The organism is Bradyrhizobium sp. Kon58, assembly GCF_055807455.1.
Window position 1 is genome coordinate 113,499 of sequence record NZ_JBVVOT010000006.1, and the last position, 57,671, is coordinate 171,169.

The 57,671-nt window shown below is 63.8% G+C and carries 49 protein-coding genes (2 of these 49 cut by a window edge); 19 read left to right on the top strand and 30 right to left on the bottom strand.

Annotation, left to right across the window (positions count from 1 at the left end):
- The 6 genes in view from AC0L20_RS13480 to AC0L20_RS13505 are tightly spaced (at most 46 nt apart) and all read right to left on the bottom strand, a layout consistent with a single transcriptional unit that may run on beyond the window.
- Window positions 1-366, bottom strand: partial view of a spermidine synthase gene (locus tag AC0L20_RS13480; RefSeq protein ID WP_473288914.1) — the 5' portion only. The gene continues 309 nt to the left of window position 1, outside the view; the window shows 366 of its 675 coding nt (coding positions 1-366); its start codon is at window positions 364-366; its stop codon lies beyond the left edge, outside the window.
- Window positions 367-396: 30 nt separating this feature from the next.
- A complete protein-coding gene (locus tag AC0L20_RS13485) occupies window positions 397-3,630 on the bottom strand; it encodes a bifunctional cytochrome P450/NADPH--P450 reductase (protein WP_473288915.1) in 3,234 nt (1,077 codons plus the stop codon).
- Between the two features lie 45 nt (window positions 3,631-3,675).
- Window positions 3,676-4,671, bottom strand: a complete 996-nt coding sequence (locus tag AC0L20_RS13490; protein ID WP_473288916.1) for an alpha/beta fold hydrolase — start codon at window positions 4,669-4,671, stop codon at window positions 3,676-3,678.
- 10 nt (window positions 4,672-4,681) lie between these two features.
- The gene (locus AC0L20_RS13495; RefSeq protein ID WP_456765318.1) at window positions 4,682-6,232 is read right to left on the bottom strand and encodes a WS/DGAT/MGAT family O-acyltransferase; all 1,551 of its coding nucleotides are present in this window, start codon (window positions 6,230-6,232) and stop codon (window positions 4,682-4,684) included.
- Window positions 6,233-6,278: 46 nt separating this feature from the next.
- The gene (locus AC0L20_RS13500) at window positions 6,279-7,079 is read right to left on the bottom strand and encodes an esterase/lipase family protein (protein WP_027516741.1); all 801 of its coding nucleotides are present in this window, start codon (window positions 7,077-7,079) and stop codon (window positions 6,279-6,281) included.
- Window positions 7,079-7,336 (bottom strand): DUF6489 family protein, encoded by a 258-nt coding sequence (locus AC0L20_RS13505; RefSeq protein ID WP_007593837.1) that lies wholly within the window; start codon window positions 7,334-7,336, stop codon window positions 7,079-7,081. Before AC0L20_RS13505 ends, AC0L20_RS13500 begins: the two co-directional genes overlap by 1 nt.
- A gap of 304 nt (window positions 7,337-7,640) precedes the next feature.
- On the opposite strand from AC0L20_RS13505, the gene AC0L20_RS13510 reads away from it, so the two are divergent.
- The 12 genes from AC0L20_RS13510 (at window position 7,641) to AC0L20_RS13565 (ending at window position 21,382) form a co-directional block, all read left to right on the top strand.
- Window positions 7,641-9,239 (top strand): ABC transporter substrate-binding protein, encoded by a 1,599-nt coding sequence (locus AC0L20_RS13510; RefSeq protein ID WP_456765320.1) that lies wholly within the window; start codon window positions 7,641-7,643, stop codon window positions 9,237-9,239.
- A gap of 99 nt (window positions 9,240-9,338) precedes the next feature.
- On the top strand, window positions 9,339-10,319 hold the full coding sequence (locus AC0L20_RS13515; protein WP_456765321.1) for an ABC transporter permease: 981 nt from the start codon (window positions 9,339-9,341) through the stop codon (window positions 10,317-10,319).
- Window positions 10,320-11,288: an ABC transporter permease gene (locus tag AC0L20_RS13520; RefSeq protein ID WP_007593845.1), complete on the top strand. Its 969-nt coding sequence runs from the start codon at window positions 10,320-10,322 to the stop codon at window positions 11,286-11,288.
- 13 nt (window positions 11,289-11,301) lie between these two features.
- Window positions 11,302-12,288: an ABC transporter ATP-binding protein gene (locus AC0L20_RS13525; protein ID WP_473288917.1), complete on the top strand. Its 987-nt coding sequence runs from the start codon at window positions 11,302-11,304 to the stop codon at window positions 12,286-12,288.
- A complete protein-coding gene (locus AC0L20_RS13530) occupies window positions 12,285-13,274 on the top strand; it encodes an ABC transporter ATP-binding protein (RefSeq protein WP_473288918.1) in 990 nt (329 codons plus the stop codon). Before AC0L20_RS13525 ends, AC0L20_RS13530 begins: the two co-directional genes overlap by 4 nt.
- Window positions 13,275-13,355: 81 nt before the next feature.
- Window positions 13,356-15,161 carry a gamma-glutamyltransferase family protein gene (locus AC0L20_RS13535; protein ID WP_473288919.1) on the top strand — a complete coding sequence of 602 codons (1,806 nt, stop codon included), beginning with the start codon at window positions 13,356-13,358 and terminating at the stop codon, window positions 15,159-15,161.
- 9 nt (window positions 15,162-15,170) lie between these two features.
- Window positions 15,171-15,881: a DUF1028 domain-containing protein gene (locus AC0L20_RS13540; protein WP_473288920.1), complete on the top strand. Its 711-nt coding sequence runs from the start codon at window positions 15,171-15,173 to the stop codon at window positions 15,879-15,881.
- On the top strand, window positions 15,878-16,867 hold the full coding sequence (locus AC0L20_RS13545) for an ABC transporter ATP-binding protein (RefSeq protein ID WP_473288921.1): 990 nt from the start codon (window positions 15,878-15,880) through the stop codon (window positions 16,865-16,867). Before AC0L20_RS13540 ends, AC0L20_RS13545 begins: the two co-directional genes overlap by 4 nt.
- The gene (locus tag AC0L20_RS13550; protein WP_473288922.1) at window positions 16,867-17,967 is read left to right on the top strand and encodes an ABC transporter ATP-binding protein; all 1,101 of its coding nucleotides are present in this window, start codon (window positions 16,867-16,869) and stop codon (window positions 17,965-17,967) included. Before AC0L20_RS13545 ends, AC0L20_RS13550 begins: the two co-directional genes overlap by 1 nt.
- A gap of 23 nt (window positions 17,968-17,990) precedes the next feature.
- Window positions 17,991-19,514, top strand: coding sequence for an ABC transporter substrate-binding protein (locus AC0L20_RS13555; protein WP_473288923.1), 1,524 nt, complete (start codon window positions 17,991-17,993; stop codon window positions 19,512-19,514).
- Window positions 19,515-19,545: 31 nt separating this feature from the next.
- Window positions 19,546-20,487, top strand: a complete 942-nt coding sequence (locus tag AC0L20_RS13560; RefSeq protein ID WP_456765330.1) for an ABC transporter permease — start codon at window positions 19,546-19,548, stop codon at window positions 20,485-20,487.
- A gap of 4 nt (window positions 20,488-20,491) precedes the next feature.
- Complete coding sequence (locus AC0L20_RS13565; protein WP_473288924.1) at window positions 20,492-21,382, top strand: ABC transporter permease; 891 nt, start codon at window positions 20,492-20,494, stop codon at window positions 21,380-21,382.
- On the opposite strand, the gene cnbZ is transcribed toward AC0L20_RS13565, so the two are convergent.
- From cnbZ to AC0L20_RS13610, 9 genes are all read right to left on the bottom strand, one after another.
- A complete protein-coding gene (gene cnbZ, locus AC0L20_RS13570) occupies window positions 21,379-22,125 on the bottom strand; it encodes a 2-amino-5-chloromuconate deaminase CnbZ (RefSeq protein WP_473288925.1) in 747 nt (248 codons plus the stop codon). The two genes, AC0L20_RS13565 and cnbZ, sit on opposite strands and share 4 nt — an antisense overlap.
- 9 nt (window positions 22,126-22,134) lie before the next feature.
- Window positions 22,135-23,385 (bottom strand): adenylate/guanylate cyclase domain-containing protein, encoded by a 1,251-nt coding sequence (locus tag AC0L20_RS13575; RefSeq protein WP_473288926.1) that lies wholly within the window; start codon window positions 23,383-23,385, stop codon window positions 22,135-22,137.
- On the bottom strand, window positions 23,382-23,771 hold the full coding sequence (locus AC0L20_RS13580) for a response regulator (protein WP_007593876.1): 390 nt from the start codon (window positions 23,769-23,771) through the stop codon (window positions 23,382-23,384). Before AC0L20_RS13580 ends, AC0L20_RS13575 begins: the two co-directional genes overlap by 4 nt.
- A complete protein-coding gene (locus AC0L20_RS13585) occupies window positions 23,768-26,365 on the bottom strand; it encodes an ATP-binding protein (RefSeq protein ID WP_473288927.1) in 2,598 nt (865 codons plus the stop codon). The genes AC0L20_RS13580 and AC0L20_RS13585 overlap by 4 nt, the downstream gene beginning before the upstream one ends.
- A 141-nt stretch (window positions 26,366-26,506) precedes the next feature.
- Window positions 26,507-29,602, bottom strand: a complete 3,096-nt coding sequence (locus tag AC0L20_RS13590) for a MexW/MexI family multidrug efflux RND transporter permease subunit (protein WP_473289053.1) — start codon at window positions 29,600-29,602, stop codon at window positions 26,507-26,509.
- Window positions 29,603-29,678: 76 nt separating this feature from the next.
- Complete coding sequence (locus tag AC0L20_RS13595; protein ID WP_473288928.1) at window positions 29,679-30,872, bottom strand: efflux RND transporter periplasmic adaptor subunit; 1,194 nt, start codon at window positions 30,870-30,872, stop codon at window positions 29,679-29,681.
- A 1-nt stretch (window position 30,873) separates the two neighbouring features.
- Window positions 30,874-31,575, bottom strand: coding sequence for a TetR/AcrR family transcriptional regulator (locus AC0L20_RS13600; RefSeq protein ID WP_456765337.1), 702 nt, complete (start codon window positions 31,573-31,575; stop codon window positions 30,874-30,876).
- Window positions 31,576-31,697: 122 nt separating this feature from the next.
- On the bottom strand, window positions 31,698-32,288 hold the full coding sequence (locus AC0L20_RS13605; RefSeq protein ID WP_473288929.1) for a thiamine pyrophosphate-dependent enzyme: 591 nt from the start codon (window positions 32,286-32,288) through the stop codon (window positions 31,698-31,700).
- Window positions 32,285-32,839, bottom strand: a complete 555-nt coding sequence (locus AC0L20_RS13610) for a phosphonopyruvate decarboxylase (protein WP_473288930.1) — start codon at window positions 32,837-32,839, stop codon at window positions 32,285-32,287. The genes AC0L20_RS13605 and AC0L20_RS13610 overlap by 4 nt, the downstream gene beginning before the upstream one ends.
- A 107-nt stretch (window positions 32,840-32,946) precedes the next feature.
- On the opposite strand from AC0L20_RS13610, the gene AC0L20_RS13615 reads away from it, so the two are divergent.
- Complete coding sequence (locus tag AC0L20_RS13615) at window positions 32,947-34,167, top strand: cytochrome P450 (RefSeq protein ID WP_473288931.1); 1,221 nt, start codon at window positions 32,947-32,949, stop codon at window positions 34,165-34,167.
- A gap of 137 nt (window positions 34,168-34,304) precedes the next feature.
- Here AC0L20_RS13615 and AC0L20_RS13620 read toward each other — a convergent pair whose 3' ends face one another.
- From AC0L20_RS13620 to AC0L20_RS13660, 9 genes are all read right to left on the bottom strand, one after another.
- On the bottom strand, window positions 34,305-35,168 hold the full coding sequence (locus tag AC0L20_RS13620) for a sugar phosphate isomerase/epimerase family protein (RefSeq protein WP_473288932.1): 864 nt from the start codon (window positions 35,166-35,168) through the stop codon (window positions 34,305-34,307).
- Window positions 35,168-36,358: a dihydrodipicolinate synthase family protein gene (locus AC0L20_RS13625; protein WP_473288933.1), complete on the bottom strand. Its 1,191-nt coding sequence runs from the start codon at window positions 36,356-36,358 to the stop codon at window positions 35,168-35,170. The genes AC0L20_RS13620 and AC0L20_RS13625 overlap by 1 nt, the downstream gene beginning before the upstream one ends.
- 136 nt (window positions 36,359-36,494) lie before the next feature.
- Window positions 36,495-37,646: a Gfo/Idh/MocA family protein gene (locus AC0L20_RS13630; RefSeq protein WP_018457058.1), complete on the bottom strand. Its 1,152-nt coding sequence runs from the start codon at window positions 37,644-37,646 to the stop codon at window positions 36,495-36,497.
- Window positions 37,643-39,040, bottom strand: a complete 1,398-nt coding sequence (locus tag AC0L20_RS13635) for an enolase-like domain-containing protein (protein ID WP_473288934.1) — start codon at window positions 39,038-39,040, stop codon at window positions 37,643-37,645. The genes AC0L20_RS13630 and AC0L20_RS13635 overlap by 4 nt, the downstream gene beginning before the upstream one ends.
- 5 nt (window positions 39,041-39,045) lie before the next feature.
- Complete coding sequence (locus AC0L20_RS13640) at window positions 39,046-39,876, bottom strand: ABC transporter ATP-binding protein (protein ID WP_473289054.1); 831 nt, start codon at window positions 39,874-39,876, stop codon at window positions 39,046-39,048.
- Between the two features lie 14 nt (window positions 39,877-39,890).
- Window positions 39,891-40,883, bottom strand: a complete 993-nt coding sequence (locus tag AC0L20_RS13645; protein WP_473288935.1) for an ABC transporter substrate-binding protein — start codon at window positions 40,881-40,883, stop codon at window positions 39,891-39,893.
- A 63-nt stretch (window positions 40,884-40,946) separates the two neighbouring features.
- Entirely contained in the window at window positions 40,947-41,756 is an 810-nt protein-coding gene (locus tag AC0L20_RS13650) for an ABC transporter permease (protein ID WP_473279483.1), read from the bottom strand.
- Window positions 41,757-42,047: 291 nt separating this feature from the next.
- The gene (locus AC0L20_RS13655) at window positions 42,048-42,707 is read right to left on the bottom strand and encodes a TetR family transcriptional regulator (RefSeq protein WP_473289055.1); all 660 of its coding nucleotides are present in this window, start codon (window positions 42,705-42,707) and stop codon (window positions 42,048-42,050) included.
- Window positions 42,708-42,912: 205 nt separating this feature from the next.
- The gene (locus AC0L20_RS13660; RefSeq protein ID WP_473288936.1) at window positions 42,913-43,761 is read right to left on the bottom strand and encodes a VOC family protein; all 849 of its coding nucleotides are present in this window, start codon (window positions 43,759-43,761) and stop codon (window positions 42,913-42,915) included.
- 210 nt (window positions 43,762-43,971) lie between these two features.
- Between AC0L20_RS13660 and AC0L20_RS13665 the strand changes: the two genes are divergently transcribed.
- Entirely contained in the window at window positions 43,972-44,865 is an 894-nt protein-coding gene (locus tag AC0L20_RS13665) for a sugar kinase (protein WP_007593904.1), read from the top strand.
- A 17-nt stretch (window positions 44,866-44,882) separates the two neighbouring features.
- Window positions 44,883-45,800 (top strand): ribokinase, encoded by a 918-nt coding sequence (locus AC0L20_RS13670; protein WP_473288937.1) that lies wholly within the window; start codon window positions 44,883-44,885, stop codon window positions 45,798-45,800.
- A 148-nt stretch (window positions 45,801-45,948) separates the two neighbouring features.
- On the opposite strand, the gene AC0L20_RS13675 is transcribed toward AC0L20_RS13670, so the two are convergent.
- Complete coding sequence (locus AC0L20_RS13675) at window positions 45,949-47,169, bottom strand: NAD(P)/FAD-dependent oxidoreductase (protein WP_473288938.1); 1,221 nt, start codon at window positions 47,167-47,169, stop codon at window positions 45,949-45,951.
- Between the two features lie 223 nt (window positions 47,170-47,392).
- Here AC0L20_RS13675 and AC0L20_RS13680 point away from each other — a divergent pair, with 223 nt between their 5' ends.
- Window positions 47,393-48,187 (top strand): enoyl-CoA hydratase/isomerase family protein, encoded by a 795-nt coding sequence (locus AC0L20_RS13680; RefSeq protein WP_473288939.1) that lies wholly within the window; start codon window positions 47,393-47,395, stop codon window positions 48,185-48,187.
- 3 nt (window positions 48,188-48,190) lie between these two features.
- Here the strand turns inward: AC0L20_RS13680 and AC0L20_RS13685 are convergent, their stop codons facing one another.
- From AC0L20_RS13685 to AC0L20_RS13700, 4 genes are all read right to left on the bottom strand, one after another.
- Entirely contained in the window at window positions 48,191-49,531 is a 1,341-nt protein-coding gene (locus AC0L20_RS13685; protein ID WP_456765350.1) for a TRAP transporter large permease, read from the bottom strand.
- Entirely contained in the window at window positions 49,528-50,109 is a 582-nt protein-coding gene (locus tag AC0L20_RS13690) for a TRAP transporter small permease (protein WP_473288940.1), read from the bottom strand. Before AC0L20_RS13690 ends, AC0L20_RS13685 begins: the two co-directional genes overlap by 4 nt.
- Before the next feature lie 172 nt (window positions 50,110-50,281).
- Window positions 50,282-51,277, bottom strand: a complete 996-nt coding sequence (locus AC0L20_RS13695) for a TRAP transporter substrate-binding protein (protein ID WP_473288941.1) — start codon at window positions 51,275-51,277, stop codon at window positions 50,282-50,284.
- Window positions 51,278-51,337: 60 nt separating this feature from the next.
- Window positions 51,338-53,056 carry an IlvD/Edd family dehydratase gene (locus AC0L20_RS13700; protein WP_473288942.1) on the bottom strand — a complete coding sequence of 573 codons (1,719 nt, stop codon included), beginning with the start codon at window positions 53,054-53,056 and terminating at the stop codon, window positions 51,338-51,340.
- Window positions 53,057-53,232: 176 nt separating this feature from the next.
- Here AC0L20_RS13700 and AC0L20_RS13705 point away from each other — a divergent pair, with 176 nt between their 5' ends.
- Window positions 53,233-53,937: a GntR family transcriptional regulator gene (locus AC0L20_RS13705; protein WP_456765353.1), complete on the top strand. Its 705-nt coding sequence runs from the start codon at window positions 53,233-53,235 to the stop codon at window positions 53,935-53,937.
- Window positions 53,938-54,292: 355 nt separating this feature from the next.
- Window positions 54,293-56,557 carry a PAS domain-containing protein gene (locus tag AC0L20_RS13710; RefSeq protein WP_473288943.1) on the top strand — a complete coding sequence of 755 codons (2,265 nt, stop codon included), beginning with the start codon at window positions 54,293-54,295 and terminating at the stop codon, window positions 56,555-56,557.
- Between the two features lie 132 nt (window positions 56,558-56,689).
- Here AC0L20_RS13710 and AC0L20_RS13715 read toward each other — a convergent pair whose 3' ends face one another.
- Window positions 56,690-57,103: a hypothetical protein gene (locus AC0L20_RS13715; RefSeq protein WP_473289056.1), complete on the bottom strand. Its 414-nt coding sequence runs from the start codon at window positions 57,101-57,103 to the stop codon at window positions 56,690-56,692.
- Between the two features lie 300 nt (window positions 57,104-57,403).
- On the opposite strand from AC0L20_RS13715, the gene AC0L20_RS13720 reads away from it, so the two are divergent.
- Window positions 57,404-57,671: the start of an MFS transporter gene (locus AC0L20_RS13720; protein WP_473288944.1), read on the top strand. The gene runs 1,004 nt beyond the window's last position; 268 of the gene's 1,272 nt are visible here — the first part of the coding sequence; it begins with the start codon at window positions 57,404-57,406; the stop codon falls past the right edge of the window.

Consider the following 57,671-nt stretch of genomic DNA (forward strand, 5'->3'; position numbering starts at 1 on the left):
CCGGATGCTCACCCTGACGTCATCGAGACTGTCGCCGAACACCTGCGCCATCGGGCCCCGCGCCCAGGCGACCACCGCCGGCACGAGCTCGCAAACCACGATCTTCGCCTTGCCTCCCAGCACGGTAAGCGCCGCACGCAGCGTAAAACCCATGCCCAGGCCGCCGATGAGGACGACAGGCTTTGCGACCGTCTCGATCTGCTTCGCCGCGAGTGTGGCGAGCGCGGCCTCCGAGCCCGACAGGCGGTTGTTCATCAGCTCGTTGGTGCCGAGCTTGATGGAAAACTCCTTGCCTCGCCGCATCAGGCGAAGCTCTTCATCGGAACCGGGGATTTTGGCGGTGTCGATCTTTTCCCATGGAATCATGCGAGAGCTTTAGCACGATCGGCCGCCGGATTATCCACCTGCCCACACGTCCAGCACATACCTGTTCTTGGCGCCCATCTCCTCGATCCAGCGGGCAGCCGTGGCGGCATCGCTGCCGCTCTTCTCGCGATGGATCGCGACCAGCGCCGCCTTCACGTCGGGCTCCATGTTGCTGCCGTCACCACAGACATAGACGATCGCGCCCCGCTCGATCAGCGGCCAGACCTTGTCTTTCTGGGCCGCGAGGACGTGCTGCACATGGGTCTTCGGGCCCTCCGCGCGCGAGAATGCCGTGAACAGCTCGGTGATGCCGCTTGCGGCCAGCGCTTTCAGCTCGTCCGCGTAGAGAAAATCCTGATCGGGATGCCGGCAGCCGAAAAACAGCATGGCCGGGCCGAGCGCGGCGCCCTTGGCCTTGCGCGCAGCGCGCTCCTGGAGGAAGCCGCGGAACGGCGCCAGTCCCGTGCCCGGGCCGAACATGACGATCGGCACGGATGGATCGTCCGGCAGCCGGAAGCCGGCCTTGGTCTCACGCACGGTTGCATGGATCACGTCGCCCGCGCGTCGATTGGCGAGATAGTTCGAGCAAATACCCTTGTAGGTGCCGCGGCCCGAGGCGGCCGGCCCTTCAACCACGCCGACCGTGACGCTGCAACGAACCGAGTCCACCGACGGCGAAGACGAGATCGAATAATAACGCGGCGCCAGCAGCGAGAGCATTTCCAGATAGACGTGGAACGGCAGTTCGCAGGCCGGATATTCGAGCAGCAGATCGAACACCGATTTCCGCCTGGCCAGAATTTCGCTGCGATAGCGCTCGAGCGGCTCGGGCTCCTCGCCAACGAAGGCCAGCAGCTTCGGCTTGGTCACCGGGCAGCGCGTGTGCTCGGCCATGATCTTGATCTGGTTCCGCGTCGCCACTTGCTGGAGCTCGACGAACTCGCTGAGTAGGCGGCCGACCGACACGGCATCGCCGACAGGCAATTGCGCGCGGCGGCCTTCGGCGACCTGAAGCCTGATCTGGTCGGCCGGCAGGAAGCCAAAGCGACGGGCGACCGAATCCACCAGCGTCGGATCGTTGCGCGGAACCACGCTCAGATGATCACCGACGCGGTAATTGATGTTGGACGGCAGCTGCACCTCGATGTGGCGCGTCGAGCGCTCCGACGGATTGGAACCGGCCTTATTCTGAAGCTCGTCATTGACCAGCACCCTCATGGCCACCGCGCCGCCTTGGGCGACGATGGTGTTGACGGCGGTCACCGCGACCGGCTCGATCGCGTAGAGCGGATCGTCTTCCGCGGTACGGGTGAAATTCCAGTCGATGCCGAACTCCTTGGTCGCGATCTGGGCGGCCGCCGGAAACCATTTCTGGAACTGGCCGTCGAGATCGCTGCGCGCATCGCCTTCGCCGCGCGGATAGACCGCGCGCGCACCATGCTTCGACAACTGCTCATCGATGAAGCGCGGCACCGACTGGTAGGTCGCGGCCCAGTCACTATTGCCGCAGCCGAACACCGCGTAGCGCACGTTGGCAAACGCATCCTTCGGCAGTTCGTCGCCGAGCCATTTGACGAATTGGGTCGCATTGTCCGGCGGCGCACCGTTGTAGGAGGCGCAGATGATCAGCACGCCGCCCTCCCGCGGCAGCTTGCCGACGTAATCGTCGAGCGGCCCCAGATGCACGGCAAAGCCGTTGATCTCGGCAAGGTCGGCCATCCGCGTCGCCAGCTCCTCGGCGGTGCCGAGATTGGAGCCGTAGAGCACCAGCATCGGCGTGTTGTGGCCGGGACGCGCGGTGGGCTGACGTGGGGCCTTCGGCGCCGACGACACCGCCACAGGTCCACCATAGGCGCCGCGCTCGCGATCGGCGCGCGGACGGACCTTGATCTTGAAGCCTTCCGGCTTCATCGTCAGCGTTTCCTTCAGATGCATCTGGTAGCGCTGGTGGTCGATCAGCTTGAAGCGCTGGAGGATCATGCCGAGCGCGAGCGCGGCCTCGTGCATGGCGAAGCCGCGGCCGATGCAGGCGCGCTGGCCGTTGCCGAACGGTTTCCAGGCATTGATCGGCCGCTTGGCTTCCGCCTCCCGGCTGAAATTCTCCGGATCGAACGCGTCCGGGTTCGGACCCCAGACCCAGGGATCGCGATGCAGCGCGGTCACCAGGATGGTGGTGAACGTACCCTTCCTGAGCTTGTACTTGCCGCCGCCGATGGTCTCGTCGTTCAGCGGCGAGATGCCATATGCCGGCGCCGGCGGCCATAGCCGCAGCGCCTCCTTCAGGATCTGCGTGATGTAGGTGAGCTGCGTGACCTGCTGATAAGTTGGCCGTACATTGACGTCGGGACCGAAGACGCGGTCAACCTCGTCATAGGCCTTCTTGAGAATGTCGGGGTGCTTGAGCAGCGCATAGAGCGTGCAGGACAACAGGCCGCTCGTGGTCTCGTGGCCTGCGATCAGGAACGTGTTGATCTGATAGCGGATGTTGACATCGTCGAGCTGCTCGCCGGTCGAACGATCGACGCCCGTCATCATCGCCGCAAGCATATCCTTCTTGTCGTCGGTCGCCTCGCCTCCCTTGCGGCGCTCGGCAATGATCTCGTCGACCATCTTGTTCATGAAGTCGACGTCTTCAGCCATCGTCTTGCGCCGCTTCTGCATCCAGAGCTGCTCGAACGGCAGGCCGCGCGTCATCATGATGGTTTCGAGCGAGCGCACCAGCGACTCGACGAAAGGATGGTAGTCGCGCCGGTAGAACGAATTGAAGCGGTAGTCGAAGCCGCACAGGCCGATCGTATCCAGCGTCAGTGCCGTCATGTCGTGGACGACGTCGATCTCGTCGTCGGCGTTGAGCCGTTCCCATTTACCGACGAGCTGCTCGGCAATGTCGACCATGCTCGGGTGATAGGACTGCATGGCGCGGTTGCCGAAGGGCTGGAGCAGGATGTTGTGCGCCTTGCTCCAGTTCGGCTCCCTGGTGTCGGCCGTGAACAGGCCGTCGCCACCGACCGCGCGTACCCGCCGCAGCGCGCCGCGCACCGTCTTGTCGAAGCGCTTCTCGTCCGAGAGCTCGTCGACGAGATCGTGGCCGGAGACGACCACGATCGGCGAGCCCATCATGTCGAGCCAGAAGATCGGCCCCAACTCTTTGGCAAGCCGGGTCAGATGCTGCACCGGTGCGGCCGAATCCAGCGACAGCATGTTGCCGACCACCGGCTTGGTCGGCGGCTGCGGGATCGGGTCCAGACGGTTCTTCGATGACATTAAAAGTGCTTCCCCTGCCTCGGTATTCAACGCCGTCGTTGCGAGCTAGCCAAACCGCCTTCTACGCCATTCGATCAGCTTGGCGCTGACCTCCTCTGGCTTCTCCTGCTGCGTCCAATGGCCGCTGTCCTTCACAAGATGTTTCTCCAGATCAGATATCAGCGTCTCCATGCCGTCGGCCGCCGACGGCGGCAGCACAGCATCGTTCTCGGCCATGATCATCAATGACGGCACGTGCACGTGATGGTCCAGGCCTTTCGCGCGCTCCCAATTGCGGGTGAAGTTGCGATACCAGTTGATGCCACCGGTGAAGCCGGTTTTCGTGAACGTATCGACGAACACCTTCTTCTCGTCGGCCGACAGGATCGGCGTACGCGGATCGTGCTTTGCATCGTAGGCTGCGATCATCTGCGGGAATGCCAGATTGGTCTTCGACGAGGCGCCGACACCCGCGATCGGCGGCCCCTCCGGTTTCTCCGCCGGCCGCGCCAGCGGCTTGCGCATGAAGGCGTCGAACGTCTGCTCGACGCGGCTGCCGAAGATCCTGTCCGGCTCACGCGCGGGATCCTGAAACTGGACGATGTACATCTGATCGCCGAAGCGCTGGCGGAACAGCGCGATCGGATCGATCGGCGCGCGGTCCCAATGCGGCGTGTTGACGCCGACCACACCGGCGACGCGCGAAGGATGCCGCAGCGGCATCTGCCAGACGACGAATCCGCCCCAGTCGTGGCCGACGAAGATCGCCTTGTCGATCCCGAGATGATCGAGCAGCCCGACCAGATCGCCGGTCAAATGCTCCATGTCATAATCCTCGACCGGCTCTGGCCGGTCGGTCGCGCCGTAGCCGCGCTGGTCTGGCGCAATCACCCGGATGCCGACTTCGCTCAGCGCCTTGATCTGGTGGCGCCAGGAAAATGCGAGTTCGGGCCAGCCATGGCACAGCACCATCGGCGGCTTGTCTGTGACCGGGCCCGCCTCGTAATAGCCCATGCGGATTCCGTTCGTCTGCACGAACTTGAGCGGTGGCATTTCAATCATCGAAACATTCCTACTCAGCGGCGCCCTTGATGTCCGCGGCGGGCAAAGCATAGGCCGCCTCCAGCGCGGCGAATTCTTCCGGCAGCATGTCGCACATCACCTGCACGTGCGGAATGATGTTGGCGCCGACGATGAAGCCGAAATCGAGCTGGTCGCGATAGCTCTGCACGGTGATGTTGAGCGCCTGTCCGTGCGTCGAGATCGACACCGGAAAGATGTGCAGCAGCTCCGCGCCCGCGGCGTAGAGCGTCTGCCGCGGCCCCGGCACGTTGGACACCGTGATGTTCGCAGCCGGCGGCAGCACATTCGACAAATCGGAGCGGCTGTAGAGCAACGCCATGATCTGCACGACGATCGGCGCGCCCAGCATCGAGATGTTGGAGATCTGCGGCATCAGTGCCCGCAGCGGATGCGACATCTCCTTGGACTTGGTCGATTGCGCGATAATGGCTTCCAGGCGTGCTTTGGGATCGTCGATGTTGGTCGCGATCGAACAGATCATGCCGAACACCTGGTTGTTGGCCTCGGTGTTGCCCTCCTCGCGAAGCGAGATCGGCACGGCAGCGGTCAGGGACTTCGCCGGCAGCGTTCCGTGTTGCTGGAGGTAGCGCCGGACCACGCCGGAGGCGAGCGCCAGCACGACGTCGTTGAGCTTGCCGCCGGCCTGCTTGGCCAGCGCCTTGGATCGCGACAGCGAGATCGAAACGCCGGCGAAACTGCGCTCGGACGAGATCGACTTGTTGAGCATGGTCGGCGGCGACACCATGCTGGCAAGGCTCTCGCGCGATTTTGGATCGGATATCTTGCCGAGCACGTCCGAGACGCTCTTGACCATGGTCGGGATGTTGCCGGCAAAGCGCACCGCACTCTCGATCTGGTACATCGCATTGTCGAACAGGATCGAACCGATGTCGCTCTTGCCGGTGCGCGGCAGTTGCAGGTTCTTCGCGGCCGCCGATGCATCGAGCGGCTGGGTGAAAAGCTGCTGGTAGGAATCGACCAGGTTCGCTGCGATGTCGCGCGGCTCCTGCCCGGGCTTCGCTCCCGCGGTCGGCGCATCGACCTTCCGCGGGATCGGCGAGATATCGTAGATCATGTTGGTCAGCGCCGCACCGGCGCCGCCGTCGATGGCGGCATGATGCATCTTCGAATAAAGCCCGACCTCGTTGTCCTTCATGCCCTCGAACACGTAGAACTCCCAGAGCGGGCGGGCGCGGTTCAAGAGCTTGGCGTGCATCCAGCCCACGATGCGTTCGAGCGTGGCGCGGTCGCGTGGCTGCGGCAGGCTGGCGCGGAAGATGTGACGGTCGATGTCGAACTGATCGTCCTCGACCCAGGAGGGATGATCGATGTCGAGCGGCGCCTTCTCCAGCCGCGCTTTGAGGATCGGCGCGATGTGCAGGCGCGAGACGATCATCGCCTTGAAATCTTCGAAGAAGTCGCCCTTGTAGTCGTCCGGCAGGCGAAAGATCGCCATGCTCCCGACATGCATCGGCATTTCCGGCGTTTCCAGATAGAGAAACGACGCGTCCAGCGACGACAGTTTCTTACCGTCAGCCATAGTTCCCTCCCGAGTATTTGACGGGCGCCTTAGGCGGCGCTTCTCGTCAGGCCGATACTGCCTGTTCCGGCGGGGCATATGCAATGGCAAACGGCCCTGCCCTGTCAAATGGCCAGAACTCCCCCTCCGGTTGCGCAAGGCGGTCCGCCACGGCCCACAGCGCTGCGGGATTCACCCCAAGCCCGATATGGCTCGCCAGGTGCACCTCGATGTTCTCGGCGCGGTCGGAGGGACGCAGCAGGCAGGTGCGCCAGTTCACGATGCCGTCCGCGCGCGAATAGATCGACGTCGTCGGCACCGGAAGATCGCCGGCGATCGCCTCACGCAGCTCGGCGAAATCCTCGACACGCTCGCCGGACATCATCTCGTAGAGCCGCGTCGCATTGGTCGCTCTTATGTCGTTGGCAAAAGGGCTGCCGAGCGTGATGACATTGCGGACCAAGTCGGGCGCCTGCAGCGCGAGATCGCGTGCATAGACACCGCCGAGGCTCCAGCCGACCAGGCTGACCTTGCGTCCGCTCGCAGCATGGATTTCGGCGAGACGGGCGCGCAATGAATCCCGCATCCGTCCGAACCCGCCGAAATTGCGGCCCATCCGCCAGGCATGTGCCTCATAGCCGAGCTCGCTGAGATAGCGCCGCATCGGCGCCATCGAGAGGTCGCTGGCGAGGAAACCAGGCAGCGCCAGCACCGGATGGCCATCGCCTTTGGGCGCCCGCATCAGGACTGGCGACAGCAGCAGGCTGGCGTTAAGTTCGAGCAACCCACGGGCTTCGGCGAGCAGCAAAGCAAGGCCGGGCGGACGAAGCCGGCCTGGGGTCTGCGGCCCGTCCGGACCGGGCGGCATTATTTCTTCTTGTCGCCGCTGCGCGTGCCGCCCAGGCCGGCCATGGTGACGAACATGTCCTGAAACCGTTCGGCAAGCTTGGGATCGAAGGTGAACCAGCTCTGGATCAGCGACTCCGGCGAGACCTTGTCGATGTTGCTCAAGACCTGCTGCTGCAGCTTGTCCATCACCGCCGTCTGCATCGGTGCCAAATCGGGCAATCCGATGAACTGGCGGGCCTCGAGGGGGGTGCAGTCGATTTCGATATTAACCTTCATGTCCCCTCCAGATGAGATTCGAGCGCCCGGCCGCAGTATCGCCGCGAGACGGTGTGCAACGCAAGCGACCTGAGGCCGGTCGCGGCGCTTCGGCTTCCGCGATCGGCGCATATGGTCAATCAAATCGGCCGCGTCCGCGCCCATCCACCCGTCAATGCCGGTCAGCATTGCTGCACAGCGGCGCAACTTGGCGCGTTCCTTGCTGGAATGGCGCTTGCACGGGTCGAGAACTCTGGGCAACATGGTTCGATCAGCCCCGCCGAACAATCAAAAATGACGGTGCGGGCGAGTGGAGAGGTCAAGAATGTCAGTCGGACGAAGTCTGTTTGCGGCGACGCTCGCCAGTATGCTTGCGTTGGCGGTTTCGCCGGCGTCGAGCCAGACGCTGCGCTATGCCAACCAGGGTGAACTCAAGTCGCTCGACCCGTACACGCTGAACGAGTCGACCACCAGTGCGCATCTCGGTCATGTCTATGAGGGCCTGGTTGCCCGCGGCAAGGACCTGAAGATCGTCCCGGCACTCGCCGAAAGCTGGGAGACGCCGGAGCCGACACGCTGGCGCTTTCACCTGCGCAAGGACGTCAAATTCCACAACGGTGACCCCTTCACCGCGGACGACGTGGTGTTCTCGGCCGAACGAGTACGGGCGAAAGGTTCGAATTTCCAGAGCCGCGTTCCCGCCGATGCCAAGGTGGTCAAGATCGACGATTACACCGTCGATTTCATCCTGACCTCGCCCAATCCCATTCTGACGGCGCTGTGGGCGACCTGGTACATCATGGACAAGAAATGGGCAGAGGCGAACGATGCGGTGGCACCGACGCCCGCAGCCGCGACGACCCCGAGCTACGCCTCGCTCCATGAAAACGGCACCGGACCCTTCACAATCGAGAGCCATCAACCGGGCGTGAAGACCGTCTTCAAGGCCAATCCGAACTGGTGGCGTAAGCCGGAGCATAATCTGAAGGAGATCGTCTTCACGCCGATCGCCAACCCCGCCACGCGTGTTGCGGCGCTGTTGTCCGGCGAAGTCGACGTGATCGAGCCGGTTCCGGTCCAGGACATCGAGCGCGTGAAAGCTAGTCCGAACGCCACCGTGCTGACGGGACCTGAACTCCGCACCATCTTTGTCGGCATGGATCAGGCGCGTGACGAGCTCTTGTACTCCAACGTCAAGGGCAAGAATCCGTTCAAGGACGTCCGCGTCCGCGAAGCCGTCTACCGGGCAATCGACATCGACCTGATCAAGAATCGCGTCATGCGCGGACTGTCCACGCCGTCCGCATTGATGGTCGCACCAGAGATCTTTGCCGCGAAGGATTTCACCCGGCCGAAGCTCGATCCCGACGCCGCCAAGAAGCTTCTGGCTGACGCCGGCTATCCCGAGGGTTTCGAAGTCACGATGGACTGCCCCAACGATCGCTACGTCAATGACGCCGCGATCTGTCAGGCCGTCGTCGGCATGCTCGCCCGCATCGGCCTCAAAGTGGAGCTGCTGGCGCAACCCAAGGCCCAGTATTTCGCCAAGGTTCTGAAGCCCGGCGGCTACAAGACGTCGTTCTTCATGCTGGGCTGGACCCCCGACACGCTGGACTCCCATAACGTCCTGCACGACATCATGGGTTGCCGCGATGATCCCAAGGATCCCAACCGCGGCGAAGCCAATCTCGCTGGCTACTGCAACAAGCAATTCGACGAACTCGCGGACAAGGTTCTCCTGGAACTCGATACGGCCAAGCGCGATTTGCTGATCAAGCAGGCTTGGGAGATCTCGATGAAGGACTGGGCCTACGTGCCGCTGCATCAGCAGGCGCTGGCCTGGGGCGTGTCCAAGAAGGTCAAGCTGACCCAGCGCGCGGACAACCAGGTCCTGCTCTACTGGGCGACCAAGCAGGACGAGTAGGCGTCGACAAATTGTGAAGTCCCGGAAGCCCTGGCTTCCGGGACTTGCTATTTCGGGCTAATGCAATGATGCGCTACTGAAGAAATGTGAAAGGAACAGATGCTCGCTTTCACACTGCGCCGGGCTATTCAGGCCATTGGTGTCATGATCGCCGTCGGGATCATCTCCTTTTCGATGTTTCGTTTCGCCGGCGATCCCGTGAACCAGATGGTCGGGATGGACACGTCCGGCGCCGAACGCGCCGCGATCCGCAAATCGCTCGGCCTCGACGATCCCGTGATCGTGCAGTTCGGCCGCTATATCGGCAACGCTGCGCAGTTCAAGTTCGGCGTCTCCTACCAGTTCCGTCTGCCTGTCGCCAATCTTCTGATGGAGCGGATGCCCGCGACCCTGGAGCTCGCGATCTGCGCCACCATCTTCGCGATGCTCTGCGGCATCCTGATGGGCGTCTATTCGGCGCTACGCCGCGATAGCTGGCTGACACACGCGTTCCAGGCGATCTCGCTGATCGGCATCTCGCTGCCGACCTTCCTGATCGGCATTCTCATGATCTACCTGTTCTCGGTGACGCTCGGCTGGCTGCCCTCGTTCGGGCGCGGCGACGTCGTGCATATCGGCTGGTGGACGACAGGTCTGCTGACGCTGTCCGGACTGAAGGCGCTGATCATGCCCTCGATCACGCTGGGCTTGTTCCAGATGACGCTGATCATGCGGCTGGTCCGCACCGAGATGCTCGAAGTCATGCGCACCGACTACATTCGCTTCGCCCGTGCCCGCGGCCTCACCACGCGCGCCATCCATTACGGTCATGCGCTGCGCAACACGCTGATCCCGGTCATCACGGTGGCCGGCCTGCAATTTGGCTCGGTAATTGCATTTGCGATCATCACCGAGACCGTATTCCAGTGGCCCGGCATGGGGTTGCTGTTCGTGCAGGCCGTGCAGAATGTCGATATCCCGATCATGGCTGCCTATCTGATGATGGTGTCCCTGATCTTCGTCACCATCAATCTCGTGGTTGATATCCTCTACACCATCGTCGATCCGCGGCTGCGCTCGACGATCAGCCGGGCACATTGAATGAGCGAAGCCGTCGTCCCGCACAAGGTCGAAGAACGCGGCCCGCGCGCCGACGCGCCGGGTTGGTTCAAACGCGCGCTCGACAGCGACCTGTTCTATTCATTTCGCCGCTCCAAGATCACCATGGTCGCAGCGGCGGTGACGCTGCTGTTCTTCCTGGTCGCGATCCTCGCCTCGGTGCTGTCGGTCCAGAATCCCTTCGACCCGGCACAGCTCCAGCTGATGAACTCGCGCATCTCGCCATTATGGACCTCCGACGGCCAGAGCCCGTTCCTGCTCGGCACCGACGAACAAGGTCGGGACGTGTTGTCCGCGATCCTTTACGGCATGCGCATCTCGCTTCTCGTCGGCGTGCTCGGCGTCGTCTTCTCCGGCGCGATCGGCATCCTGCTCGGGCTGACGGCCGGCTATTTCGGCGGTGCCGTCGACGGGCTGATCATGCGCATCGCCGACGTGCAGCTTTCATTCCCGGCGATCCTGATCGCGCTGCTGATTAACGGCATCGCCAAATCGGTCTTCGGCAACAAGCTCGACGAGATGAGCATGCTGGCTGTCCTGGTCTTCGCGATCGGGTTGAGCTTTTGGGTGCAATATGCCCGCACAGTACGCGGCTCCGTCATGGTCGAGAAGAACAAGGACTATGTCGCCGCCGCCCAGCTCATTGGCCTGCCCGCCCCGGTGATCATGTTGCGCCATGTGCTGCCGAACACGATGGGACCGATTCTCGTCATCGCCACCATCAATCTCGCGCTCGCTATCATCACCGAGGCGACGCTGTCGTTCCTCGGCTCGGGGATGCCCGAGACCATGCCATCGCTGGGCACGCTGATCCGCATCGGCAATAACTATCTGTTCGCGGGCGAATGGTGGATCGTCGCCTTCCCTGGAATCGCACTCGCGGCGCTGATCCTGTCGATCAATCTGCTCGGCGACTGGCTGCGTGACGCGCTTAACCCGAAACTCCGATGAGTATGCAGCGTTCATGACCGAGCCCGTTCTCTCTGTTCGTAATCTTCAGGTCGAGTTCGCCTCCCGCCGGGGCACGCTGCGCGCGATCGATAATGTCTCCTTCGACATCGCCAAAGGCGAGGTGCTCGGTGTTGTCGGCGAGTCCGGCGCCGGCAAATCGGTCACCGGACTCGCGGTCATTGGCCTGATCGATTCCCCGGGCCGCATCTCGGGCGGCGAGATCCGCCTCTCCGGCCTGCGCATCGACAATCTGCCGCCGGAAGAGATGCGCCGCGTGCGGGGAAAACGCATCGGCATGATCTTTCAGGACCCCCTCACCTCGCTCAATCCGCTGTACAAGATCGGCGACCAGCTCATCGAGACGATCAGAACCCATCTGAACCTGTCCGAGACCGCCGCTCGCCGCCGAGCCATCGACCTGCTCGCCGAAGTCGGAATCCCGGCTCCGGAAAAGCGCATCGACGGCTATCCGCACGAATTCTCCGGCGGCATGCGCCAGCGCGTGGTGATTGCGCTCGCGATCTGCGCCGAACCGGAGCTGATCATCGCCGACGAGCCGACCACCGCGCTCGACGTCTCGGTGCAGGCGCAGATCATCTCGCTCATCAAGCGTCTCGGCCGCGACCACGGCACCGCGGTGATGCTGGTGACCCACGACATGGGCGTGATCGCCGAAACCTCCGACCGGGTCGCGGTGATGTATGCCGGCCGCGTCGCGGAGATCGGTCCGGTGCAGGATGTCGTGCAGAACGCGCTGCATCCTTACGCCAAGGGCCTGATGGGCGCGATCCCGACGCTCGCGGGCGACGACAAGCGCCTGGTGCAGATCCCCGGCTCCATGCCGCGCCTGTCGGCGATTCCGCGCGGGTGCTCGTTCAATCCACGCTGCGCGTTGGCGTTCGATCGCTGCCGTGTCGAGCGACCGGAGCCACTGCCACGGGGCGCGCAATCGGTCGCCTGCCATCTCTATGACGGCGTGCCGGCAGAGAGCGCGGCATGAGCACTTCCTTCGTCCAGGCCACGAATCTGCGGCGCGTCTTCGACGTCTCGAAACCCTGGCTCAACCGCATGCTCGAAGGCGGGCAGCTCGAATATCTCAAGGCCGTCGACGGCGTCACCTTCGACATCAGGAAGGGCGAGACCTTTGCACTGGTCGGCGAATCCGGCTCGGGCAAGACCACGGTGGCGAGGATGATCGTCGGCCTGCTGCCGCCAAGCTCCGGCAACGTCTTGATCGACGGCATCTCGATGACCGATCCGCGGCAGGCCCAGGCGCGGCGGAAACTGCGCCGCCGCATCCAGATGATCTTTCAGGATCCCTATGCGAGCCTGAACCCACGCTTCCGGGTCGACGCCATCATCTCCGAGCCGATCCGCGCGTTCGACCTGATCGAGGGCGAGCGCGACATCCAGGCGCGGGTCGGAGAGCTTCTCAGCCTGGTCGGCCTGCATCCCGACGACAGGTTGAAATTTCCGCACGAATTCTCGGGCGGCCAGCGTCAGCGCATCGCGATCGCTCGCGCGCTCGCCTCCGACGCGGAGTTCATCGTCTGCGACGAGCCGACCTCCGCGCTCGACGTCTCCGTACAGGCGCAGATCCTGAACCTGATGCGCGACCTCCAGGACAAGTTCGGCCTGACCTACATGTTCATCAGCCACAACCTCGCCGTGGTCCGCCACATGGCGAGCCGCGTCGGCGTGATGTATCTCGGCCGCATCGTCGAGATCGCGGAAGGGCGCGAGCTGTTTGCCCGTCCGCGCATGCCCTACACCAAGATGCTGCTGGGGGCCGTGCCCGATCTTGCCATGAGCGGCCGCCAGCGCATTCCGGTGAAGGGCGAGATCCCGAACCCGATCAATCCGCCGCCCGGGTGCGCCTTCAATCCGCGTTGCCCGCTGGCGTTCGATCTCTGCCGCAAGGAAGCACCTGAATTGATCGACGGCGTCGCCTGCCATGCGGTCAACACCGCGCCGGTACCGGCGTGACGCGCGCGTGCCATGCAGCCTGCGCATTTGGCGGCGGCCTGGCCCTGTGATCAATTGCGCGCGCCGCAAATGAGGTAGTCCATGGCCAGCATCGTCAATCCCGATCCCTTCACGACACGCCCCGAGATCGAAGGCACCTTCGGGGTCGTCGCGACCACGCACTGGATCGCGACCGCTATCGGCATGGCCATCTTGGAAAAGGGCGGCAATGCCTTTGACGCCGGCGTCGCCACCGCTTTCACGCTCCAGGTGGTCGAACCGCATCTGAACGGCCCCGGCGGCGACGTTCCGATCATCGTGCACGACGTGAAGCGCGGCCGCACCGAGGTAATCTGCGGCCAGGGTCCGGCACCGGCTCGCGCCACCATCGCGCATTACAAGAGCGAAGGCCTCGACATGGTGCCCGGCACCGGCCTGCTCGCGGCCTGCGTCCCCGGCACCTTCGAATCCTGGATGATGCTGCTGCGTGACTACGGCACGATGCGCGTGCGCGAGGTGCTGGAGCCCGCGATCTCCTATGCGCGCGACGGCTATCCGCTGGTCGAGCGCGCCTGCGCCACGATCCAGACCGTCGAGCAATTATTCCGCAAGCATTGGCCGACATCGGCCGCCGTCTATCTCCCGAACGGCGAAGTGCCAAAGCCCGGCACGCTCTTCACCAACAAGACGCTTGCAGCGACCTATGCGCGAATCCTGAGCGAAGCCGAAAGTGGCGGCGGCGGCCGCGACGCCGAGATCGAGCGCGCACGCAAGGCGTGGTCGCAGGGCTTCGTCGCGGAAGCCATCGACAAATTCTGCCGGACGCAGGACGTGATGGACGTCAGCGGCTCGCCACATCGCGGTGTGCTGACCGCCGATGACATGGCGCGCTGGCAGCCGACGGTCGAGGCCCCGCTCACCTACGATTATGGCCGCTACACGGTCTGCAAGGCCGGGGTCTGGAGCCAGGGTCCGGTGACGCTGCAGCAGCTCGCGCTGCTGAAGGGCTTTGCGCTCGATGGGCTGGACCCGACCGGGCCGGAATTCATCCATCTCCAGATCGAATGCGCAAAGCTCGCCTTCGCCGACCGCGAGAAATTCTACGGCGATCCTGAGTTCAGCGAGATCCCGATCGGAACGCTGCTGTCGGATGCCTACAACAACGAGCGCCGCAAGCTCGTCACCGACAAGGCCTCGCTCGATCTCCGGCCCGGTGCGGTCGAGGGCTTTGGCGGCGTGGTCAAGCTGCGCCGCGCCGAGGGCCAGCGCGAGGCTGTCGGCGCGCTCGGCGCCGGCGAGCCGACGGTGGGCCGCTTCGGCGAGGTGCGCGGCGACACCGTGCATTTCGACATCATCGACAAGGCCGGCAACATGGTGTCGTCGACACCGTCGGGCGGCTGGCTGCAATCCTCTCCGATCATTCCCGAGCTCGGCTTCTGCCTCGGCAGCCGCGCGCAGATGTTCGATCTGGAGGAGAACCAACCGAGTTCGCTCGCGCCCGGCAAGCGGCCACGCACCACGCTGTCCCCCACCATGGCATTGCGCGACGGCGAACCCTACCTCGCTTGGGGCTCGCCCGGCGGCGACCAGCAGGACCAGTGGATCACGCAGTTCTTCCTGCGACACGTCCATTGCAACCTCAATCTCCAGGAGGCGATCGACGCCCCCGCCTGGCACTCCGAGCATTTCCCGATCTCGTTCTGGCCCCGCACCGCGCGCCCCGGCGTGCTCGTGGTCGAGAACCGCGTGCCGAAGGCGACGATCGCGAATCTTCGCGAACGCGGACATATCGTCGAGGTCGGACCGGATTGGTCGGAAGGCCGCCTCACCGCGGCCTCGCGCGTCGGTCCGCGTCGCCGCGCCGCCGCCAATCCACGCGGCATGCAGGGCTACGCGGCAGGGCGCTAAAGGCAGCACATGACCTGGTCGATCATCGCGCGCGATTCTGCTACCGGCCAGTTTGGCATCGCCGTAGCCACGCGCTTCTTCGCCGTCGGCGCGCGTGTGCCCTACATCGCTGCGGGCCTTGGCGCCATCGCGACGCAGGCCTTCCTCAATCCTTATTACGGCATCGACGGCGTCAAGCTGCTGCGTCAGGGTCTCAACGCACACGATGCGCTGGCCGCCCTGCTCGCGACCGACGATGGCCGCGAGAGCCGCCAGATCCACATCATGGACGCCAGCGGCGCGATTGCCGCGCATACCGGGCGCGACTGCGTCGATTGGTGCGGACACATCGCGGGCAGCGGCTTCTCGATCGCCGGCAACATGCTCGCGGGCGCCGATGTGCTCGACGAGACCGCAAAGACCTATATCGCCAATGACAGCCTGCCCTTCCCGCGCCGCCTGCTCGCCGCGATGCGCGCGGGCGAGGCCGCCGGCGGCGACAAGCGCGGCAAGCAGTCCGCCGGGCTCCTGATCCACGGCGAGGAGGAATGGCCGGCATTGGACCTGCGCGCCGACGATCATCCCGATCCGCTCGGCGAGCTCGAACGGCTCGAGCGCGTCAGCCACGAGCTCTGGGTCCACTTCCGCGCCTCCATGCCGACGCGGCAGAACCCGGCCGGCAACACCGATCGCAGCGTCATCGACGCCAGCATCGCCGCAGCGCGCGCAAGACAATCATGAGCGCAAGCCCCCTCATCGAGATCAAGGATCTGCGTATTCGTTTTCACGGCGACGACGGCCGCGTCACCCGCGCGGTCGACAGCGTCGATCTCAGCGTCGCCAACGGCGCGACACTCGGCCTCGTCGGCGAATCCGGCTGCGGCAAGAGCGTGACGTCGCTGGCGATCATGGGCCTGCTGCCGAAGCAGAGCGCAGAAATCTCCGGCGCGATCCGCTTCGACGGTTTCGACCTGCTCAAGACGTCGGACCAGACGCTGCGCGACCTTCGCGGCAACCGGCTCGCCATGATCTTTCAGGAGCCGATGACCTCGCTCAATCCGAGCTTCACGATCGGCGACCAGATCGTCGAGACGATTTTGCGCCACCGCGGCGGCTCGCGCAGGAGTGCGCGCGAACGGGCGATCGATCTGCTGCGTCGCGTCCACATCCCCTCGCCCGAGCGGCGGATCGACGAATATCCGCACAAGCTCTCCGGCGGCATGCGCCAGCGCGTCATGATCGCGATGGCGCTGGCCTGCGACCCGCGGCTGCTGATCGCGGACGAGCCGACCACCGCGCTCGATGTCACCCTACAGGCGCAGATCCTGGAGCTGATGCGCGAGTTGAAGGCGGCGAGCGGCGCCGCCATCATCCTGATCACCCATGATCTCGGCGTCGTCGCCGAAGTCTGCGACGAGGTCGCGGTGATGTATGCCGGCGAGATCGTCGAGCGCGCGCCGGTCGACGAGCTGTTCTCGGCGCCGCAGCATCCCTACACCGTCGGCCTGCTCGGCTCGATCCCGCGGCTCGACCATCGCGCCGAACAGCTTGCCACGATCGAGGGCATGGTTCCGAACATGGCGCAGCCGCCCGCCGGCTGTCGCTTCGCCGCGCGCTGTCCGTTCGTGCTGGACGCCTGCACCAAGGCGCCGCCGCCGCTGGTCGAGGTCAGTCCCGGCCACCTCTCGCGCTGCATCCGTGCGCCGCTCGAACGTCTGGTGTCGTGATGGCACTGCTCGAGGTCGATGGGCTGGTCAAGCATTTCGTCGCCGAGCGTTCGCTGTTCGGCCGGGCGCTGGCGCATGTCAAAGCCGTCGATGGCGTTTCCTTCTCGCTCGATGCCGGCAAGACGCTGGCGCTGGTCGGCGAATCCGGCTGCGGCAAATCCACCGTGAGCCGCCTGGTGCTGCGGCTGATCGAGCCGGATGCAGGCACAATCCGGTTCGAGGGCCGCGATCTGCTCTCGCTCGACGCCGGCGCGCTGCGCGCCTTTCGCCGCGAGGCGCAGATCATCTTTCAGGATCCCTACGCCTCGCTCAATCCGCGCATGACCGTCGGGCAGATCCTGACCGAGCCGCTGGCGCTGCATGATCTGGTGCCGCCCGCCCGGCGGCGCGAACGCGTCGAGGAGATCTTGCGGCTGGTCGGGCTGGAGCCGCGGCTGGCCCGGCGTTATCCGCACGAATTCTCCGGCGGCCAGCGCCAGCGCATCGCCATCGCCCGCGCGCTCGCGGTCGAGCCGAAGCTGATCATCTGCGATGAGCCGGTCTCGGCGCTCGACGTCTCGATCCGCTCGCAGATCCTCAATCTGCTGCGCGAACTCCAGGACCGGCTTGGGCTGGCCTACATTTTCGTGTCGCACGACCTCGCGGTGGTCAAGCACATTGCCGACCACGTAGCGGTGATGAATCTTGGCCAGATCGTCGAGACGGCGGCGGCGGACGCGCTGTTCGCCGCACCCCGCCATCCCTATAGCCGGGCCCTGCTGTCCGCGATCCCGGTGCCTAAACCGCGGGCAAAGCGCAGCCGGATTGTGCTGCAGGGAGAGATCCCCAGCGCGCTCAATCCGCCGCCGGGATGCCGCTTCCACACCCGCTGCCCCTATGTGGTCGACCGTTGCCGCAGCGAAATGCCTCAGCTCGTGCCGGATGGCATCGGACATGCAACGGCATGCCACCGAACGTCGGAACTGCCGTCGTCCGAGGCGATCGTCCCAACGGACGGCGGCTTCTCCCCGGTTCTCGAAAAATTGGTCGCCGCCTTCAGCGGCGGCCCGGAAGCAGTCCGCGGCAGCGGGGTTAGTCCATTGGGGACGAACCCGGCATAGCCGTAAAACAGAGGTTGAGAGCGATGAGACCTATGCGTTTGGCACTCCTGGCGTCGGCATTGCTGACGTCGTTCGTGAGCGCGACCCAAACCCAGGCCCAAGCCCAGACCACGCTTCGCATCGGCATCGGCGAGGACCCTGATATCCTCGACCCCAGCATCGGCCGCACCTATGTCGGCCGCATCGTGTTCTCCGCCTTCTGCGACAAGCTGTTCGACATCGACGAGAAGCTCAACATCGTGCCGCAGCTCGCGCTGTCCCATGAGACCTCGGCCGACGGCAAGGAGATGATCATCAAGCTCCGGCCGAACGTGAAATTCCACGACGGCGAACCGCTCGATGCAGAAGCTGCAAAGTTCTCGATCGAGCGTCACATGACGCTGCCGGGTTCGTTCCGCAAGTCCGAGCTCGCCAGCGTCGACCATGTCGAGGTCGTCGATCCCCTGACCATCAAGCTGGTGCTCAAGACGCCTTATTCGCCCCTGATCGCCCAGCTGACCGACCGCTCCGGCATGATGGTGTCGCCGAAGGCCGCTAAGGAGGCCGGCGACAAGTTCGGCCTGCATCCGGTCTGCGCCGGTCCCTACAAGTTCGTCGAGCGCGTACAACAGGACCGCATGGTGTTCGAGAGATTCGCCGACTACTGGAACAAGGACAACATCCATATCGACCGCGTGGTGTTCCTGCCGATCGTGGACGCCACGGTGCGCCTTGCCAACCTGAAGTCCGGCGGGCTCGATCTGATCGAGCGCGTGCTCGCCACCGACATCAAGGATGTCCGTGCCGACCCCAAGCTGGTGCTGTCGACCGCGCCTGAGCTGGGCTATCTCGGCCTGACTATCAATATTGGCAACGACAAAGCCAAGGGGCCGCTGAGCCAATCCGCGAAAGTCCGCCAGGCGCTCGATCTGTCGATCGATCGCGAGGCGATCAACCAGGTCGTGTTCAACGGCGAGTTCACCCCCGGCAATCAATGGGTCAGCCCGACGCATCCGTATTACCAGAAGGCATTCCCCCTTCACGGTCGCGACATCGCAAAGGCCAAGGCGCTGCTGAAGGAGGCTGGCGTCAGCCTGCCCGTAACCGTCGACTACATGGTGCCCAAGGGGACCGAATACGAGGCCGTCGCCCAAGTCGTGCAGTCGATGGCCGCCGAAGCAGGTTTCGACATCAGGGTCCGCGTCGTCGAGTTCGCGACCACCTTCAAGCAGGCCCAGGCCGGCGAGTTCCAGGTCTTCCAGATCAACTGGAGCGGTCGCATCGATCCCGACGGCAATTCCTATATCTTCATGCGCAGCAAGGCACCGCAGAACGATGGCGTCTATTCGAACCCCGAAGCCGACAAGCTGATGGAAGAAGGAAGGCTGACCGCCAATGTCGCGGAGCGCAAAGCAATCTACGAAAAGATGGCCAAGATCCTGCTCGACGATTTGCCGATCATCTACATCTACCACCGCACGCTTCTGATTGCGCACACGACCAAGCTCCAGGGTTACAGGCAGATGCCCGACGGGCTGGTGCGCGTGGTCGGGCTGAAGTTCAAGTGAGCGTGGCATCGCCTGACAACCGGCCCGCGCCATGCTGAACTTTCTCGCCCGACGCATCGCGCAGATCGTGCCGACACTGTTCTTCGTGTCGTTGCTGATCTTCTCGCTCCAGCAATTGTTGCCGGGTGATCCGGCACTGGTGATGGCCGGCGAGGAGCGTGATCCCGCGGCAATCGAACAGATCCGCCATCAATACCGGCTCGATCAGCCGATCCCCGTGCAGTACGTCTATTGGCTCAAGGGCGTTCTATCAGGCAATTTCGGTGAATCGCTGCGCAACAAGATGCCGGTGCGCGAGCTGATCGCGCAGAAGCTGCCGGTGACGCTCCAGCTCGGCTCGATGGCAATGTTGATCGCGCTCCTGATCGGCATTCCCGCCGGCATCGTCTCCGCCGTGAAAAGGGGCACCGTCTGGGACTATGGCGCCAATTTGTTTGCGCTGTGGGGCATCTCGACGCCGAATTTCTGGCTCGGCATTATGCTCATCTTCCTGTTCTCGATCGAACTCGGCTGGCTGCCGGCATCCGGCTACGTGCCGCTGACCGAGAACTGGCGTGCGAGCCTCGCCGCCACCATCATGCCGGCCTTCGTGCTCGGCAATGCGATTTCGGCGGTCCTGATGCGGCACACCCGGAGCGCCATGCTCCAGGTGCTGGAAAGCGACTATGTCCGCACCGCGCGCGCCAAGGGATTGTCCGAACGCTCGGTCATCCTCAAGCACGCCATGCGCAACGCACTCACGCCGATCATCACGCTCGGTGCGCTCGAGCTCGGCACGCTGTTGTCGGGGGCGGTTCTGACCGAGCAGATCTTCTCCATTCCCGGCTTCGGCAAACTGATCGTGGACGCCGTGTTCAACCGCGATTACGCGGTGGTACAGGGCGTCGTGCTGGTGACGGCGACGGTCTACATCACGCTGAACCTGGTTGCCGATGTCGCCTACATCCTCGTCAATCCGCGGCTGCGGGGCTAGACTCATGACCGATGCCGCCCTGCCCGCCGCTGCTCCTATCGTGCAAGCTGACGAGCTGGACAGCCCGGCGCGGCGCGCCCGGCGCCGCTTGTTCAAACGCAAGGCCGCAGTGTTCGGACTTGTCATGATCACGTTGTTCGTTGGGATCGCGCTGCTCGCGCCACTCGTCGTGCCCTACGATCCCATCGCGACGAGCTGGAGCCTGGTCCGCAAGCCGCCCACTGCGGCGCACTGGTTCGGCACCGACGAGCTCGGTCGCGACATTCTGAGCCGCGTCATCTACGGCGCCCGTGCGTCGCTGCTCGCGGGCCTCACCTCGGTCGCGATCGCGTTGGGCGTCGGCGTTCCGCTCGGCCTGCTCGCCGGCTATCGCGGCGGCTTCGTCGATGCGCTGATCAGCCGGATGACCGACGCGATGCTGGCCTGCCCATTCCTGATCCTGGCGATCGCGCTCGCCGCATTCCTCGGCCCGAGCCTCGGCAACGCCATGATCGCGATCGGCATCTCGGCAACCCCGATCTTCATCCGCCTGACCCGTGGCCAGGTGTTGAACGTCAAGGCCGAGGATTATGTCGAGGCGGCGCGCGCGCTCGGCAATCCGCCGTGGCGGATCGCGTTCTCGCACATCCTGCCGAACATCCTGCCGGCGCTGCTGGTGCAGGCGACGCTGTCGATTGCGGCCGCCATCATCGCCGAAGCTGCGCTGTCCTTCCTTGGCCTGGGCCAGCAGCCGCCGGCGCCATCCTGGGGCAGCATGCTCAACGCAGCGCAGCGCTTCCTCACCCAAGCGCCCTGGATGGCGCTCTGGCCGGGGCTAGCGATCTTCCTCGTGGTGCTGTCGCTGAACCTGCTCGGCGACGGCCTGCGCGACGCGCTCGATCCGCGCCAGCGCTAGATCACGACCTCGCGCATCACGCGGCGGCAATCCATCTCGTATTCGAGATCCACGACCGGCGGCCGGGCATAGTGCCAGGTCAGGCCGGACCGCAACGCCCCGCGGCGGACCAGCTCGTCGACCAGCGCGTGGTGGAAGTCGTGCACGGAATAGGCCTGCACGCCGGTCGTGTCCTTCCAGCCGAAGCCGAAGGCCGTCATCCTGTTCTCCATCTGCGACGTCGTCGTGAAGCGCACCTTCTCGCGAAGGCCTTCCGGACTGAGGTCGCGGTAGCGCACGGTGCGCTCGACGTAGGTCCCGTTGCCCTCGCGCGCCTCGGCGCCGCCGGATATCACGAAGCTCGGCGTCTTCGAGCATGTCGGCCGCGTGAAGGAAAACGCATAGAACGACGGCTCAGCCGGTGGATCGATCTCGGGACAGACATTGCTGCGCGCCACCGGATTGGTGGTGCCGTCGAAGATGCGCCATTCGGACAGCGTCTTCACATAGTGCAGGTTGAATGCGCGAAAGCCTTCCTCGCTGAAGGCCGCGGGCGAGCGCAGTTCGCAGGCGCAGAACGCCGTTAGCGGCCGCCCCGCCTCCTGAATATACTTCGCGGCAAGCGCAAACCCCTCCGCGAGCGGCACCAGCCGGTCGAAGCGGACGCGCTCGATCTCGTAGCCGTCGTCCGCGGCCGCACCGGCCGAATACTGAAATACTGACGGAATGAAACGGTAATTGCCGGCGGAGAATTCACCAATCATGTCGGACTCCTATTCCAGTTGCATGCGAATGCCCTTGGCGCCGTTGAGCAGGCGCTTCAGGTGAAAGCCGGCCAGGGAATCGTCGGCATGCATGCCGACCAGTGCGGCGAAGGCCGGCATGGCCGCGGCATCACCGGCCTCCATCTTGGCAAAAGCCTCGGAATACAGCGCCGTTTCCGGCGCAGCGAATTGGGCTGGCGTCAGCGGCTCGAACGCGCGCAGCGGCTCGCTGCGTCCGCGCAGCATCAGCTCCCCGACGGGACGACCCCGAAAATTCTCGGCCGCCTCGGCGATGCCGGCACTGACGCAAATCCGCGTGCCCAGATGCTTGTTCGCGGCTTCCAGTCGCGCCGCGATGTTGATGGAGTCGCCATACGCGGTGTAGTCGAAAAACCTATTGCCGCCGAAATTTCCGACCAGCGCCGGCCCGGCGTGAATGCCGATGCGGGTGGTGCCGAAATTCACGCCCCTCGGCTTCCAACGCGCGGAAAAGTCCTCCGCCCAGGCGTCGAGATCGTGTGCGCAGGCGATTGCGCGTGTCGCATAGTCTGGCTGATCCCCGGGCGCGTTGAAGAGCACCTGGATCGCATCGCCGATGATCTTGGCAACCGTCCCCTCATGGGCGAAGACGATTTCGGTCATGCCGCCGACATACTCGTTGAGAAGCGCGCCTAGCGTCTCCGGCGGCGCACTCTCGACCAGCGAGGTGAAGCCGGTAATGTCCGTGAAGATGGTCGCGACATCGCGCCACTGCACTTCGATTCCCTCGTTCTCACCGCTGGCCGCCAGACGCTTGGCGAGCTCGGGCGAGAAATGACGCGAGAGCGCGGCATGGGCGCGCTCCGCCTCCGCCTGGCGGCCTCGCACCTCACGCAGCATTTCGATGTGGCGGATGGTCTTCTGGATCGTCATCTCCAGGTCGGCGAAGTCGATCGGTTTGGTCAGGAAGTCGAACGCACCGCGGTTCATCGCAGTGCGGATATTGCTCATGTCGCCATAGGCCGAGACGATGATGGTGGACTTCTTGTCTTCGGCTTCCTGGAGCTTCGCCAGCAGCGACAGCCCGTCCATCCTGGGCATGTTGATGTCGGAGACCACCATGTCGACATGCGGGTTCTGCTCGAGTGACTGCAGCGCTTCGAGGCCGTCGCGCGCGAACATGATCGTTACCGACCCGTCGCGAATCTGCCTGCGGAATTTTTGCAGGACCAACGCCTCGAGATCCGGCTCGTCGTCGACGAAGAGGATAGTCGCGGTCATGCGGCTTGTCCGAGCCTCGTGTCGATTTCCTGCCGCAGCAGCGCGAAATCGATGGGCTTGGTGAGAAGTCCGACTGCGCCGCGCTCGATCGCCTTCCGCCGCGTCTCGGCGTCTCCGTAGGCGGTGATCATGATGACGGGAACGTCCGGATGCGCAAGACGCACCTTCGGCAGCATGTCGAGCCCGCTCATGCCGGGCATGTTAATGTCGGACAAAATCAGGATCAACGAGGGATCGCGAACCTCGGCAGCGAGCTTCAGCGCATCAGGCGCGGACGGCGCGAATTCCATCTGGAAGCGGCCGGCGCGCAAATCGCGCCGGAACTGCTGCCGGAACAGCGCCTCGACGTCGGGTTCGTCATCGACGACCAGAATGTAAACGTTCAACTCTTGCCTCCGGAAGTGTCGCCCGCCGCCATCATGCGCGGCAGGGTGATGATGAATTCGGTGAACACACCGGGTTCGGTGTTCACGTCGATCGTGCCGCCGTGCTGATTCACGACGATGTCATGACTCATGGAAAGGCCGAGCCCGGTGCCTTCGCCGGCCGGCTTGGTGGTGAAGAAAGGATTGAACATCTTCTCCTTCACCTCGGACGGGATGCCGGTGCCGTTGTCGCGAATGCGGATCTCGACCCTGTCGCCGAGAGTTCTGGTTGCCGCGCGCAAGGTGGGCTCGAAGGCGTCTGCGGCGCTCTCCTTGCGCTTGGCGGTGGCGTAGAAGCCGTTCGAGATCAGATTGAGGAAGACGCGCGTGATTTCCTGCGGATAGATATCGACCATGCCTGCGGCGGGGTCGAAGCCGCGCTCGATCGTGACGTTGAAGCCGGGCCTTTCGACACGTGCGCCGTGATAGGCGAGATTAAGGCTCTCCTCCAGGATCGCGTTGATATCGCTGGGGCGATGCTCACCGGAGCCCTCGCGCGAATGCAGCAGCATGTTCCTGACGATGGAATCGGCGCGCTTGCCATGCTGCACCACTTTTTCGAGGTTGCTCTTCAGCATGCCAGTCAGCTCCTCGACCTCCTCTTTTGTCGTGCCGTCGAGCGAGGCCGCTTGCAAGGCCTCGTTGAGCTCGTCGATCAGTTCGGTCGAGACCGCCGAGAAATTGTTGACGAAATTGAGCGGGTTCTTGATCTCGTGCGCGATCCCCGCCGTGAGCTGGCCGAGGGACGCCAGCTTCTCGGTCTGGATCAGGCGGTCCTGCGCGGTGCGAAGATCGTCGAGGGATTGCGACAGCTCCGTCGTACGCTTGCGCAACTCGTTCAGCAGCCGCGTATTTTCGATTGCAATGACGGCTTGCTTCGTAAAGTTCTCAACCAACGCGATCTGCTTGTCGGTGAACGGCCGGACTTCTTTGCGATAAACTGCGACGGTTCCGATCAGCTCGCTGTCCCTCATCATGGGCACGATGATGATCGTGCGGGCGCCGGCAACGTCGGAGATTCCACGAATGGTCGGACCTCCGGCCAGATAGGCCGGAGTTTGTTGCACATCGTGAACGTGGACAACCTGACGTGTCCTGACGACCTCAGCAAGCGCGCTCTCCGGATGAGGACGGATTGCCATATCTTTCCGCGAGGCCGCGAACGCGGGCGGCACATTGTAATCCGCAGCAATCGTGAAACTCTCGCCATCCCACAAATTCATGACGCCGAAACTCGCACCACAAACGCGTGTGGCATTCTCGAGCATCTTTTGGAACACCGGCGCGAGTTCGCCCGGAGACGAGCTGATGACCTGCAACACTTCCGACGTAGCCGTTTGTTGCTCGAGCGACTCGGTCAACTCGGCCGTTCTCACCTCGACCTTTTTCTCCAGGTCGGCATAGGATTCCTGCAGGCGCTCGCCCATGTGGTTGAACTGGTCGGCGAGACCCTCGAGCTCGTCACCGGTTCTGATCGAGATGCGCTGGGAGAAATCGCCGCCGCCGATGCGCTCGGCGCCGCGGCGCAGCGCCTGGATCGGGCCGACCATGCGGCGGGCGAGGAATATCCCGGCCAGCACCGCGAAGATCGACGCCGCGAGCAGCACGAATGCGAGCCGTTCCAACGCCGCATAGAGCGCCGCATAGGCCTCCTCGACCGGGAGCTCGACGAACATGGTCCAGTGCAGCGGCGCGATCGGGGCCGACGCGGTCAGCACCTTCTGTCCCTGGAGATTGCGCGCTTCGGACAGGGCGTCGAGCGCGGCGCTGCCTCCGGCAAGTGCGGCGCGCACCTGCGCGAGGCCAGACATATCGGTGTTGCGCAGGACCAGGCTGATATCGGGGTGCGCGATCAGACGTCCTTCCGGACCGACCACGTAGGCGTGTCCATGCTCGCCGACCTTGATCTGGGACACGACGTCCCAGATCAGCTTGAGATTAACCTCCGCGATGCTGACGCCGGCATCCTTGCGCGACCCCGCCTGCGCCAGGGTCATGTACGGCTCGGACTCCCTGCGGAAATAGACCGGCCCGTAAAAAACCTTGTGCGCGACCGCCTCGGTGAACTTCGGATCGTCCGACAGGTCGATGCCGCTGTCGATCGCGTCCATGGCGAGCCGCGAGACCCGCAGCCGCTCCCTGCCGGTCGCATCGACCTGAGCGAGCTCGGTGACCGCAGGGACCTGGCGCAGCAGCCGCAGCGCATCGAACCGGCGCTGCTCGATCGAGCCCGCCGACCACGGCAGCTGCGTGGTCCAGCCGAGCTGGCTCTCGATTTCCTTGACGAACTGACCGATCTTGGCCGCGGCCGCCTCCGCCTGTTCATGCTGAACCCGGACCAGAGCGGCCTTGTGCTCGCGATAATAGAAGAAGACCTCGAACAGCCCGTTCGCCAGCAGCGCGATCGCGACGACAGCCACGAACAGCGCGACATATTTGGTGAAGAGCCGGCTCTTGATCCCCTGCCCTGGCGTCGTGCCGGACGCGACGGCAACCGGCGCTGCGCTTGGCAGCGTCCTGGCTTGCGGGGTGTCGGGATGGAGGGAAAGGCTCATCCCGCCGAACCTAGCAAGAAGACCCGACCTTGTCTCTCGCGAGCGCGGGAAAGCCTGATGGCAGCCAGCCCCCGAGGCAAATAGAAAAGGGCGGCAGCGGATTGGCCGCTGCCGCCCTTGGGTTCGCTTTATCCGTGGGCCTCAGGTCGGCCGCAGCGCCTTGGCGTTGAGGTCGAGGTCGTTGACCTGCTTGTTCCGCTCGGAATCGGCCGCCGCGCGATGGTCCGTCGCCAGCACCACATAGACCGCCGGCAGCACGAACAGCGTGAACAACGTGCCGATCGACATGCCGGCCACGACCACCAGACCGATCGAGAAGCGGCTGGCCGCGCCTGCGCCGGTCGCGGTCAGAAGCGGGATCAGGCCCGTCACCATCGCGGCCGTGGTCATCAGGATCGGCCGCAGACGAATGCGGGCCGACATTTCGATGGCGGAGCGGCGATCGAGCCGCTCGTTGATCTGGAGCTCGTTGGCGAACTCCACCATCAGGATGCCGTGCTTGGTGATCAGGCCCACCAAGGTCAGCAGGCCGACCTGGGTGTAGATGTTCATGGTCGCCACGCCGAAGAACAGCGGGATAAGCGCGCCGACGATCGCCATCGGCACCGAGATCATGATGACCAGCGGATCGCGCAAGCTCTCGAACTGCGCCGCCAGCACCAGGAAGATGATGATCAGCGCGAAGCCGAACGTGATCGCGAGCTGGTTGCCTTCCTGCACATACTGCCTGCTGTCAGCAAGATAATCATGGCTGAAGCCTTGCGGCAGGTTTTTGGCCTCGCTCTCGAGGAAGTCGACCGCCGCACCGACGGTCACGCCGGGCATCGGCACTGCCGAGAAGGTCGCCGAGTTGAGCTGATTATAATGTGTCAGCGAATTCGGCTCGGTCTTGGTCTCGATCGACACCACCGTCGACAGCGGAAGCTGCTGGCCGGTGTTGGTCGTCACATAGTAGCCGGCAAGCGATTCCGGCGAGAGCCGCTGGCCGCGCGGCACCTGCGGGATGACCTGATAGGAACGGCCCTCGAGGTTGAAGCGGTTGATGTAGTTGCCGCCGAGCAGCACCGCGAGCGAGCTGCCGAGGTTCTGCATACTGACGCCGAGATCCTGCGCCTTGGTGCGGTTGATCGTCACCTTCACGTTCGGCTGGTTGTAGGCAAGGTCGCTGTCTGAGACGATGAACATTCCGCTCTTGCGGGCAGCAGCCTTCAGCTTCTCCATCTGCTCATAGACAGTCTGGAAGCTGGCGGTGGAGTTGATCACCATCTGCACCGGGAGGCCGCCCGGGCCGCCCGGCAGCGGCGGCAGGTTGAACGCGAACGCCTGCACGCCCTCGATCTTGGAAAGCTCGGCCTGCACCAGCGACTTGAGCTGGATCGACGAGCGCTTGCGGTCCTCCCACGGCTTCAGCAGCATGCCGGCGATACCGCCCTGCGGGCCGTTGATGCCGTTCAGCACGAAGCGCAGATCGGTCTCGGGGAATTTCTGGAACTCCTTATCGAGCTTCTCGCCGTAAAAGTCGACATAGTCGATGTTGGCGTATTTCGGCGCCTTGGTCACCGCGAACACGATGCCCTGGTCTTCCTCAGGCGCCAGCTCCTTCGACGTGTGCATGTAAAGGAAGCCGACAAGCCCGAGGATGGTCACCGCAAACAGGCCGGTGATGGCCTTGTAGTCAAGCGAGCGGTCGAGCCTGCGCCCGTACCACCGCGTCAGCGCGCCAAACACCTTGTTGACCGCCTTGGCGAAACGGCCCTCTTCGGTGTTCTTCAGCAGCACCGAGCACATCATCGGCGACAGCGTCAGCGCGATCACGCCGGACACGATCACCGAGCCCGCAAGCGTGAAGGCGAATTCGCGGAACAGCGAGCCGGTCAGTCCGCCGAGGAAACCGATCGGCGCGTACACGGCCGCGAGCGTGATGGTCATCGAGACGACGGGACCCACGATTTCGCGCGCGCCTTCCAGCGATGCCTGGACCGGCGTTTTCCCTTCCTCCAGATGGCGATGGATGTTTTCGACCACGACGATGGCGTCGTCGACCACGAGTCCGATCGCGAGCACCATCGCAAGCAGGGTCAACAGGTTGAAGCTGAAGCCCAGCGCCAGCATCAGCGTGCAGACGCCGATCATCGACAGCGGGATGGTGACGACGGGAATGATGACCGAACGGAACGACGCCAAGAACAGGAAGATCACCACGATCACGATGATCACGGCTTCACCCAGCGTCTTCTCGACCTCGTCGATCGAGGATTGGATGAACTTGGTCGAATCGTAGGCGACCTTCATCTTCATCGAGGGCGGCAGATTGCGTTCCAACTCGGGGAACAGCGCCCGCACGCCTTTGACCAGCGTCAGCGGGTTGCCCTGCGGCGTTGCCTGCACACCGATGAAGATGGCGTGCTCGCCGTTGAAGGCGACGCTCGCGTCCGTGCTCTGGGCCGCAAGCTCGACGGTGGCGATGTCCTCCATCCGCACGAAGCCGCCGTCCTTGGCCTTGACGATCATCTTCTTGAACTGGTTGACGTCGGTCAGGCCCGTATTCGTCGATACGTTCGAGACGATGAGATAGCCCTTGGTCTGCCCCGCCGCGGACTGGAAGTTGTTGGCGGTGATCGCGGTCGCGACATCCGCAGGCGACACGTTGCGGCCAGCCATCTTCAGGGGATCAAGCCACAGCCGCATCGCAAAGGTCTGGCCGCCGAGAATGTCGGCGGAGGCGACGCCGTCGACGGTCGACAGCACCGGTTGCACAACGCGCGTCAGATAGTCTGAGATCGCCGAGCCCGACAACTCTTCGGACGAGAAACCGAGATACATCACGGCGGTGGTCTGGCCCGTGGTCTTGGTCACAATCGGGTCGTTGGATTCCTTCGGGATCAGGTATTTGACCGAGTTCGTCTTGGCCAGAACCTCGGTCAGCGCCTGGTTCGGATCGAAGTTCAGCTTGATGTAGACCTGGATCGTCGAGGTGCCGAGCACCGAGGATGAGGTGATGTAGTCGACACCCTCGGCGGAAGCGACCGCCTGCTCGATCGGCGTGGTGATGAAGCCCTGGATCAGGTCCGCGGACGCGCCCGGATAGACGGTCGTGATGTTGATGACCGTGTTCGACAGCTTCGGATATTGCCGGATCGGCAGCGTCGTCGCCGCGCGCAGGCCGATCAGCAGGATCAGCAGGCTGACGACGACCGACAGAACCGGGCGTTTGATGAAAATATCAGTAAAGCGCATCGCGGCGATCTCGATTTCTTTGACTTGCAAAGCGCATGACCCGGCCGTGCCGGATCATGCTGCAACGTGTACGATGTCAGTAGCGCGGCGGCTGCGCCGGGATCTGCGGAGCCGGGTCGGTCGAAATCGACACCGCCGCGCCCGATTGCAGTTTGAGTTGGCCGACGGCGACGACCTTGTCGCCCGGCTTCACGCCCTTGACGATTTCGACGCGGCCTTCGACCCGGCTGCCGGTCTGCACGAAAGTGCGCACCGCGCTCAGGCTGGTCTTGCCGTCAGCTTCCTTCTTCTCGGTGATCACGAACACCGAGTCGCCGTACAGCGTGTAGTCGACCGCCGTCTCCGGCACGGTGACCACGGCCGGCTTGTCCGGCAGCACCACCGTGGTGGTCACGAACATGCCGGGCTTCAGGATCTTCTCCGGATTGGAGATGGTCGCCTGCACCCGGATGTTGCGGGTGTCGGCCGAGATCTGCGGTTCGATCGTCGTGATCTTGGCGTCGAAGGTGCGGCCCGGATAGGCGTCGACCTTCAACCGGACTGGCTGACCGACCTTGAGGTTGCCCGAGTCCTTTTCCGTCACCGTGAAGTTGGCCCACAGCTCCGACAGATCCGTCAGCGAGACGATGGCCGTACCGGCGGTCAGATACTGGCCCACCTCGACCTTGCGGACGCCGAGATCGCCGGAGAACGGCGCGCGGACCAGCTTCTGCGAGATCAATGCTTCGGTCTTGGCGATACCCGCCAGCGCCTGATCGTAGGCGGCCTGCGCGGTGTCGACGGTTGCCTGCGGGCCGAACTGGCGCGACGCCAGTTGCTTGGCGCGGTCCAGCGACAGCTGCGCGACGGTGGACTGCGCCTTGTAATTGGCGAGGTCGCCCTGCTCCGGCGCGTCGAACATCTGCACCAGCGGCGTGCCGGCCTCGACATGCGTGCCCGGCTCGAACTTGATCTCGGTGACGCGGCCGTTGACGTCGGCGCTGACGTCAACCTGGTGCACAGCGGACAGCCCGCCGACGGCGGTCAGCAGGTTCGGCACCACCTCGGACTTCGCCTCGGCGGCGCTGACCGCAACCGGCGGCGGCTTGTTGTTGGCGAAGAACTGCTTGATCATCTGGCCGCGGAAATAATTGAACCAGACGAGGCCACCGACGAGCACGGCCAGAAGCGCGCCGACGATGATGAACCAGAGCACCGGCCGGACCGGACGCTTGGGAGCCTTGTTGTCGATCGGTTCGCCCGAAATCTTGTGTTCGGTGACGATGTTCATGTCATGCACTCTCTGCAATCGCCGTCTTGTCCGCACACGCGGCCTGATCGCGGCCTAAATGCGAAGCAATTGCGGCGTCGTTAAGTCCGATACCCCTCAGGAGAAACTCACAGAGCTGCCGCTCGAGGTCGTTCGCCTTGCCGTAAGCGAGACACGGCGTGGCCGGCAGCCTGGTCAGCGCAGCGGTCATCACGGTGTGATGCGCAAACCAGAACAGGTTGAGCGGTTCGCCGTTGTATGGCCGCGCGTCCCCCGCGGCAACCGCACGCTTGAGCGAGGCGACGAAGGCCGCCCCGATCAGCGTCTCGATCTTGGCATATAGCAAACGGGCAAATTCGCCATCATCCAAATGACTCGTGGTCATCAATCGCAGGCGCTGGGCCTCTTCCTGGTCGGGCCCGTCGGCGATGTGCATGAAATGCCCGACCATGCCCCGGATCAGCTCGACCAACGTGGCGGTCGACGGCTCCCGTTCGAGCAGCTCCATGAGCGCCGGGTCCGCCTCGCATTCGTCGCTGAGAATTTCGGCGTAAAGCGCGGCTTTGGACGGGAAATGCTTGAACAGCAACGCTTCGGAAATGGCAGCGGCGGCCGCCACGCTCTTGGTCGTGGTGCCGGTATAGCCGTGTCGGGCAAAGCAACGCTTTGCGGCGCCGAGGATCAATTGACGCCTCAGGTCGCTCGTCATACGCAATGAGCTCATGCTAGTGAGTAAGCACTCACCCACGCAAAAGTCAAGCACTATGCTGCATCGCAACCTGAGTGCGTTGTAATTCCAGTGGAAATTCGCCGTGCCCGCACGGTCCCCGTGCAGGACGGGAGCGCCTAGATTGGCTGGAAGCCGAGGTCGCCGCGGATCCGGTTGAGAATGTAAGTCCCATCCCGGCTCGGCAAAATCCGCTCCAGATTGGCGCTGTCGATCTTCACATTGGCAAAGCGCGGCCCGGCGGCGACGTCATGGACGGCTTTGGCGAAGGCCTCGACCTCGGCCATAGTGGTCACAGACCGGCTATCCCCGATGCCGCAGGCCCTGGCGACGCCGACGAGGTCGGCGGCCGCGGCCGTGTGGCTGGCCTGGCCCCCGGTCTCGCCATAGGCCTCGTTATCGAGCACCGCGATCGAGAGATTGGACGGCTTCTGGAGGCCGATGGTGGCAAGGCTGCCCATGCCCATCAACATCTCGCCGTCGCCGGTGATGACCAGCACCGGCAACTTTGGCTGCGCCAGAGCGAGGCCCAACCCGATCATCGCCGCCCCGCCCATGCCGCCCCAGAGGTAAAAATTCCGGGCATGATCGCCGGCCGCGCACATGTCGTTGGTGGAGGCGCCGAGGCCGCCGATCGCAACCACATCCTTGCGATCCGCGAGAAGCGTGGACACCACCTGACGGCGGTCGAGGAGATTGGTCTTGCTCATTTGGTGAAAACCTTGGCGCCGATCAGGCGCTGCGACAGCAGGACGGCGGTGGGCGTGAGCGCGTTGTAGGCCTGCGCGGCCGCCGCCTCGAGCACGACCGGCACCTCGGCTGCGTTAGACGCCCGGAGCACCTTGACACCCGAGAGCTCGAACACGCCCTGCGTGGTCGATCCCATCGGCACCTGCCACGGATTGAACTCGCCCCACTCGCCACGCATGGTCACCAGGGTGAGGAAGGGAAAGCGCAGGATCGGGATCAGCGACAGCATGTTGATGCAATTGCCGACCCCGCTCGACTGCATCAACAGCACGCCGCGCTGTCCGCCGGTCCAGGCGCCCGCCAGAAGCGCCACGCCCTCCTCCTCCGTCGTCAGCGGAATGCCGCGCATCGTGGACGATGCCAGCACGCGCTGGATCAGCCTCGAATGGCCGGCGTCGGGCACGTAAGGCACCTGCCGAACGTCGAAGCGTTGCAAGGTCGCGAAGATATCGTCTGGCCAATGAGTGCTAGACTCGGCGGCCGTGTCGGCAGCGTCAGAGCGGGCCTGCATTTTCCTGTCCGGTCGGCTTGCAAATCGCAGCTCGACTGTAGACGGTGAATCGAGCCGCTCAAAAGAGCGAATACAGCATATCGGACTCAACCGGCGAGTATGGCGGCATGAACGCAAGTGCGAATGAACTGGCGGCCAGTTTCGACCTGGAGAAGCTGACGGCGGAATTCTACGACGATCCCTACCCGACTTATCGTGCACTGCGGGAGAACGAGCCGGTCAAGCGCCTGCGCAACGGCACCGTATTCCTGACCCGCTATGACGATCTCGTCACGACCTACAAGAACACAAAATCGTTCAGCTCGGACAAGAAGCGCGAGTTCGCGCCGAAATACGGCGACACCCCGCTCTACGAACACCACACCACGAGCCTCGTCTTCAACGATCCGCCGGCGCATACGCGCGTGCGGCGGCTGATCATGGGCGCGCTCTCGCCGCGCGCGATCGCGGGGATGGAGCCCGATATCGTCAAGCTGGTCGACGGACTGCTCGACGCCATCGCCGTCAAAGGCGATTGCGAGCTGATCGAGGATTTCGCCGCCTCGATCCCGATCGAGGTGATCGGCAATCTGCTCGACGTGCCCCATGACGAGCGCGCGCCGCTGCGCGAGTGGTCGCTGGCGATCCTGGGCGCCCTCGAACCGGTCGTGTCGCCTGAAGTCGCTGCCCGCGGCAACAAGGCCGTGACGGATTTTCTCGCCTATCTCGAAACGCTGGTCGCACGCCGACGAGCGAAGCCTGGCAACCCCGAACGCGACGTGCTGACACGACTGATCCAGGGCGAGGACAACGGCGAGCGGCTGACCGAGAAGGAGCTGCTGCACAACTGCATCTTCCTGCTCAATGCCGGCCACGAGACCACCACCAATTTGATCGGCAACGGCCTCGTGGCGCTCGACCGGAACCCGGATCAGAAGCGGCGGCTGATCGACCACCCCGACCTCATCAAAACTGCGGTCGAAGAGATGCTGCGTTACGAGAGTTCGAACCAGCTCGGCAACCGCATGACCACGGAGCGGGTCGAGCTCGGCGGAATCATGCTCGACGCCGGCACGTCGATCACGCTGTGCATCGGCGCGGCCAACCGCGATCCGGCGCAGTTTCCGGACCCCGAGAGCTTCGACGTCGCGCGCACGCCGAACCGGCATCTCGCCTTCGCCACCGGCGCACATCAATGCGCCGGCATGGCGCTGGCGCGGCTGGAAGGCGCCATCGCGGTCTCACGCTTCTTGGCGCGCTTCCCGAACTATGCCGTGAGCGGACAGCCGGTCAGGGGTGGACGGGTGCGGTTCCGCGGCTTTTTGAGCGTGCCTTGCGCGATCGGCTGAGGCCTCAAAACAAAAAAACGCGAAAACAACCCCATGCACAGTAGAAGGTTACCGGCGCGGCATGCCCCGGTGATTGCGCGCAACCGTTTGACATCTCAGGCCATCGGCGCCGCCGCGCGCAACAAATTCTGGAAGGCCTAAACCACCGTCTTGTGCCGCGCGATACAGGTTTGCAGCACCTCGTCCATCGGTTTACTCCACCACTCGTTGGAGAAGATTTCGATCTCCGAATAGCCGGCAAAGCCCTGCGCTTCGACCGCTTCGCGCACCGATTTGATGTCGATCACGCCGTCGCCCATCATGCCGCGGTCGTTGAGAATGTCCCTGGTCGGCACCAGCCAGTCGCAGACATGGAAGGCCAGCAGGCGATCTCGGCCGGCGCGCGCGATCTGCCCCATCAGCTCCGGATCCCACCAGATGTGATAGACGTCGAGTGCGACGCCGAGCATGCCGCTGCGATCGGGGTCGAGCCGGTCGCAGATGTCGAGCGCCTGCTTCGTGGTGTTGACGCAGGCGCGGTCCGCCGCATAGGCCGGATGCAGCGGCTCGATCGCCAGCGGCAGCTTGGCCTGTTTGGCGTAATCGAGCATTTCGGCGAGCGCTTCCTCGACCTGGGTCCGCGCGCCGGCGATGTCCCTCGACGCCTCGCTGCCCGGCCGCGAATATTGCGGCAGGCCGCCGACGACGAGAACGATGCAGGGGGCTCCCAGCGCCTTGGCTTCGTCGACGCAGCGCCGGTTGTCGTCGCGCACCTCGCTCCGGCGCGACGCGTCGGAGGTGAACATGCCGCCACGGCAATAGCCCGACAGGTCGAGACCGGCATCGCGCACCGCGCGCGCGGCACGCTCGAGGCCGACGGCTGCGACCTGGTCGCGCCAGGGATCGATGGCGCGGATGCCGTGCCTGGCACAGGCGTCGACGATTTCGACGAGATCACCCTGCTTGCGGATCGTCGCCGTGTTGAGCGACAGCCAGCGATGGTCGGACGAAAAATCGCGCATCAGGATTCGATTCCGTGCGTTGAGAGCACCGCCTTCATCCGCCGCGTCGCCAGCTCCGGATCGGCGAGCAGCCCGGCCTTGTCGGCCAGCCGGAACAGCTCGGCCAGATGCAGCGTCGAGCGCGTGCTCTCCTGCCCGCCGACCATGGTGAAATGATCCTGGTGGCCGTTGAGATAGGCCATGAACACCACGCCGGTCTTGTAGAACCGCGTCGGCGCCTTGAAGATGTGCCGCGACAGCGGCACGGTCGGTCCCAGCACGTCGTGGAAGCCCGCTTCGTCACCAGCAGCCAACCGCGACAACGCGTAGGACGCCGCCGGCGCGATCGCGTCGAAAATGCCGAGCAGCGCGTGCGAAAAGCCCTGTTCGTCGCCGGCGATCAGCTCCGCATAATTAAAATCGTCGCCGGTGTACATCTTGATGCGCTTGTCGAGACGACGGCGCATGTCGATTTCGCGCTGCTTGTCGAGCAGCGAAACCTTGACACCGTCGACCTTGGCAGCATTGCCGTTGATGATGGCGACCGCAATATCCATCGCCTTGTCGAGATCGCTGGTGCCCCAATATCCCGTCAGCGCCGGATCGAACATGTCGCCGAGCCAATGGATGATCACGGGCTCGCGAACCTGCGACAGCACACGGTCATAGACCTTTGCGTAATCGTCGGCGTTACGGCCAAGCTTCGCCAGCGCGCGCGACGCCATCAAGATGATGCGGCCGCCAACCTTCTCGACCGCCGATACCTGCTCTTCATAGGCGCGGATCACGTCGTCGAGATTTTTGGCGTCCTCGACCGGGAGATGGTCCGTGCCCGCTCCGGAAAACACCAGCGCGTTGCGTCGCTTCGCGGCAGACACCGAGCGCGTGATCAGCTCCAGCGAGGTCGGCCAATCCAGCCCCATCCCGCGCTGCGCGGTGTCCATGGCTTCGGCCACGCCGAGCCCGAGGTCCCAGACGTGCTCGCGGAAGGCGATGGTCTTGTCCCAGTCGACGGCAGCGGAGAGCCACGGGTCGTTGTCGGCGAAGGGATCGACCACGGTATGGACGGCCGAGAACGCGATGCGGTTCAGCGGTCCCTCGAGCTTTGCGGGAAACGTCCGCGAGGCCGCGAGCCGGTAGGTCTCGATCGAGCGATCCGCTTTCGGCAGCTTGAGCGATAGGGACGACATCGACAGGACGGGCTTGTTCATGATTTCAGACCTCTCCCCGTCATTGCGAGGAGCGAAGCGACGAAGCAATCCAGACTCTTGCCGCGGAGGCACTCTGGATTGCTTCGCTTCGCTCGCAATGACGGCTTGGTAAACATCGCGACTTATCCAATTGACTTCAGACCTTGATCGGAGCGACGTCGATCCAGCGCCGCTCCTTCCAGCTCTTCAGCGCGCATTCGGCGAGCTGCACGCCCTTGACGCCTTCGAGCAGCGTGAACTTGTAGGGCGCATCCTCGTAGACATGGCGGATGAACATCTCCCACTGCTCCTTAAAGCCGTTGTCGTAGGTGACGTTGTCAGGCAGCTTCTGCCAGTCGCCGTAGAAATCGTGCAGCCGCTTCTCGTCGGGATTCCACACCGGCCGGGGCGTCGCCTGCCGCGCCTGGATCATGCAGTCGGAAAGGCCGGCGACGGCCGAGCCGAGTGTGCCGTCAACCTGGAAGGTGACGAGATCGTCGCGATAGACGCGCGTCACCCAGGACATATTGATGTGGGCGATGGCGCCGCCCTTGAGCTGGAACGTGGCGTAGGCGGAGTCGTCGGCGGTCGCCTTGTACTTCTTGCCCTGCTCGTCGAAACGCTCGGGGATGTCGGTGTTGCCGATGCAGCTCACGCTCTCGACTTCGCCGAAGAGATTGTCGAGCACGTAGCGCCAGTGGCAAACCATGTCGAGGATGATGCCGCCGCCGTCCTCGTCGCGGTAGTTCCAGGACGGCCGCTGCGCCTCCTGCCAACCGCCTTCGAACACCCAATAGCCGAACTCGCCGCGTACCGAGAGGATACGGCCGAAGAAGCCGGAGTCGCGCAGGAAGGCGATCTTCTTCAGGCCGGGCAGGAACAGCTTGTCCTGCACCGTGCCGTGCTTGATGCCCTTGGAATTGGCGAGCTTGACGACCTCGAGCGCCGCCTCGAAATTGGTCGCGATCGGCTTCTCGCAATAGACGTGCTTGCCGGCATTGATGGCCTGGGTCAGAAGGCCCGGCCGTGCCTGTGTGGTCGCGGCATCGAAGAACATGGTGTCGTTCTTGTCGGCGAGGGCGGCGTCGAGATCCGTGGTCCAGCGCGTGATGTTGTAGCGCTTGGCGAGCCCCTCGACCTTCTCGGCGCTGCGGCCGACCAGGATCGGGTCCGGCATCACGCGGTCGCCGTTCTTCAAGCGGACGCCGCCCTGCTCGCGGATCGCGACGATCGAACGGATCAGATGCTGGTTGAGGCCCATGCGGCCGGTGACGCCGTTCATGATGAGGCCGAGGCGTTGGGTGGTCATGCCGATTGCTCCCAGAGTGATTGTGGCTGTTCGAGCGGACGAAGCGCCGACCAATCCGGATGGACCGACGTCGCAAAGCCCGCAGCATGAAGCGATCCCGTCAGGAGATCGCCGTTGTGAATGGAGAGGCGGATGCCCTGCCCTGCATCCGCATAGAGATCGGGATGCGCGGCCGCGAAGGCATCGGCTTCAGCGGCGGGCGTATCACCGAAGCCATCGACGTAATGGTGGCCGTTACGTTCGGCATGGGTGATGCCTATGAAGGCACCGAGCGCAAGATCCTGCTGCACGGCAAGCCCGGCCTGGCAGGTCAGGTCCTCGCCGGTCACGAAGAACTTCTCGCCGCCCACGCTCCATTTCGCCGCGCGCGTCGCGTTGACGATGGACTTGTAAAGCCCTTTGCAGGATTTCGACGAGATGCCGTGATAGCCGAGCGCCCGGGCCGCGGGAAACGCGTCGTAGGTATCGTCGGCTTCGTCGATGATGAAGCCGCGCGCCGCGAGCGAGCCGAGCGGCGACTGCCTCGTGACATCGCGCGGCATTGGCTGCTCGCTATAGAGCAGCCTGGATGAAATCGATCGCAGCGCAGTGTCATGGTCGAGCCGGCCGATGAGTTCATGCAAGGCCGCGAGATCGGCATATTGCTCGTTGGCATCGAGCGTCACTTTGTAGCCACGGTCCAGCGCATCGAGCTCCTTGCCAATGCGCGCCAGCCGCGCCGCATCGGCGACGGGGTCCCCCGACAGCTTCAGCTTGAAATAACTCGCACCGGAGTTCTCGCGGGCATCCGCAACCCCGCCCTCACCTTCAACGGTATCGTCGAGACCGACGGTATGCCTGATGGCAACACGCGACAGCGGCTTCCGGCCCGATAGGAATGTCGTGAGATCGGTTTCCCTCAGGTCGGGCGAAAGCCGCGCATCGATGCCGGCGATGTTGCCGGCCATGCCGTCGAAAAAATTGGTCTCGGCGGCGCGGAGCAGCGCGTCGAGGATCGCTTTGTCGATTTCCGCGGGGCCATAGGCTGCGGCCAGCGCCGGAATGTTCTTTTTCGCACAGGTCGCGACCTGGGCACCGATGCATGAGGCATGCAGATCGAATGCCGTGAGAAATCCGCTTCGCGCGAGATAAAGCCCCCGCGCGATTTCCAGCGAGCGGCGCAAGCCATCCACCGTCTGCGCCGGCGACAGCTCCGGCCGCTTGTCGAACCATTTCGGCACCAGCAGCTCGGCGGCGGCACCGACCGCGCTTCCCCTGCCCTCGACCTCGATCTCGACCCGCACGAACAGCTGCGGCGTCGCGTTGATGGTAACAGCGCCGAAGCGGAACGGCCGCGCGAAATGCACGGGTCGCTCGAAGAAGGTGATGTCTCGCAGCTTCAGGCGCGGTGCCATGGTCGTCAGTCCAGTGAACCTTGCGAGAAAAAGTGCTTGCGGATGCGCTGCACGAGTTCGGTGAACACAGGATCGGCCATCACGTCGAGCGAACGGGGCCGCGGCAGCGGCACGTCGTAGATCGCGGCGACCGCGCCGGGCCGCTCGGTCATGACCAGCACGCGATCGGCGAGGAACACAGCCTCGGGGATCGAATGCGTGATCAGCAGAACCGTCTTCCTGGTCTCGCGCTGGATCCGCATCAGCTCGACATTCATGCGCTCGCGCGTCAGCGCATCGAGCGCGCCGAACGGCTCGTCCATCAGCATGATCCTGGGATCATGTACCAGCGCGCGGCAGATCGATGCGCGCTGCTGCATGCCGCCGGAGAGCTGCCAGGGCAGCTTCTTCTCGAAGCCTTCCAGCCCGACCAGCTTCAACAGCGCCTTGGCGCGGTCGAGATATGTCTGCCGCGGCAGCCGCTTCATGTCGATCGGCAGCATCACGTTGGACAGGATGTTGCGCCATGGCAGCAGCAGCGCGTTCTGGAACACGATGCCGACATTGCCGTGCGGCGCCGTCACCTTCTCGCCCTCGACCAGGATCTCGCCCGTGGTCGGCGGCAGCAGTCCCGAGATCAGCTTGAGCAGCGTGGACTTGCCGCAGCCTGATGGGCCGACCACGACGAAGAACTCGCCGTCATTGATGTGGAAGTCGAGCGGCCGCAACGACGGCACATCGCCGTCGCGCGTCCGGTAGGTCTTCGACACGCCTGACAGCTTGATGCCCGACGCATCGCCGGCAGCCCGGTCGCTCACCAGTCTCAGATGCGCGGCCGGTTGCAGGGTTTCGTTCATGGTTGTCGCAGGTTTCACGAGCCGCTCTTCGGCAGATAGTCGTTGGTATAGAACGCCTTCGGGTTCTCCTTGGCCTTGGCATCGAGCCCGCCATATTCGACCATCAGGTTCACGGTTTCGGTCATGTTCTGGTCGGTGACCTGGAACGGCCGCTTGCTCTTGGTCTCGGGCGTCCGGTAGAGCGGAATGGTCAGCTCAAATCCTTGCGTCAGCGTGTCGATCTTGCCGCCCTTGGGGTTGGCATCGAGGATCGACTGCGCCGCGGCCTTCGGCTCCTTCTCAGCGGCCTCGACCGCCTTGGTCGTGGCCGACATGAAGCGGCGGACGAGATCGGCATTGGCCTTCACATAATCAGTATTGGCAATGATGCCGGAGGAGACCATGTTGATGCCGTAGTCGGCGAACTTGATCGGATAGACATCCTTGCCGGTGGCGTCCTTGATCTTCATCGACTGGTCCATGACGTAGCCGAGCAAGAGGTCAGCCTGGCCGTTGATGACCGCGTTGAGCTTGGTCTGGCCATCGCCCGCCACCGTCTGGAAGTCGCTTTCCTTGAGGCCGGTCTTCTTCAGGAACAGCGGCCAGATCTGGGTCATGGAATCGGCCGGCGTGATCGCCACCGTCTTGCCCTTGATATCCTCGGGTTTCCTGATGTTCTTGTCGACGAAACCCATCGCCGACATCGGGCTGGTCTGGAGCAGCACGCCAGTCGCAACCACTGGCGCACCCTTGATCGCGGCGCGCATCATGGTGGGCACGTCGACATAGCCGAAATCGGCGGTCTTGGCGGCCACCGCCTGCGTGGTCGCCGCCGAGCCGCGGCCTTCCTGGATCTCGAGGTCGATGCCTTCGGCTGCGTAAATGCCCTTGGCCTTGCCGTAATAGAACGGCGCGTGCTCGCCATAGACATACCAATTGAGCATCAGCACAACCTTGTCGGCTGCTTGCGCCGGCATGGCCGCGAACACCATCAGCGCCGCCGAGACAGCTCCTATCCACCGCTTCATCGTCACTCTCCCTTGTCGTTGTTTGCGTCGGCCGTTGGCGGCCGTTCGTTGCTTTGGTTGTTGTTAAGAGGCGAAAATCACGTCCTCGCGCTGGCTGACATGCCAGGGAATGACCAGCTTCTCGATCCGGTCCACGATCCAGAACAGGATGACGCCGAGCAGCGCGAGGATCACGAGCGCTGCGAACATCGTCGGCAGGTCGAAGGTGCCGATCGAGCGCTGCATCACATAGCCGATGCCGGAATTGGAGCCGACGAACTCGCCGACCACGGCGCCGACCACGGCGAGCGTCACCGATACTTTGAGGCCTGAGAAGATCGCGGGCAGCGCATGCGGCAGGTTCACCGCGCAAAACACCTGGAAGCGGCTGCCCTGCATGGCGCGGGCGAGATCGACCATATCCGGATCGACCGATTTGAAGCCCTGCACGGCGGAGACCACCACCGGAAAGAAGCCGAGCAGGAACGCCGAGATTACTTTCGGAATGATGCCGAAGCCGAACCACACCACGAACAGCGGCGCGATCGCGATCTTCGGCACGGACTGCGAGAACACCAGCAGCGGATAGACGTAGCTCTCCACCGTCTTGGAGCCCGCGATCAGCATCGCGATGGGGATCCCAAACAGCGCCGAGAGCGCGAAGCCGCAGACGGTGGCATAGGTCGTCGGCCAGGACTGGCGCAGCAGTTCCGGCCAATCGGTGCGCAGCACCGCAATGACATCGCCCGGCGACGGAATCTGGTAGGCGGGAATCCTAAACAGCCGGATCGCGAGATCCCAGGCGACGACGATGAACACCAGGAACAAAAACGGCCGGATCCAGGCCGCGTTCAGCATCTTGGACACCGCACTCTGCGGCTTCAGCTCAGCCACGTCTCACTCCCGGTCGTCTTGTTCGTTGAGCGAGAAATTAACCCGTTGGGTAAATACTGTCCAGCGGTTTTCCTGCGACGTTTTGTGCGGGAGTTCCGGAAGGTTTGAGGGACGCGTCTGGATGCCACATCTTCGGTGTCATTCCCCGCGAAGGCGGGGAATCCAGTACGCCGCAGCTTGTCGGCTCAACCACGACCGTCTCGGAGTACTGGATCGTCCGGTCAAGCCGGACGATGACGGCTGAGGTCGGAGAAACGCCGATAACCCATCGAGCTGTAGCGAGTTACACCGCTAAACCGTCTGCGCCACCGCGGCGCGCGACTTCGGCGCCTTGGTCATGGCTACCAGCGCGGCCGACTGTCCCGTCAGCGCTGCCAGCACGAGGCCGACCATGTGATCCAGCCGCTCGTCCTTGGCGTCGTTGGCCAGCAAATCGCGACCGAAGATCACGCTGAGCGTCGCCGAGTTCGACAGATAGAAGAAGCACAGTCCCGCGATCGAGATGTAGAGCTGGACAGGGTCGACGGCGACCTTGAAGTCGCCGCCGGAGACACCGCGCCGCACCACGGTGCCGATCATCTCGACGAAGGGCGAGTGCATCGACTTGACCTTGGTCGATTTCTTGAGATGCTTTGCGCGCGCGAGATTCTCGGTCTGGAGCAGCGACAGGAATTCGGGATTGCGCAGGAAATAATTCCAGGTGAACTCGATCAGGCGCCTGATGGCCTCGGGCGGATCGAGATGTTCGAGATCGAGCCCGCGCTCCTCGCTGCGGATCTTGTCATAGGCGCCTTCGAGCACCGCGAGATAGAGCTCGTCCTTGTTGCCGACGTGATAATAGAGCATCCGCTTGTTGGCGCCGGCGTTGGCCGCGATGCGGTCGACGCGCGCACCGGCGAGCCCGTGCGCCGAGAATTCCTGCTTGGCGGCTTCGAGAATGCGCAACCGCATCCCCTCGGGATCGCGCTGCCATTTCAGAGTTCGCTTTGCCGCTGCTTTCGCCAAACCGGTTGCTCGCTGGGTGGTCTCAGGACGGATGTAACACGCGCTCGCCGTCATTGCGAGGAGCCCTTGCGACGAAGCAATCCAGACTGCTACCGTGGAGGGATTCTGGATTGCTTCGCTGCGCTCGCAATGACGGAGGGAGAGACTTAACCTAATCCACCGGCTTCGGCGAGCGCTCCAGCAGGACCGTCTGGATGCCGCAGGTGCCGGTCCGCACCGTCATCACCCGCGTGCCCGGCTTGCGGCCGTTGCGCACTTCGGTGACGTCGAGTCCGCCAGCGATCAGGCGGGCGCGCGTGGCATCGATGTCGGTCACCCGCCAGCTCAGGCCCCAGAGGCGGTCATGCAGGGAATCGCCGCCCGCGACGGGGCGGCGCACCAGCTCGACGACGAGATCGCCGCAGCGGAAGAACATCAGCTGGCCCCAATCCTGGTGCGAGCGGTCGAGCGCCAGATCGAGCCCGAGCCGCGCGCCATAGAGCGCGGCGGCGCGATCGGAATCCTCGGTGGTGATCACGACGTGGTCGAGCGCATCGATCGGCCCGATATCAGTGGTCTTCGAAAGCGGGCGCTCATCAGCCAGTTCGAGGAAGAACATGCGCACGCCGCGCGTGAGCTCCGTGGCGGCGCGCGTCCGCTTCCAGTGCAGGACCGCGCCGCTCTCCGCGTCGCTGCTTTCGACCTCGGCAACCGGATCCGGCATGAGCGCCACCCGCTCCAGCCGTCGGTGCGTTTTGCTCATGTCCGCGACACGAAAGCACAGGCTGGCGAGCACGCCTTCCTGGTCGCCGAGCAACGCGCGCATGCGATCGGCGGTCACGCTGAAGCCGTTCGGCGCCATCAATTCGATCGTCATGTTGGCAAGAGTGAACAGCACCCGGTCGGCGCCCTCGCCCGAGTTCTGCCAGGCCGGCGCGCGCCCGAGCAGCGTCTGATAGGCCGCCCTGGCCGCACCGATATCCCTGACCAGTGCGACGACGTGATCGAGGCCGGTGATCATGTTTCCCCCTGTTGACTGGCCCGGAACCATGGACCGAGAGACGGCGTTTGTCCGGGCTTGGCATTGCCCGGTGATGGTCGTATTCCGGCCGCATGCCGACCTCAAGCACTCCGAGCGGCGGTTTTGCGAATAATTTCAGCGGTCCCGCGGCGGAACCGGTGTTACAGTAAGCACGCCGGCCGGGACCACAAAGCGCATCACGGACAAGCAATGCAGGCTCTCTTCATCGGACAGACCTATATCGACGTCGTCTTCATTACCGACCACATGCCGACCGGCGACGAGAAGCACGTGGCTTCCGACTACGCGGTTTCCTTTGGCGGCAATGCGGTGACCGCCGCGTTCTGCTGCGCCAAGCTCGGCATCGTGCCCGATCTCATCGCCACCGCGGCCAATGACTGGCTCGGCCGCATGTTCATGGACATGTGCGCGAAATATGCGATCTCGCTGCATGGGCGGAAGGTCAACCAGTCCTCGCTGTCCTTCATCATGCCAAAGGACGGCAAGCGCGCCATCGTCCGCTGCCGCGACGACGACCACATCCATCCGTTCCCGATGCTCAATCTCGGCGGCTGCCGCGCGCTGCATGTCGACGGCCATCAACCCGATGCCGCGATCCACTACGCAAAGGTCTGCCGCGAGGCCGGCATCCTGACCTCGCTCGACGGTGGCGGCCTTCGCACCAACACGCATGAGCTATTGGAATTCATCGACGTCGCCATCGTTGCCGAGCGCCTGTGCGAGCAGATGGATCTGACGCCGGAGAAGATGCTGGATTACCTCAAGAGCCGCGGCTGCAAGATCGGCGGCATCACCATGGGCGAAAAGGGGCTGCTCTGGTACGACGAGACCGGAACGGTGCAGGTGATGCCGGCGATGCCGATCCCACGCGAGCGCGTGATCGACACCAACGGCGCCGGCGACGTCTTCCACGGCGCCTATGTCTATTCCTATCTCGCCCATCCCGGCAAAAGCTGGCGCGAGCATTTTGATTTTGCCCGGGCAGCCTCGACCTTCAAGATCCAACGCCTTGGCAACGAAGCCGGCCTGCCGACGCTTGTCGACATCGCCAAGGTCAGGCACGAGTTCGAGGTCAGGGTCTAGCGTTCGCAGGGGTTACGATGGGGCGCGTCTTCGTCGCCGGCAGCATCAACATGGATGTCGTGGCGACGGCCGATCGCCATCCCCGGGTCGGCGAGACCGTCGCCGGCAAGCAGGTGCTGTATTTTCCGGGTGGCAAGGGCGCCAACCAGGCGGTCGCGGCGTCGCGGCTTGGCGCGCGGACCACGTTGATCGGCCGGGTGGGCAAGGATTCATTCGGCGCTGAGCTGAGGACGTTCCTCGGCGCACAAGGCATCGATCTCGGCGCGATCCGCGAGACCGCCGAGGTGCACACCGGCACGGCCATCATCACGGTGGCGGAGGCCGACAACACCATCGTCGTCATTCCCGGCTGCAATGCGCTGGTCGGCGTCGATGACGTCGCGGCCGTCCCGCTGACGAAGGGCGATGTGGCAGTCAGCCAATTCGAGATCCCGCTGCCGACGATCGCCGCGTTCTTCCGGCGGGCTCGCGAGGCCGGCGCTACGACGCTGCTCAATCCGGCGCCGGCGCAAACCATGTCGGGCGAATTGCTCGCGCTGGTCGACATCCTCGTGCTGAACGAGACCGAGCTCGGCCTCCTCGCCGGCGTCGAGTTGTCCGACAGGGACGAGGCTGGGCGGATCCTCAACGTCGCGCGAAAACTTCAGGCTCGCGAGGACCAGACCATCTGTGTGACCCTCGGCAAGCGCGGCGTGCTGGCGCTCGCGGGACGTGAGGAGATTTCGGTGCAAGGCCGCGTGGTGAAGGCGCTCGACACCACGGGCGCAGGCGATTGTTTTGTGGGAGCGCTCGCGGCGCAACTTGCCGACGGCGTCGACTTGCGCGCGGCACTCGCCTTCGCCAATGCCGCCGCCTCGATCTCCGTGCAGCGCATGGGCGCGGGACCGTCGATGCCGACGGCCGCGGAAGTCGCCGCGGTCATAGACGCAGGCTGATATCTTTCTTACCTCGCCCCGCTTGCGGGGAGAGGTCGGATTGCGAAGCAATCCGGGTGAGGGGGTACGGGTTTCACGCTCATCTCATCTACGGAGAGAGCCCCTCACCCCAACCCTCTCCCCGTAAGAACGGGGAGAGGGAGAGAGCTCACGCCAGCGCGCCCTTCAGGTCAAAACTTTCGTCGGCGGCCTGCTCCGGCGTGATCGAGCGATCCAGGCCGAACAGGCGGCGGCCGAACATGTGGTCGCCGGCACGGTTGATCGATTCGATGCCGAGCAGATTGTCGCCCTTGTAGCAGAACGCCGAGAACGCCTTCCTGGCGGGATCACCGCGTAGCACGACGCGGTCGTAGCCGGTGGTGAGGCCTGCGATCTGGAGCTTGTCCTCGCCCTGGTCGCTCCAGAACCAGGGATGGCTGTCATAGGCCTTGCGGTCGCCGGTCAGCCGCGCCGCGAGGCAGCGCGCGTGATCAGTGGCATTCTGCACCGATTCCAGCCGCTGCGATCCGCCGAAGCGCGGGCTTTTGAACAGCGCGCAATCGCCGATCGCCGAGATATCGGGATCAGCGGTCGAGAGATATTCGTCGACGATGATACCGGCCGCGACCGGCAGCCCCGCCTCCGCCGCGAGCTCGATATTCGGCAGCACGCCGACGCCGACCACGACGAGGTCGGCCGGCAGGTGCCTTCCGTCGCTCAAGGAGACGCCGGTGACCTTGCCGTCCTCCGCCTCGATGGACGTTGCCTGCACGCCGAGGTGAATGCGGATGCCGGCCTCGCGATGCCGCGCTTGAAAATACTCCGAGACCTCCGCCGTCACCGCGCGCGCCATCACGCGCGGGGCGAGTTCGAGCACGTCGACCTCGAGGCCCTTGATGCGCGCGGTGGACGCGAATTCGAGGCCAATGAAGCCGGCCCCGATCACCACCACCCGCGTCTTCGACGGGATGATGTTTCGCAGCGCGTCGCTCTCGTCGAGGATGCGCAAATATTTCACGTCGGGAAGGTTCGCGTTGGGCAGATCGAGCAGCCGGTTGCGCGCGCCGGTCGCCAGCACGAGGTGGCCATAGGGCAGCGTCCTGCCCGAGGCGAGCAGCACCTTACGCCCCGCGCGGTCGATCGACACCGCGCGGCCCGCGACGAGCTCGATGGTCTGGTCCTGGTAGAATTTCTCCGGCCGGAACATCAGGCTCTCCGGCCCGGCCGCGCCCTTGATATAGGCCTTGGACAGCGGCGGCCGCTGATAGGGCAGATGCGCCTCGTCATTGACCAGGCAGATGGGCGCGGAAAATCCCGCCTGGCGCAGCGATGCCGCGACCTGGTAGCCGCCATGGCCGGCACCGATAATGACCACCGGGCCATCCGTCATTGGACAGCCCATTTCCGCAAGACACGAGCGTCACCCATGTCGTCTCCTCTCTCTGATTTTGGCTTGCTAGCCTAGGAGGAGCCGGCGCTCGTGTCCGTCCCTAAACGAAGGCCTGCCCATTTGAGCCTATCGTTCCGGCTTGCGCAAGAGCACCAGGCGGGGATTGTCACCCCTCGCCTTCTGCGATTTAGTTCGAGCTTCGACCTCATGCCGGGGATTTCCGATGACCGCTCCCGTCTCACGACCCGACGATCCCGCCTTGCTGCGAATCGATGGCCCAATCGCGACCATCACGCTCAACCGGCCCGCCGCGTTCAATTCGATCAACCTGGCGATTGCACAAAAGCTCGAACAGCTCGCGGCCTACATTGAGGGCGCCGACGATATCAGGGTCGTGGTCCTCGAAGGCGAAGGCCGCGCCTTCTCGGCCGGCGGCGATCTGCAGACGATCGGCGCCGCGGCTGAAGCGGGCACGGTGACGCCGGTCGTCGGCGAGCTGTTGAAGCACTATCATGCCTTCATCGAGATCATCCGGCGCATGCCGAAGATCTCGCTGTCCAGCGTGCACGGCTCGGCGGCCGGCGCCGGCATGGGCCTCGCCTTCGTCACCGACCTCTGCATTGCCGCGGAGGATGCCAAGTTCACGCCTGCCTACGCCAAGATCGGCGTTTCGCCGGATGGCGGCTCCACGGTCGGCATCGTCAACACGGTCGGCCCGCGCCGCGCGCTGCAGATTTTCCTCGCCGAGGATAGTTTTACTGCGCAGCAGGCCCATGAATGGGGCCTGGTTGCGAAGCTCGTTCCCGCCGCCGAGCTGAAGGCGGCAACGCGTACCCTCGCCGAGCGACTGGCGCAGAACCCGCCGGCCGCGATTGCCGGCACCAAATCGCTGGTCTACCAGGCCGCCATGACGCCGGTGAAGCAGCAGCTCGACGCCGAGGAGCACAAGATCATCATGGCGATGAACACGGAGGAGTTCCGCGCCGCCGTGAAGAAATTCACCAGCAAGAGCAAGTAGCTCTCACTGCGGACAGATGTATCCCGTCCCCGCGGGGGACTTGAAGCAGCCGACCGACTCGGGGAGCACCTGCCGCGGCAGCCACAGCACCACGCTCGGGAAGTAGATCGCGAACGCGATCGTCCCGAGGAACACCAGATAGATCGGCAACGCGGCGCGTAGTGCCTTTGCGAAACTGACGCCGACGAATTTCGAGGCCATCAGCAGCACCAGGCCGTAAGGCGGCGTGATCAGGCCGAAGGCGAGCGTGGCGATCAGCACCACGCCCATATGCACGGCGTTGATGTCGCCGGCTTCCGTCAGCGTGTTGACCAACGGCATGAAGATGATGATGGTCGGTACCGGTTCGATGAAATCGCCGACGATCGTGAACAGCAGTACCATCAGCAGCATGATCAGATGCGGATCGTTGCCGGCGAGCGAAGTAATGACTTCGGCGATGTAGCTTGCACCGCGCAGATACGCGAGCATCCAGCCGAACGCATTGGCGGCGCCGATCGTGATCAGCGGCAGCGAGAAGATCAGGCCCGCAAGGCAGAAATCGTAGGGAATCTTCCTGATATGTCCGCGGTTGAGCGCGGGGATCACGACCACGACAATCCAGACCACGGCAACGACGCCGGCTTCCGTCGGCGTGAACCAGCCGGTCAGGATGCCCCCCAACAGGATCACGGGGATCATCAGCGGCAGCGCCGCATCGCCGGCCGCGAACACCACCTGCCGCAGCGGCGCGCGCGGCTTGCGCAGCCCGGACGGACCGAAGAAATAGCAGTAGATCATCAAGCCGAAGCCGATCATCAGGCCCGGCACGACGCCTGCCATGAACAGGCCGGCGATCGAGACGTTGCCGACCGCGCCATAGACCACCGCGGTGATGCTCGGCGGCACCAGCGCCGCAATCGTCGAGGCGGATGCGATGATCGCGGCGATGAAGGCGGGCTCGTAGCCCTCACGCTTCATCGGGCCGCCCAGCGCGCGGCTCATCACAGCGACGTCGGCGGTGGTCGAGCCCGACATTTCCGAGAAGAACATGCTGAAGACGACCACGACCTGCGACAGGCCGCCTCTGATGTGGCCAACCAGGGATACCGAGAGGTTGGCTATTCGAACCACCACATTGGCCGAACTCATGAGCTCGCCGACCAGCAGAAAGAACGGGATCGCCAGCAGCGCCTCGGAATCGACGCCGTCGAAGACTTTCTGGATGATCGCGGCGAGCGAGACGTCCGATAGGAGCGCGCCGATGAAGACGCCGGCCATCAGCGAGAACGGCACGGGCACGCCGAGATAGCCGAAGGACAGGAAGCAGACCGTCATCAACGCCAGAACAATGGGTGCGCTCAAGGCTGCGTCCTCATCTGTGCGTCGGTAATGACAGGCGTCCCGTCGTCCTCCTCGGGCGGCTCGGGGTGGTCAAAGCCGTTGCGCAGACCGTTGACGAGCTGCTCGATGGTGAACAGGCCGATCAGCACGCCCGACAGCGGAATGATCGCGTAGAGCGAGGCGATCGGCGTACCCGACGGCAGGCGGAAACTGCCGAAGCCGCGGAGATAGTTCTGATAGCCGTACCAGATCAGGCAGAAGGCGACGCCGAGCACCACAAGGCGGATGATCACTTCCACGATCAGCCGTGAGGTGCCGTGCAACGCCTCTGAGATCGCGGTGAGATAAAGGTGGTCATTGCGCCGGGTCGCGGCCGCGGTCCCGACGAAGATCGCGTAGATGAACAGCGTCGAGGTCACTTCCTGGAGCCATAGCCAGGGATGGCCGATGGTGCGGGTGACGATGTCGGCGGTCACCGACAGCGAGAAGCCGAAGCAGAGCACGCCGCAGAGAATCATCAGCGCGAGCTCGAGCCAGTCGAGCCCGCGCCATTTGAGGTGGCGCTGTCGTTGCACCAGCAGTTTGTCGGCGATGGCCATTAATGTCGTCCCTGCCTAGTGCGCTACTGCGCACGGGGGCCGGGACCCATAGCCCCAGCTGCATGTGGCCAAAGCAAGCTGGTGGCTACCCTGCCCCAAGCTCCGCCGCGGCGTATCGGTCCCGGCCTTCGCCGGAACGACTCGTGGAGGCACGGACATTTCCGCGGGCGGCCTAGTTGATCGACCGGATCAAATCCTTGATCTTTTCGGCGTGCGGGCCGAGCTCCTTGGCGAGCTTGTCGAGATAGGGATCGGCGACCGCCGTGAAGGTCTTCTTGTCGACGTTGTCGACGATCTTCACGCCCATCTTCTTCAGCTTCTCTGCCGCGGTGCGTTCGAGGTCGAAGGCCTTCTGCGGCTCCTTGGAGCTGACCTCGTTCCCCGCCGCCTGCACCCAGCCCTTCTGCTCGGCCGACAGGCTCTGCCAGAGCTTGTCGGAGATGAACACCAGCGCGTTGTTGGCCTCGTGCTCGGTGATGTTCAGGACCGGGGCGACCTCGTAGTGCTTGTTGACGAGGTAGACATTGATGCTGTTCTCGGCGACGTCGACGACGCCGGTCTGCAGGCTCGTGTAGACGCTGCCGAACGGCATGTGCACGGTCTGGGCGCCGTAGGCCGGGAACATGGTGTCCTCGGTCGCGGTCGCCTGCACCCGGATCTTCAGGCCCTTGATGTCGCCGACATTATGGATCTCCTTCTTGGAGTACATGTGGCGCACGCCCTGCGAGCCGGTCGCGATCACATGGAGGCCCTGCGTGGTCTCGTCGATCATGGTCTTGAGGGCTTCGAACACTTTTGGATCGGCCAGCCCCTTGACCACGTGGTTCTCATCCCGGAACAGGAAGTGCAACGACATCACGCCCGCTTGCGGCGAGATCGTCGCGGTGTTTGCCGAGGAGATGATCGCAAATTCGACGTCGCCCGCTTTCACGAGCTGGAGCACCTGCGGCTCCTGCCCGAGCTGCGCGCCCGGATATTGATCGATGATCATGGTGCCTTTGCTCAATTCCTTGAGCTTTTCGGCAAAGAGGTCGCCCGCGATAGAGTAGCCGGTATTGCGCGGCTGATCGTAGGCAAAGCGATAATGCTTCACCTCCTGTGCCGATGCGCCCGTGACGAAGAGAACAGCGGCCGTTGCCGCCAGTACAAGCTTGGATCGTGCAATCATCGTTTCCCCCTGTTTTACGCCCGCCGCTTGTGCGGTCTGAGCGTTCGTTCGGGTGGTTGGTCACCCCTTATCCGTCTTCTTCCCAGTCCTCTGCATAAAATCGAAGTCACAGCCCTCGTCGGCCTGCATGATGGTCTCGTTGAACAGCCAGGCATAGCCGCGCCGCGCCTCGTCGGGAGCGGCTGCCGGCTTCAATAAGGCATGGCGCCGTTCCAGCTCGGCCGCATCGACCAGCAGCTCGATGCTGCGCTTGGCGACGTCGAGCCGGATCATGTCGCCGTTCTTCACCAGCGCCAGCGGCCCGCCGACAGCGGATTCCGGCGTGATGTGCAGCACGATGGTGCCGAACGCGGTGCCGCTCATGCGCGCATCCGAGATGCGCACCATGTCCTTGGTACCGCCACGCGCGAGCTTCTTCGGGATCGGCAGATAGCCCGCCTCGGGCATGCCGGGCGCGCCCTTCGGACCGGCATTGCGCAGCACCAGCACGTCATCGGCGGTGACGTCGAGATCGGGATCGTCAACCCGGAGCGTCATGTCCTCGACGGATTCGAACACCACCGCACGGCCCGTATGCTGCAACAGCTTTGGGCTTGCAGCCGACTGCTTGATCACCGCGCCGCGCGGGGCGAGATTACCGTGCAGGACGGCGAGGCCGCCTTCCTTCTTGATCGGATTGTCGCGCGGACGGATCGCGTCCTGGCCGGGCACGTCTTCAGCGTTGGCCGCGATATCGCGCAGCGTCTGCCCTGTGATGGTCGTCGCATCGAGATCGACGAGATCGCCGAGCTGCGCCAGCAGCTTCGGCACACCACCGGCATGATGGAAGTGCTCCATGTAATGCTCGCCGGACGGTTTGAGATCGATCAGCACCGGCACCTCGCGGCCGATCTGGTCGAACACCCCAAGGTCGAGCCGGTGCGGCGAGCGATGCGCCATCGCGGTCAAATGGATCAGGCCGTTGGTCGAGCCGCCGATCGCCTGGAGCACGACCTGGGCGTTCTTGAAAGATGCAGGCGTCAGCAATTCGCTCGGCTTCGGACCCTTGGTCTTGGCCATCTCGGCGGCCACCCTGCCGCTCGCTTCGGCAAGCCGAAAGCGCTCCGCATGCGGCGCGGGAATGGTCGCGCTCATCGGCAGCGACAGACCCATGGCTTCGATCATGCAGGCCATGGTCGAGGCGGTGCCCATCACCATGCAGGTACCCACCGACGGCGCGAGCCGGCCGTTGACCGCCTCGATCTCGACATCGTCCATTTCGCCGGCGCGATACTTGCCCCAGAGACGGCGGCAATCGGTGCAGGCGCCCAGCACCTCGCCCTTGTGATGACCAACCACCATGGGGCCAACGGGAATGACCACCGTCGGCAGGTCGGCGCTGATTGCGGCCATCACCTGCGCCGGCAGTGTCTTGTCGCAGCCGCCGATGACGATCACCGAATCCATCGGCTGGGCCCGGATCATCTCCTCGGTGTCCATCGCCATCAGATTGCGCAGATACATCGAGGTCGGATGCGCAAAGCTCTCCGCGATCGAGATGGTCGGGAACACGAACGGCATCGCGCCCGACAGCATCACGCCGCGCTTGGCGGCCTCGATGATCTGCGGGACGTTGCCGTGACAGGGATTGTAGTCGCTATAGGTGTTGGTGATGCCGACGATCGGACGCTCGAGCGCGTCGTCGGAATAGCCCATGGCCTTGATGAACGCCTTGCGCAGGAACAGCGAGAAGCCGGCATCGCCATAGCTCGTCAGCCCTTTGCGCAACCCACTCGTCATCATGCCACTCCCATCACCGGGTCATTGTCGTACAGCCTACCCCCTGATTGTCAATAAGGCTGACGCCAAACCTGCCATTTTCTGGATCTCCGTCCTGGAAAACGACCAGATTATTGACAATCCGAGCCTTCCCTGCTCCACAGGACGGACCGGCCAGGCGCCGGGGGGCCAAGGGCATGTCCGACACTCACACCGCAGACAGCATGACGGTCCGGCGCGACGATCCGGACGACATCGTCGCGCGGCTCGAGGAGGACATCATCTTCGGCCGCCTCGCGCCAGGCGCGCGCCTCACGGAAGACGCGCTGATGTCGGCTTACGGCACCTCGCGCCACTTCGTGCGCCAGGCGCTGGTGGATGCCGAGCGCCGCGGCATCGTCCGCCGTGAAAAGAATGTCGGCGCCACCGTGCGGTTCTACTCGGCCGAAGAGGTCCGGCAGATCTACGAGGTCCGGGAGATGCTGACCCGGCAGGCGGCGCTGATGATCCCCCTGCCCGCTCCGCAAGGCCTGATCGACGAGCTCTCCGCATTGCAGCGGCAATATTGCGCGAGAGCGGATTTGCAGGACCTGCGCGGCATCCACGAGGCCAACGACGCCTTCCACCTCGCGCTGTTCTCAGCGTGCGGCAATCCCTATCTGGTGCGCTCGCTGCAGGACTACATGAACCTGACCCTGCCGATGCGCGCCAAGAACCTCGCCGACAGCGACGGGCTGGCACAATCGCGCCGCCAGCACGAGTTGATGATCGAGCTGTTGAAGGGCCGTGACAGTTGGGCACTGGCCCAGCTCTGTGTGGATCACATGCAGTTCAGCAAGAAGGATTATCTGGCGCGGATTGCGGGTGGCGAGGTCGAACGTCGGGACGTGCCGAACAAGTGAAAGACGTCCACTTACAGCGCTGAGATTCGTTCGGACAAAGCCGCGATTTCTGCTTGCGCCTCGCGTTCCGAACCCGATCTTGCACCTTTGGCCGAGACGGTTTCAACTGTATGTTGGTAACAAACAGCTGGCGCACTGGTTGAGTTGCTCATGCCCATGATCGACCGTACGGCGGCGCAGAGCTGCGAGAATATTGATGGTTGACCTGCCTAGCGCGCAGCCGCTGGAGAGAGGCCCGCCGGTCCAGGCGCTCTTGCATAGCTGCGATTGGACCAAGTCACCGCTCGGCCCACCGCAGGGGTGGTCACCGACGCTTCGGTCAGTCGTGAGTCTGGCGCTGGACTCGAAGTTTCCGATGTTCGTGGCTTGGGGCCCGGAACTCGGTTTCATTTACAACGACGCCTACGCTGAGATCCTCGCCGACAAGCATCCGGCTGCTTTCGGCGCTCGCTTCCATGACATTTGGGCCGAGATCTGGGACGATATCTGGCCTCTGATCCAAAAAGCCATGGCTGGCGAGGCAACTTGGCAAGAGAACCTGCCGCTCATCATGAACCGGCGCGGCTACGATGAGCAGACCTGGTTTACCTTCTCCTATTCGGCGGTTCGCGAGCCCACGGGCGAAGTGATGGGCATGTTCTGCGCCGTCGCGGAGACCACCGGCCAGGTGCTTGCAGAAGCGGCGCTGCGCGAAAGCGAAGCCAGGGCCGCGGCGATCACGAACTCCATCGACCAGATGATCTGGTCAACGCGACCTGATGGGTTCCACGACTTCTATAATCAGCGTTGGTACGAGTTCACCGGCGTACCGCAAGGTTCCACAGACGGCGAAGCTTGGAACGGAATGTTCCACCCCGAAGATCGAGAGGCCGCATGGTCCGCTTGGCGTCACTCCCTGGAAACCGGCGAACCGTATCAGATCGAGTATCGTCTCCGTCATCGATCCGGGCAGTACCGATGGGTGCTTGGACGTGCGCAGCCAGTGCGCGACGCAGATGGCGTGATCTTGCGATGGTACGGGACCTGTACAGACATTGAGGACATGGTCGCCGCTCGGGAGATCCTGGCCCGATCGCGCGAACAGCTCGAACGCCTTGTTCAGGAGCGCACGGAGGAGCGCAATCAGCTCTGGAGTGGTACCAACCTCTTGGTCGCGGTGGTTGCTTTCGACTCGACCATACGAGAGGTCAATCCGGCCTGGCCAGCGCTGCTCGGCTGGTCTCAAGCTGAGATCGTGGGACGACCCTATACTCAGTTCATCCACCCCGACGACATCGAAGGATCGCGCCTCTGGGCCGACGAACTCGCGGCTAACGATGAATCCGGCGAATTCGAGAACCGTTACCTTTGCAAAGACGGAGCCTATCGTTGGATCGCCTGGTCGGTCACCGCTAGCAAGGGAGCTTTTCACTGCATCGGTCGTGACATCCATCGTCAGAAAGAGCAGGCCGAAGCACTGAGAGCCGCCGAAGAGGCCCTCCGCCAAGCGCAAAAAATGGAAGCCGTCGGGCATCTCACGGGCGGCATCGCGCACGACTTCAATAACATGTTGTCGATCGTGATGGGCTCACTCGATCTTCTGAAGCGCCGAATGGTCGAGATCGACCCCCGCGCCAAGCGCTATCTCGAAGCTGCCATGGACGGAGCGCGCCGCGCTGCCTTGCTTACGCAGCGCCTCCTTGCGTTCTCCAGGCAACAGCCGTTGAAGCCGCAACCGATCGATATCAACAAGCTCGTCTCCGGGATGTCCGGGTTCATACGCGGCTCACTCGGCAGTGATGTAAGGTTAGAGACTGCGCTGGATTCAGACGTCTGGCGCATCTCAGCCGACGCAAACCAACTTGAAAATGTCCTCCTGAACCTTGCAGTGAATGCCCGCGACGCAATGCCGGAGGGCGGCCGGCTCACCATCGAAACTCACAACGCTGATTTGGACGACCGCTATCTGGCAAGCGAACCAGGCGTCCTGGCAGGGCAATATGTATTAATCGCGGTGACGGACACCGGCTCCGGCATGCCTGCGGACGTAATGGCCAAAGCCTTCGACCCCTTCTTCACCACCAAAGCTGTCGGCAAAGGCACCGGCCTAGGTCTCAGCCAGGTATACGGCTTCGTCAAACAGTCGGGCGGCCACGTCAAGATCTACTCGGAACCCGGCGAAGGGACAACATTCAAGGTCTACCTGCCGAGGCTCGTGGATGCGACCGAGCCCGTTTTCACGGAAAAAGCAGCCGCGTTCCTGCGTACCGACGACAATCACGAGCTTATCCTGGTGGTCGAGGACGAGCCGGCAGTGCGCCAGTATAGTGTCGATGCATTGATTGAACTGGGCTACCGCGTGATGGAGGCAGAAAGCGCAGAAGCGGCGCTGCAGCTTTTGGACGAAACCCCGGACGTCAGCCTACTATTCACAGACATCGTCATGCCGGACATCAACGGGGCGAAGCTCTCTGAAGAAGCGCTTCGACGCCGAGCGGATCTGAAGGTTCTTTTCACGACGGGCTATACGCCCAACGCGATGCTCCAAAATCGTGTGGCAAGACCCGGCGTGGCCGTGCTCAGCAAGCCTTTCACCGTCGAGGAACTCGCAGTGAAGGTGCGAGAGGTGCTGGACGGCTAGCCAGCGAGAGCGCACCGGTTCTGCGCAATGAGCTACGTTGCGCCCTGCCGTCATACCCAGATCAAGTTGTCGCTCCCACCAGCCCACTCTCGCGCCGATTCCCGTCAGGCCGCGGCAGGCCAGAACGCGCGTTCAATACCGCCTCAGCAGGCCGCGCTCCACGCTGGTATCGCCATAACCAGCGCAGGCGCCTTTCGGATCTCTGACCAGGTCCGTCCGGACACGCCTGAACGTTTTGGCGGCTGCGTCGGACACCTCGATGCGGAATTTACCGGGATCGGAGGTCTCGCCATCGCGGGCCTTGATGGCCGCCGCATAGGCGTCGATCATCGCCATCGCGGCATCCGTGCTGCCGAGAAGTCGGGCGCCGAGCTGGACACTGCCGGTACCATTGACCTCGTAGCCGACGCATCGTTGTTCGAGCACCGCGGACGCGGTGACGAGCTGGTCGAGAAACGTCGTCTCGGCGTCGCTGAGCATCGCGGATCGCGCCGGGCCCGACATGATCAGCGCGAGCAGTACGACGGCTGGCAATTTGATTTTCATTGTCCTGACTCGCGCTGCCGCAATCGAACCGTAATCGCGGCGCCGGTTGCCGAAAATGCGATCGCACAGATCGAGAACCAAATACCAAAGGCATGGTTGACCTGGATCAATGGGCAGGGCGGCCAAGCCAAAGCTCGGCCCTTGCATGCGCTCGCTCTCAGTGACCCGAGGCACGGCGTCGAGATTGGCATCAAAACCTTTTGTCAACCCATCGAAATAGTGCTCCATCGGAAATAGATAGGACCGGCGCCTAGCGGCGAATCACACGTTCTTCCCGTATTCCTTCCCGACCGAAATGGCATGACCGAACAAACCCTGACCGAGCCGATCGCCGAGCAGCAAGCGCCATCCCGCGGCTTCTCGCGCTACCAGGCGATCCTCGTCGGGCTGCTGGCGCTGGTCCAATTCACGATCATCATTGATTTCATGATCATGTCGCCGCTCGGCGCCATCATGATGCCGGCGCTCGATATTTCGGCCGCCCAGTTCGGGGTGGCGGTCTCGGCCTATGCGTTCAGCGCGGGAATTTCCGGCATCCTGGCGGCCGGCTTCGCCGACCGGTTCGATC

What these genes read in the sequence shown, in the direction of transcription:
- AC0L20_RS13485 (WP_473288915.1), bottom strand. Translation starts at nt 3,630, where the DNA reads ATGTCATCGAAGAACCGTCTGGACCCGATCCCGCAGCCGCCGACCAAG.
- AC0L20_RS13490 (WP_473288916.1), bottom strand. Translation starts at nt 4,671, where the DNA reads ATGATTGAAATGCCACCGCTCAAGTTCGTGCAGACGAACGGAATCCGC.
- AC0L20_RS13495 (WP_456765318.1), bottom strand. Translation starts at nt 6,232, where the DNA reads ATGGCTGACGGTAAGAAACTGTCGTCGCTGGACGCGTCGTTTCTCTAT.
- AC0L20_RS13500 (WP_027516741.1), bottom strand. Translation starts at nt 7,079, where the DNA reads ATGCCGCCCGGTCCGGACGGGCCGCAGACCCCAGGCCGGCTTCGTCCG.
- AC0L20_RS13505 (WP_007593837.1), bottom strand. Translation starts at nt 7,336, where the DNA reads ATGAAGGTTAATATCGAAATCGACTGCACCCCCCTCGAGGCCCGCCAG.
- AC0L20_RS13510 (WP_456765320.1), top strand. Translation starts at nt 7,641, where the DNA reads ATGTCAGTCGGACGAAGTCTGTTTGCGGCGACGCTCGCCAGTATGCTT.
- AC0L20_RS13515 (WP_456765321.1), top strand. Translation starts at nt 9,339, where the DNA reads ATGCTCGCTTTCACACTGCGCCGGGCTATTCAGGCCATTGGTGTCATG.
- AC0L20_RS13520 (WP_007593845.1), top strand. Translation starts at nt 10,320, where the DNA reads ATGAGCGAAGCCGTCGTCCCGCACAAGGTCGAAGAACGCGGCCCGCGC.
- AC0L20_RS13525 (WP_473288917.1), top strand. Translation starts at nt 11,302, where the DNA reads ATGACCGAGCCCGTTCTCTCTGTTCGTAATCTTCAGGTCGAGTTCGCC.
- AC0L20_RS13530 (WP_473288918.1), top strand. Translation starts at nt 12,285, where the DNA reads ATGAGCACTTCCTTCGTCCAGGCCACGAATCTGCGGCGCGTCTTCGAC.
- AC0L20_RS13535 (WP_473288919.1), top strand. Translation starts at nt 13,356, where the DNA reads ATGGCCAGCATCGTCAATCCCGATCCCTTCACGACACGCCCCGAGATC.
- AC0L20_RS13540 (WP_473288920.1), top strand. Translation starts at nt 15,171, where the DNA reads ATGACCTGGTCGATCATCGCGCGCGATTCTGCTACCGGCCAGTTTGGC.
- AC0L20_RS13545 (WP_473288921.1), top strand. Translation starts at nt 15,878, where the DNA reads ATGAGCGCAAGCCCCCTCATCGAGATCAAGGATCTGCGTATTCGTTTT.
- AC0L20_RS13550 (WP_473288922.1), top strand. Translation starts at nt 16,867, where the DNA reads ATGGCACTGCTCGAGGTCGATGGGCTGGTCAAGCATTTCGTCGCCGAG.
- AC0L20_RS13555 (WP_473288923.1), top strand. Translation starts at nt 17,991, where the DNA reads ATGAGACCTATGCGTTTGGCACTCCTGGCGTCGGCATTGCTGACGTCG.
- AC0L20_RS13560 (WP_456765330.1), top strand. Translation starts at nt 19,546, where the DNA reads ATGCTGAACTTTCTCGCCCGACGCATCGCGCAGATCGTGCCGACACTG.
- AC0L20_RS13565 (WP_473288924.1), top strand. Translation starts at nt 20,492, where the DNA reads ATGACCGATGCCGCCCTGCCCGCCGCTGCTCCTATCGTGCAAGCTGAC.
- cnbZ (WP_473288925.1), bottom strand. Translation starts at nt 22,125, where the DNA reads ATGATTGGTGAATTCTCCGCCGGCAATTACCGTTTCATTCCGTCAGTA.
- AC0L20_RS13575 (WP_473288926.1), bottom strand. Translation starts at nt 23,385, where the DNA reads ATGACCGCGACTATCCTCTTCGTCGACGACGAGCCGGATCTCGAGGCG.
- AC0L20_RS13585 (WP_473288927.1), bottom strand. Translation starts at nt 26,365, where the DNA reads ATGAGCCTTTCCCTCCATCCCGACACCCCGCAAGCCAGGACGCTGCCA.
- AC0L20_RS13590 (WP_473289053.1), bottom strand. Translation starts at nt 29,602, where the DNA reads ATGCGCTTTACTGATATTTTCATCAAACGCCCGGTTCTGTCGGTCGTC.
- AC0L20_RS13595 (WP_473288928.1), bottom strand. Translation starts at nt 30,872, where the DNA reads ATGAACATCGTCACCGAACACAAGATTTCGGGCGAACCGATCGACAAC.
- AC0L20_RS13600 (WP_456765337.1), bottom strand. Translation starts at nt 31,575, where the DNA reads ATGAGCTCATTGCGTATGACGAGCGACCTGAGGCGTCAATTGATCCTC.
- AC0L20_RS13605 (WP_473288929.1), bottom strand. Translation starts at nt 32,288, where the DNA reads ATGAGCAAGACCAATCTCCTCGACCGCCGTCAGGTGGTGTCCACGCTT.
- AC0L20_RS13610 (WP_473288930.1), bottom strand. Translation starts at nt 32,839, where the DNA reads ATGCAGGCCCGCTCTGACGCTGCCGACACGGCCGCCGAGTCTAGCACT.
- AC0L20_RS13615 (WP_473288931.1), top strand. Translation starts at nt 32,947, where the DNA reads ATGAACGCAAGTGCGAATGAACTGGCGGCCAGTTTCGACCTGGAGAAG.
- AC0L20_RS13620 (WP_473288932.1), bottom strand. Translation starts at nt 35,168, where the DNA reads ATGCGCGATTTTTCGTCCGACCATCGCTGGCTGTCGCTCAACACGGCG.
- AC0L20_RS13625 (WP_473288933.1), bottom strand. Translation starts at nt 36,358, where the DNA reads ATGAACAAGCCCGTCCTGTCGATGTCGTCCCTATCGCTCAAGCTGCCG.
- AC0L20_RS13630 (WP_018457058.1), bottom strand. Translation starts at nt 37,646, where the DNA reads ATGACCACCCAACGCCTCGGCCTCATCATGAACGGCGTCACCGGCCGC.
- AC0L20_RS13635 (WP_473288934.1), bottom strand. Translation starts at nt 39,040, where the DNA reads ATGGCACCGCGCCTGAAGCTGCGAGACATCACCTTCTTCGAGCGACCC.
- AC0L20_RS13640 (WP_473289054.1), bottom strand. Translation starts at nt 39,876, where the DNA reads ATGAACGAAACCCTGCAACCGGCCGCGCATCTGAGACTGGTGAGCGAC.
- AC0L20_RS13645 (WP_473288935.1), bottom strand. Translation starts at nt 40,883, where the DNA reads ATGAAGCGGTGGATAGGAGCTGTCTCGGCGGCGCTGATGGTGTTCGCG.
- AC0L20_RS13655 (WP_473289055.1), bottom strand. Translation starts at nt 42,707, where the DNA reads ATGCGGTTGCGCATTCTCGAAGCCGCCAAGCAGGAATTCTCGGCGCAC.
- AC0L20_RS13660 (WP_473288936.1), bottom strand. Translation starts at nt 43,761, where the DNA reads ATGATCACCGGCCTCGATCACGTCGTCGCACTGGTCAGGGATATCGGT.
- AC0L20_RS13665 (WP_007593904.1), top strand. Translation starts at nt 43,972, where the DNA reads ATGCAGGCTCTCTTCATCGGACAGACCTATATCGACGTCGTCTTCATT.
- AC0L20_RS13670 (WP_473288937.1), top strand. Translation starts at nt 44,883, where the DNA reads ATGGGGCGCGTCTTCGTCGCCGGCAGCATCAACATGGATGTCGTGGCG.
- AC0L20_RS13675 (WP_473288938.1), bottom strand. Translation starts at nt 47,169, where the DNA reads ATGACGGATGGCCCGGTGGTCATTATCGGTGCCGGCCATGGCGGCTAC.
- AC0L20_RS13680 (WP_473288939.1), top strand. Translation starts at nt 47,393, where the DNA reads ATGACCGCTCCCGTCTCACGACCCGACGATCCCGCCTTGCTGCGAATC.
- AC0L20_RS13690 (WP_473288940.1), bottom strand. Translation starts at nt 50,109, where the DNA reads ATGGCCATCGCCGACAAACTGCTGGTGCAACGACAGCGCCACCTCAAA.
- AC0L20_RS13695 (WP_473288941.1), bottom strand. Translation starts at nt 51,277, where the DNA reads ATGATTGCACGATCCAAGCTTGTACTGGCGGCAACGGCCGCTGTTCTC.
- AC0L20_RS13700 (WP_473288942.1), bottom strand. Translation starts at nt 53,056, where the DNA reads ATGACGAGTGGGTTGCGCAAAGGGCTGACGAGCTATGGCGATGCCGGC.
- AC0L20_RS13705 (WP_456765353.1), top strand. Translation starts at nt 53,233, where the DNA reads ATGTCCGACACTCACACCGCAGACAGCATGACGGTCCGGCGCGACGAT.
- AC0L20_RS13710 (WP_473288943.1), top strand. Translation starts at nt 54,293, where the DNA reads ATGTTCGTGGCTTGGGGCCCGGAACTCGGTTTCATTTACAACGACGCC.
- AC0L20_RS13715 (WP_473289056.1), bottom strand. Translation starts at nt 57,103, where the DNA reads ATGAAAATCAAATTGCCAGCCGTCGTACTGCTCGCGCTGATCATGTCG.